This window comes from Curtobacterium sp. AG1037 (assembly GCF_003349855.1).
In the GTDB taxonomy this organism is placed as follows: domain Bacteria; phylum Actinomycetota; class Actinomycetes; order Actinomycetales; family Microbacteriaceae; genus Curtobacterium; species Curtobacterium citreum.
Genome location: NZ_QQAO01000004.1, coordinates 346,028 through 392,006 on the forward strand (window position 1 = coordinate 346,028; position 45,979 = coordinate 392,006).

Annotated in this window: 42 protein-coding genes, 3 tRNA genes and 1 rRNA gene (1 of these 46 only partly in view); 8 read left to right on the forward strand and 38 right to left on the reverse strand. The window is 73.2% G+C overall.

The genetic code is table 11. The features are described from left to right. From mutM to DEU32_RS08405, 6 genes are all read right to left on the reverse strand, one after another. A protein-coding gene (mutM, locus tag DEU32_RS08380) for a bifunctional DNA-formamidopyrimidine glycosylase/DNA-(apurinic or apyrimidinic site) lyase (protein ID WP_114850086.1) crosses the window boundary here: on the reverse strand, window positions 1-255 show its 5' end (the start). 720 nt of this gene lie to the left of the window's left edge; only the first 255 of its 975 coding nucleotides appear in the window; the start codon lies at window positions 253-255; the stop codon falls past the left edge of the window. A 4-nt stretch (window positions 256-259) separates the two neighbouring features. After that, window positions 260-985 (reverse strand): ribonuclease III, encoded by a 726-nt coding sequence (gene rnc / locus DEU32_RS08385; protein ID WP_114850087.1) that lies wholly within the window; start codon window positions 983-985, stop codon window positions 260-262. Window positions 986-998: 13 nt separating this feature from the next. Further along, a complete protein-coding gene (gene rpmF / locus DEU32_RS08390; RefSeq protein WP_056126067.1) occupies window positions 999-1,202 on the reverse strand; it encodes a 50S ribosomal protein L32 in 204 nt (67 codons plus the stop codon). Window positions 1,203-1,246: 44 nt separating this feature from the next. Beyond that, window positions 1,247-1,810, reverse strand: coding sequence for a DUF177 domain-containing protein (locus tag DEU32_RS08395; protein WP_309473784.1), 564 nt, complete (start codon window positions 1,808-1,810; stop codon window positions 1,247-1,249). Between the two features lie 54 nt (window positions 1,811-1,864). Next, window positions 1,865-2,368, reverse strand: a complete 504-nt coding sequence (gene coaD, locus DEU32_RS08400; protein WP_114850089.1) for a pantetheine-phosphate adenylyltransferase — start codon at window positions 2,366-2,368, stop codon at window positions 1,865-1,867. Between the two features lie 91 nt (window positions 2,369-2,459). Beyond that, complete coding sequence (locus DEU32_RS08405) at window positions 2,460-4,640, reverse strand: ATP-dependent DNA helicase RecG (RefSeq protein WP_395858325.1); 2,181 nt, start codon at window positions 4,638-4,640, stop codon at window positions 2,460-2,462. A gap of 168 nt (window positions 4,641-4,808) precedes the next feature. Here DEU32_RS08405 and DEU32_RS08410 point away from each other — a divergent pair, with 168 nt between their 5' ends. Beyond that, on the forward strand, window positions 4,809-5,372 hold the full coding sequence (locus tag DEU32_RS08410; protein WP_114850091.1) for an RsmD family RNA methyltransferase: 564 nt from the start codon (window positions 4,809-4,811) through the stop codon (window positions 5,370-5,372). A 40-nt stretch (window positions 5,373-5,412) separates the two neighbouring features. Here DEU32_RS08410 and thiL read toward each other — a convergent pair whose 3' ends face one another. Continuing rightward, window positions 5,413-6,408 (reverse strand): thiamine-phosphate kinase, encoded by a 996-nt coding sequence (thiL, locus tag DEU32_RS08415; RefSeq protein ID WP_114850092.1) that lies wholly within the window; start codon window positions 6,406-6,408, stop codon window positions 5,413-5,415. A 24-nt stretch (window positions 6,409-6,432) separates the two neighbouring features. On the opposite strand from thiL, the gene DEU32_RS08420 reads away from it, so the two are divergent. After that, window positions 6,433-6,918: a DUF3515 family protein gene (locus DEU32_RS08420; protein WP_058742014.1), complete on the forward strand. Its 486-nt coding sequence runs from the start codon at window positions 6,433-6,435 to the stop codon at window positions 6,916-6,918. Between the two features lie 112 nt (window positions 6,919-7,030). Here the strand turns inward: DEU32_RS08420 and DEU32_RS08425 are convergent, their stop codons facing one another. The 6 genes from DEU32_RS08425 to leuC all read right to left on the reverse strand — a co-directional run bounded on the left by DEU32_RS08425 (window position 7,031) and on the right by leuC (window position 13,533). Continuing rightward, the gene (locus DEU32_RS08425) at window positions 7,031-8,128 is read right to left on the reverse strand and encodes a D-alanine--D-alanine ligase family protein (protein ID WP_114850152.1); all 1,098 of its coding nucleotides are present in this window, start codon (window positions 8,126-8,128) and stop codon (window positions 7,031-7,033) included. Window positions 8,129-8,160: 32 nt separating this feature from the next. Then, the gene (locus DEU32_RS08430) at window positions 8,161-9,174 is read right to left on the reverse strand and encodes an NAD(P)H-dependent glycerol-3-phosphate dehydrogenase (protein WP_058742053.1); all 1,014 of its coding nucleotides are present in this window, start codon (window positions 9,172-9,174) and stop codon (window positions 8,161-8,163) included. A 91-nt stretch (window positions 9,175-9,265) separates the two neighbouring features. Next, window positions 9,266-10,114, reverse strand: coding sequence for a 1-acyl-sn-glycerol-3-phosphate acyltransferase (locus DEU32_RS08435; RefSeq protein WP_258554817.1), 849 nt, complete (start codon window positions 10,112-10,114; stop codon window positions 9,266-9,268). 4 nt (window positions 10,115-10,118) lie between these two features. Beyond that, the gene (gene murA, locus DEU32_RS08440) at window positions 10,119-11,486 is read right to left on the reverse strand and encodes a UDP-N-acetylglucosamine 1-carboxyvinyltransferase (RefSeq protein WP_058742013.1); all 1,368 of its coding nucleotides are present in this window, start codon (window positions 11,484-11,486) and stop codon (window positions 10,119-10,121) included. Then, a complete protein-coding gene (gene leuD, locus DEU32_RS08445; RefSeq protein WP_114850093.1) occupies window positions 11,486-12,082 on the reverse strand; it encodes a 3-isopropylmalate dehydratase small subunit in 597 nt (198 codons plus the stop codon). The genes murA and leuD overlap by 1 nt, the downstream gene beginning before the upstream one ends. Then, window positions 12,082-13,533 carry a 3-isopropylmalate dehydratase large subunit gene (gene leuC / locus DEU32_RS08450; RefSeq protein WP_114850094.1) on the reverse strand — a complete coding sequence of 484 codons (1,452 nt, stop codon included), beginning with the start codon at window positions 13,531-13,533 and terminating at the stop codon, window positions 12,082-12,084. Before leuC ends, leuD begins: the two co-directional genes overlap by 1 nt. A 228-nt stretch (window positions 13,534-13,761) precedes the next feature. Here leuC and DEU32_RS08455 point away from each other — a divergent pair, with 228 nt between their 5' ends. Then, on the forward strand, window positions 13,762-14,829 hold the full coding sequence (locus DEU32_RS08455) for an FUSC family protein (protein ID WP_114850095.1): 1,068 nt from the start codon (window positions 13,762-13,764) through the stop codon (window positions 14,827-14,829). A 154-nt stretch (window positions 14,830-14,983) separates the two neighbouring features. On the opposite strand, the gene DEU32_RS08460 is transcribed toward DEU32_RS08455, so the two are convergent. The 7 genes from DEU32_RS08460 to DEU32_RS08490 all read right to left on the reverse strand — a co-directional run bounded on the left by DEU32_RS08460 (window position 14,984) and on the right by DEU32_RS08490 (window position 22,294). Further along, window positions 14,984-15,589, reverse strand: coding sequence for a histidine phosphatase family protein (locus DEU32_RS08460; protein WP_058742009.1), 606 nt, complete (start codon window positions 15,587-15,589; stop codon window positions 14,984-14,986). Beyond that, window positions 15,586-15,975: a CrcB family protein gene (locus DEU32_RS08465; RefSeq protein WP_058742008.1), complete on the reverse strand. Its 390-nt coding sequence runs from the start codon at window positions 15,973-15,975 to the stop codon at window positions 15,586-15,588. The genes DEU32_RS08460 and DEU32_RS08465 overlap by 4 nt, the downstream gene beginning before the upstream one ends. Next, complete coding sequence (locus tag DEU32_RS08470; protein WP_058742007.1) at window positions 15,972-16,418, reverse strand: CrcB family protein; 447 nt, start codon at window positions 16,416-16,418, stop codon at window positions 15,972-15,974. The genes DEU32_RS08465 and DEU32_RS08470 overlap by 4 nt, the downstream gene beginning before the upstream one ends. Window positions 16,419-16,487: 69 nt before the next feature. Then, a complete protein-coding gene (locus tag DEU32_RS08475) occupies window positions 16,488-16,958 on the reverse strand; it encodes a RidA family protein (RefSeq protein ID WP_114850154.1) in 471 nt (156 codons plus the stop codon). Window positions 16,959-17,040: 82 nt separating this feature from the next. After that, a complete protein-coding gene (locus tag DEU32_RS08480) occupies window positions 17,041-19,362 on the reverse strand; it encodes a GNAT family N-acetyltransferase (protein WP_114850097.1) in 2,322 nt (773 codons plus the stop codon). Then, window positions 19,359-20,777 carry a lysine N(6)-hydroxylase/L-ornithine N(5)-oxygenase family protein gene (locus DEU32_RS08485; RefSeq protein ID WP_114850098.1) on the reverse strand — a complete coding sequence of 473 codons (1,419 nt, stop codon included), beginning with the start codon at window positions 20,775-20,777 and terminating at the stop codon, window positions 19,359-19,361. Before DEU32_RS08485 ends, DEU32_RS08480 begins: the two co-directional genes overlap by 4 nt. After that, window positions 20,774-22,294 carry a pyridoxal-dependent decarboxylase gene (locus DEU32_RS08490; RefSeq protein WP_114850099.1) on the reverse strand — a complete coding sequence of 507 codons (1,521 nt, stop codon included), beginning with the start codon at window positions 22,292-22,294 and terminating at the stop codon, window positions 20,774-20,776. The genes DEU32_RS08485 and DEU32_RS08490 overlap by 4 nt, the downstream gene beginning before the upstream one ends. Window positions 22,295-22,413: 119 nt before the next feature. Here DEU32_RS08490 and DEU32_RS08495 point away from each other — a divergent pair, with 119 nt between their 5' ends. Continuing rightward, on the forward strand, window positions 22,414-23,523 hold the full coding sequence (locus DEU32_RS08495) for an FAD-dependent oxidoreductase (protein ID WP_114850100.1): 1,110 nt from the start codon (window positions 22,414-22,416) through the stop codon (window positions 23,521-23,523). A gap of 219 nt (window positions 23,524-23,742) precedes the next feature. On the opposite strand, the gene DEU32_RS08500 is transcribed toward DEU32_RS08495, so the two are convergent. After that, entirely contained in the window at window positions 23,743-24,993 is a 1,251-nt protein-coding gene (locus DEU32_RS08500) for an FAD-dependent oxidoreductase (RefSeq protein ID WP_114850101.1), read from the reverse strand. 84 nt (window positions 24,994-25,077) lie between these two features. Between DEU32_RS08500 and DEU32_RS08505 the strand changes: the two genes are divergently transcribed. Beyond that, window positions 25,078-25,581 carry a MarR family winged helix-turn-helix transcriptional regulator gene (locus tag DEU32_RS08505; RefSeq protein WP_058743298.1) on the forward strand — a complete coding sequence of 168 codons (504 nt, stop codon included), beginning with the start codon at window positions 25,078-25,080 and terminating at the stop codon, window positions 25,579-25,581. Window positions 25,582-25,825: 244 nt separating this feature from the next. Here the strand turns inward: DEU32_RS08505 and DEU32_RS08510 are convergent. The 8 genes from DEU32_RS08510 to DEU32_RS08545 all read right to left on the reverse strand — a co-directional run bounded on the left by DEU32_RS08510 (window position 25,826) and on the right by DEU32_RS08545 (window position 31,777). After that, window positions 25,826-25,898, reverse strand: a tRNA-Glu gene (locus tag DEU32_RS08510). 67 nt (window positions 25,899-25,965) lie between these two features. Next, window positions 25,966-26,041 (reverse strand) — tRNA-Glu (locus DEU32_RS08515). Between the two features lie 129 nt (window positions 26,042-26,170). Then, complete coding sequence (locus DEU32_RS08520; RefSeq protein ID WP_114850102.1) at window positions 26,171-26,803, reverse strand: MBL fold metallo-hydrolase; 633 nt, start codon at window positions 26,801-26,803, stop codon at window positions 26,171-26,173. Window positions 26,804-27,029: 226 nt separating this feature from the next. Next, on the reverse strand, window positions 27,030-28,043 hold the full coding sequence (locus DEU32_RS08525; protein WP_114850103.1) for a LacI family DNA-binding transcriptional regulator: 1,014 nt from the start codon (window positions 28,041-28,043) through the stop codon (window positions 27,030-27,032). A gap of 13 nt (window positions 28,044-28,056) precedes the next feature. After that, window positions 28,057-28,449 (reverse strand): hypothetical protein, encoded by a 393-nt coding sequence (locus DEU32_RS08530; protein WP_114850104.1) that lies wholly within the window; start codon window positions 28,447-28,449, stop codon window positions 28,057-28,059. Between the two features lie 7 nt (window positions 28,450-28,456). Further along, a complete protein-coding gene (locus DEU32_RS08535) occupies window positions 28,457-29,359 on the reverse strand; it encodes a carbohydrate ABC transporter permease (RefSeq protein ID WP_114850105.1) in 903 nt (300 codons plus the stop codon). Next, window positions 29,356-30,330 (reverse strand): carbohydrate ABC transporter permease, encoded by a 975-nt coding sequence (locus DEU32_RS08540; protein WP_114850106.1) that lies wholly within the window; start codon window positions 30,328-30,330, stop codon window positions 29,356-29,358. Before DEU32_RS08540 ends, DEU32_RS08535 begins: the two co-directional genes overlap by 4 nt. 157 nt (window positions 30,331-30,487) lie before the next feature. Continuing rightward, entirely contained in the window at window positions 30,488-31,777 is a 1,290-nt protein-coding gene (locus tag DEU32_RS08545) for an ABC transporter substrate-binding protein (RefSeq protein ID WP_229666800.1), read from the reverse strand. A 313-nt stretch (window positions 31,778-32,090) separates the two neighbouring features. Here DEU32_RS08545 and DEU32_RS08550 point away from each other — a divergent pair, with 313 nt between their 5' ends. After that, a complete protein-coding gene (locus DEU32_RS08550) occupies window positions 32,091-33,479 on the forward strand; it encodes a glycosyltransferase (RefSeq protein ID WP_181819235.1) in 1,389 nt (462 codons plus the stop codon). Window positions 33,480-33,516: 37 nt separating this feature from the next. Here the strand turns inward: DEU32_RS08550 and DEU32_RS08555 are convergent, their stop codons facing one another. Further along, window positions 33,517-34,878, reverse strand: coding sequence for a glycosyltransferase family 2 protein (locus tag DEU32_RS08555; RefSeq protein ID WP_181819236.1), 1,362 nt, complete (start codon window positions 34,876-34,878; stop codon window positions 33,517-33,519). Between the two features lie 409 nt (window positions 34,879-35,287). Here DEU32_RS08555 and DEU32_RS08560 point away from each other — a divergent pair, with 409 nt between their 5' ends. Together DEU32_RS08560 and DEU32_RS08565 are read left to right on the forward strand one after the other, a co-directional pair. Further along, entirely contained in the window at window positions 35,288-36,184 is an 897-nt protein-coding gene (locus DEU32_RS08560) for a beta-1,6-N-acetylglucosaminyltransferase (RefSeq protein WP_114850110.1), read from the forward strand. Then, window positions 36,181-37,686, forward strand: a complete 1,506-nt coding sequence (locus DEU32_RS08565; protein WP_114850111.1) for an oligosaccharide flippase family protein — start codon at window positions 36,181-36,183, stop codon at window positions 37,684-37,686. Before DEU32_RS08560 ends, DEU32_RS08565 begins: the two co-directional genes overlap by 4 nt. An 87-nt stretch (window positions 37,687-37,773) precedes the next feature. On the opposite strand, the gene DEU32_RS08570 is transcribed toward DEU32_RS08565, so the two are convergent. From DEU32_RS08570 to rrf, 8 genes are all read right to left on the reverse strand, one after another. Beyond that, a complete protein-coding gene (locus DEU32_RS08570; RefSeq protein ID WP_058741705.1) occupies window positions 37,774-38,631 on the reverse strand; it encodes a glycoside hydrolase family 16 protein in 858 nt (285 codons plus the stop codon). Window positions 38,632-38,638: 7 nt separating this feature from the next. Further along, window positions 38,639-40,792: a hypothetical protein gene (locus DEU32_RS08575; RefSeq protein ID WP_147281428.1), complete on the reverse strand. Its 2,154-nt coding sequence runs from the start codon at window positions 40,790-40,792 to the stop codon at window positions 38,639-38,641. Between the two features lie 92 nt (window positions 40,793-40,884). Beyond that, window positions 40,885-41,847, reverse strand: coding sequence for a glycosyltransferase family 2 protein (locus tag DEU32_RS08580; protein WP_114850113.1), 963 nt, complete (start codon window positions 41,845-41,847; stop codon window positions 40,885-40,887). Beyond that, complete coding sequence (locus DEU32_RS08585; protein WP_114850114.1) at window positions 41,844-42,719, reverse strand: glycosyltransferase family 2 protein; 876 nt, start codon at window positions 42,717-42,719, stop codon at window positions 41,844-41,846. The genes DEU32_RS08580 and DEU32_RS08585 overlap by 4 nt, the downstream gene beginning before the upstream one ends. A gap of 426 nt (window positions 42,720-43,145) precedes the next feature. Then, window positions 43,146-43,217 (reverse strand) — tRNA-Gln (locus DEU32_RS08590). A gap of 45 nt (window positions 43,218-43,262) precedes the next feature. Then, on the reverse strand, window positions 43,263-44,252 hold the full coding sequence (locus tag DEU32_RS08595) for an NAD(P)/FAD-dependent oxidoreductase (RefSeq protein WP_395858324.1): 990 nt from the start codon (window positions 44,250-44,252) through the stop codon (window positions 43,263-43,265). Between the two features lie 7 nt (window positions 44,253-44,259). Next, the gene (gltX, locus tag DEU32_RS08600) at window positions 44,260-45,747 is read right to left on the reverse strand and encodes a glutamate--tRNA ligase (RefSeq protein WP_114850115.1); all 1,488 of its coding nucleotides are present in this window, start codon (window positions 45,745-45,747) and stop codon (window positions 44,260-44,262) included. A 144-nt stretch (window positions 45,748-45,891) separates the two neighbouring features. Continuing rightward, window positions 45,892-45,979 (reverse strand): 5S ribosomal RNA (gene rrf / locus DEU32_RS08605); the annotation flags it as partial.

Sequence of the window (45,979 nt, forward strand, 5' to 3'; positions counted from 1 at the left end):
GCCGAGGTGGGTGACGAGCGCCTCGGGGTGCGTGTCGCCGTCCGGCCCGGGCGCCAGCGGGAACCACATGAACTTGCCGCGACGGACGGCCGCGGCGATGGTCCGCCCGGTCAGGCGCTCCGCGAAGTCCTCGGCGGGGCCGTCGTGCCGGGTCAGCGCCCGGTCGTCGACGACGTCCACGTGCAGGACCCGGGCGCCGCTGACGGCGGGTTCGAGGCCGGCGCGGACGACCTCGACCTCGGGGAGTTCGGGCACGCGGTCAGGCCGCCCGGCCGGACAGCCGCGTCCACGCGTCGAGCGCGGCGGCCATCTCGGCGGTCTTCTTGCTCGAGCCGGAGCCCGTGGAGACGTCCTCGCCCTGCAGCACGACGGTCGCGTGGAACGTCTTGTCGTGGTCGGGGCCCTCCTCGGTCACCCGGTACGACGGGTTGCCGAGGGCCAGGCTGGCGGCGAGCTCCTGCAGGCTCGTCTTCGGGTCCATCGCGGCGCCGAAGCGGTCCGGGTCGACGAGCAGCGGTTCGACCAGGCGGAGCACGAGGTCGGTCGCGTCGTCGGGGCCCGCGGACAGGTACGTCGCGCCGATCACGGCCTCGACGGTGTCCGCCAGGATCGACGCCTTGTCACGGCCGCCGGTCTGCTCCTCGCCCTTGCCGAGGCGCAGGAAGGCGCCGAGCCCGATGATGCGGGCGATCTCGGCGAGGGCGACCGTCGAGACGAGGCTCGCACGCCGCTTGGCGAGCTCGCCCTCGTCGAGGTCGGGGAAGGACCGGAAGAGCTTCACGGTCACGGCCTGGCCGAGGATGGAGTCCCCGAGGAACTCGAGGCGTTCGTTGTGCCCGACTCCGCCGTGCTCGTAGGCGTACGAGCGGTGGGTCAGGGCGAGCTGGAGCAGCTCGGGGTCGAGGTCGACGCCGAGGATGCCCTGCAGACGAACGACGTCCGACCCCACGGGGCGGGACCCCGTGGTGCCGGACGTCGCAGTCATGCGTGGTGTCCGATCAGACGTCGGCGACCTTGCGGCCCTTGTACTCCATGTACAGGGGCGTGCCGGCCGAGTCCTCGACGACCTTCGCGCGGTGCGGGAGGCTGTAGGTGACCTGACCGTTCTCGATCGTCTTCACGAGCTGGACCGGCGCGGCCTTCCACTGCGAACGACGGGCGTGCGTGTTGGCACGGGACTGCTTGCGCTTGGGAACGGCCATGGTGGTTCTCTTTCGGTAGGTCGGTGGTCGGTGTGCGAGGAGCGTCAGGCCGTGCGGCCGTCGTCCTCGGGGCTCAGGTTCGGTGTGTCGTCGGCGCCCTGGAAGCCGCTCAGTGCGGCCCAGCGCGGGTCCAGGACCTCGCGAGGGGTGTACCCGTCGAGGTCGGCCAGACGCTCACCCGTCTCCGGGTCGAGTCCTGGGCAGTCCGGTCGGCAGACCGGCTGGAACGGCAGCGACAGCACCACCGCATCTCGAACGACCGGTTCGCAGTCCACGTGGTCGTCGCGAACGAAGAAGTCGAAATCCTCCGAGGCATCATACGCGAACAACTCGGCGAAATCGACCTCGACGGGTTCGCTGATGTCGATGAGGCAGCGCGAGCACTCCCCCGTCGCCTCTGCCGAGGCGTGACCGGAGACGAGGACACCCTCGTGCAGGCCCTCGAGTCGGACGTCCAGGTGGAGCTGCGCCCCCGTGCGGACGGCGATGACGCCCGCACCCATCGCGTCCGGCACCTCGACGTCGAGCGAGTGCTCGCGCATCTCGCCCGGACGGTGCGCGAGGTCACGCACGCGCAGGGCGTAGGGGCTGTTCACGGGGGAAGACACGATCGACGAGCCTAGCGCGAACCGGGCGGAGAGTCGAGGTGGCGGGAGGGCGTGTCAGTCGTCGGTCGCGCCCGTGCGCTGTGCCAGCGCCTCGGCCACGACGGCGGGGACGTACGGCGTGACGTCGCCGCCCAGGGTGGAGACCTGGCGGATGAGGGAGCTCGAGACGTGCGCCCGCGAGGCCTCCGGCAGCAGGAACACCGTCTCGACGTCCGCGAGGTGCCGGTTCATGATCGCCATCGGCGTCTCGTAGGCGACGTCCTCGCCCGAGCGGACGCCCTTCACGAGGACCCCGGCACCGACCTGCCGGCAGTAGTCCACCAGCAGGCCCGACGTCCACTCGCCGACCCGGACGTCCCCCGGCACGCCGACCTCGGCGAGCGAGGCCTCGATGAGCCGCACCCGGTCAGCGGCCTCGAACATGGCGGGCTTCTTGTCGGGGTTGTGCACGACGAGGACGTGCACCTCGTCGAAGAGCCGGGCGGCCCGTCCGATGACGTCGAGGTGCCCGAGGGTCACGGGGTCGAAGGAGCCGGGGACGACGGCGATGTGGGCCATGGCCGCAACGCTACCGAGTCCGGGTGCTCGGGTGCCTCGGAGCGCGTGTGGTCGCGTCCGGCCGCGTGCCGCCGCCTCCGACCGCGTGCTGTCAGTTCTTGCCGAGGAAGGCGGCGTCGGACTCGTCCAGGCGGCGCGCGAGGGCCTCGCGCAGGGCCGGGTGGTCCTGCAGCTGCGGGTCCGGCTCGAGGACCCGCTCGGCTTCCTCGCGCGCGTCGACGATGAGGTCGGCGTGCTCGACCACGCGCAGCAGGTTGAGCGACGACCGGCCGCCGGACTGCCGTTCGCCGAGCACGTCTCCTTCGCGGCGGAGTTCGAGGTCCACCCGGGCGAGTTCGAAGCCGTCGTCCGAGGCCGCCACCGCGTCGACGCGCTCGCGGGAGACCGTCTCGGCCTCGGCGGTGGTGACCAGCAGGCACACGCCCGGGTACTGCCCGCGGCCGATGCGCCCGCGGAGCTGGTGGAGCTGGGACACCCCGAACCGGTCGGCGTCGAGCACGGCCATCATCGAGGCGTTCGGGACGTCGACCCCGACCTCGATGACGGTGGTCGCGACGAGCACGTCGACGTCGCCGGCCGCGAACGAGGTCATCACGCGGTCCTTCTCGTCGGCGGACATCCGACCGTGCAGGACCTCGATCCGGCGGCCCTGGAGCACGGGCATCGCGCGCATCCGCTCGGCCGTCGCGAGCACCGTGGCGGGCGCGCGCTTCGGCGCGTCGTCGCCGTCCGGGTCGGCGTCGCCGTCGTCCTCGCGGTGGGCGTCGTCGATCGCCGGGCAGACCACGAACGCCTGGCGCCCCGCAGCGAGCTCCTCGGCCATCCGGGTCCAGATCCGGGCTTCCCACCCGGGGTGCTCGGCGAGCCCGACGGCGAAGGTCTCGACGCCCGCGCGTCCTGAGGGCAGGCCCGTGATCGTGGAGACGTCGAGGTCGCCGAAGACCGTCATCGCCACCGTTCGTGGGATCGGCGTGGCGGTCAGGACGAGCACGTGCGGCGGGGTCGCGCCCTTCGTGCGGAGTGCTTCGCGCTGCTCGACGCCGAAGCGGTGCTGTTCGTCGACGACGACGAGCCCGAGCTCGGCGAAGTCCACGCGGTCGCCGAGGAGGGCGTGCGTGCCGACGACGAGGCGGGAGCTGCCGGACGCGGCGGCGAGCAGGGCCCGTCGGCGTTCATCGGTGGACTGGGAGCCGGTCAGGATGACGGGACGGAGTTCGGCGGCCAGGTCCGGTCCGAGGAACTTCACGATGGAGCGCAGGTGCTGCGCCGCCAGGACCTCGGTCGGGGCGATGAGCGCCGACTGACCGCCGGACTCGGCGACCGTGAGCATCGCGCGGATCGCCACGAGGGTCTTGCCCGAACCGACCTCACCTTGCACGAGCCGGTGCATCGGCCACTCGCCGGCGAGGTCGCGGTCGATCTCGGCGCCGACGGCACGCTGGTCGTCGGTGAGCGTGAACGGCAGCGTCGCGTCGAAGCGCTCGAGGATGCCGCCCGGAGCTGCACGCCGCGGGGTCGCCGCGGTCGCCCTGGCCGCGATCCGCCGCTGGACGAGCGCGGTCTGCAGCACGAACGCCTCGCGGTAGCGCAGGGCGTCCTGGGCGCGCTTGAAGTCCGCGACCTTCTCCGGCCGGTGGAGCAGCTCGAGTGCCCGGCGGAAGGGCACCAGGCCGAGTCGGTTCCGGACCGGTGCCGGGATCGGGTCGTCGACGTCGGGCAGGGTGTCGAGCACCACACCGATGGCCTTCGCGATCTGCCAGGACGTCAGCGAGGCGGTCGCCGGGTAGATCGGGATGGGCTGGCGGGACCAGCGGATGGCCTCGTCGCTCTCCGGGTCCGCGGTCGCACGGGGGTCGTCCGCGTCGAACAGCTCGTAGTCGGGGTGCGCCAGCTGCCGGGCGCCGCGGTAGTCGCCCACCTTGCCGGCGAACACGCCCCGGGCACCGGGGACGAGGTCCTTCGTCCGCCAGCCCTGGTTGAAGAACGTCAGCGTCAGGAGGCCCTTGCCGTCGCCGATCTTCGCTTCGAGGATCGACCCGCGGCGGGCGCGCATCGTGCGTTCGCGGACGTCGATGACCTCGGCCACGATCGTCACGGACTCGCCGATCGCCAGGGAGTCGAGCGCCGTCAGGGCACCGCGCTCGGCGTAGCGCCGCGGGGCGTGCTCGAGGAACTCCCCCACGGTGCGGTACCCGAACGCCTTCTCGATCGCCGTCGCCGTCCGGCCGCCGAGCACGCCGCTCAGCCGGGCGTCGAGCGGCGCCGGACCCAGGTCGGGCGCCACCGCCGGTGCGGGGCTCGCGGAGGTGACCACGCGACCACGGTACCCGGCACGGCCGACGTGCCCCGATCCTCCCGTCCGGCCTGTGGAGCAGGCGACTGGTCACGCGAGCCTGTGGAGGGACCCGGGGTGGCGCCCGGCGGCCGCTACGGTTGCTGCATGACACGGATCATCGCCGGTGCCGCCGGTTCCACGACGCTCCGCGTGCCGAAGTCCGGGACGCGACCGACGAGCGACCGGGTGCGCGAGGCGCTTTTCTCCTCGTTGGAGGCGCGTGGGCTCGTCGACGACGCGGCGGTGGCCGACCTGTACGCCGGCACGGGCGCGCTCGGGCTCGAGGCGGCGTCCCGCGGCGCGGTCGAGGTGGTCCTGGTGGACCGTGCCTCCGGGGCGGCCGAGGCGTGCCGGGCGAACGCACGGGCCGTGCAGCAGCGGGTCCCCGGGGTGCGCGTCGACGTGCACCCGCAGCCGGCACTCGGGTTCCTGCGGGCGACGGTGCGGACCTTCGACCTGGTGTTCATCGACCCGCCGTACGACGTCACGGAGCACGAGATCGCCGAGGTGCTCGAGGCGCTCGTGCCGCGGCTGACCCCTGGTGCGGTCGTGGTGGTCGAGCGGAGCAAGCGTTCCCCGGAGCCGACGTGGCCCGCGGGACTGGAGCCCTTCAGCAAGCGGAGCTACGGCGAGACCGTGGCGTGGGAGGCCGTCGCACCGAGCGTGTGACGCGGGGGCCGGTGGTGCTCGCTGGACGGGTGCGGGCGTGTCAGCCCGCGGCGCCGTCCCAGTCCGCGTAGGGGTCCCAGCCGGAGGTCGGCACCGGGACGCCGGCGCGGAGCAGGTCGTGGTCGCCGCGGTCGAGCACGCTGCCGATCCGCCGGAAGCCCCCGGGCAGGTCCGTCCCGGCGGGGAAGGTCGCGAGGAGCCCGTGGTCCTCGCCGCCGTGCAGCGCAGAGCCCTCGGGGACGGCCTCGGCGTCGAACGCCAGCGTGACCCCGCTCGCGCGGGCGAGGCGACCGGCGTCGATCGCGAGGCCGTCGGACAGGTCGAGCATCGCCGTGGCCCCCGCAGCCGCGGCCGCGGGGCCGTCGGCGATCGGTGGGACGGGGCGCCGCTGCCGCGCGACGTCCGGGTCGGTGTCGGCACCACTCGCGAGCGTCGCCGCGCGGGACGGCTCGCCGTCGGCGTCGACGCCGTCACGGAAGAGCCGGGCGAGCCCGCGCGCCGCGGGGCCGAGCTCGCCGGACACGGCGAGGACGTCGCCGGGACGGGCTCCCGAGCGCAGGACCGGTGCGTGTCCGTCGAGGTCGCCGAACGCCGAGACGGACACCGTGAACGTCGCCGACGTCGAGAGGTCGCCGCCGACGACACCGCACGCGGGCGCCAGCGCGTCGACGGCCTGCCGGACCCCGTCCGCGAAGGACTCGAGGACCGTCACCGGGGTGTCCTGGGGCGCCGCGAGGGCGATCACGAGCGCCGTGGGGACCGCGCCCATCGCCGCGACGTCGGACAGGTTCGTCGCCGCGGCCTTCCACCCGACGTCGGCCGGCGAGGACCACGCCCACCGGAAGTCCGGACCGTGCACCATCATGTCCGTCGTCACGACGAACCGGCGGTCCGGCGCCGACACCACGGCGCAGTCGTCGCCGGGGCCGACCTCGGGTGACCCGGGCGGGAGCCGTCGGACGATGCGGTCCAGGACGGCCAGCTCACCGACCTCGCCGACGGTCGGTCCGGCCCAGGCCTCGTTCGGTGCGTCCACACCAGAACGGTAGCCTGGACCCCGATGGACACCGTGCGCCGCCCCCTCCGCTGGACCGCGATCGCGGGCGTGGCCGTGGCCCTCGCCGCCGGCCTGACGGGCTGCACAAACGCCGTCTCGATGTCCCCGGCGCCCTCTGCCGACGCGGCTGCGTGCGCCGCCGTGCAGGTCCGGCTGCCGAGCACCGTCGACACGAAGTACGCGATGCGGAACACGAACGCGCAGTCGACCGCCGCGTGGGGCGACCCCGAGGCGGCGATCTACCACTGCGGCGTCGCGGTGCCGACCGTGTCCGACCTGCCGTGCTTCAGCCAGGGCGGGGTCGACTGGATCCGCGACGACCGGGGCGCGCAGATCGTGTTCACCACGTTCGGCCGCACGCCCGCGGTGCAGGTCGTCATCGACACGAAGCTGACCACCTCACAGGTGGTGCAGGACCTCTCCGACGCGGTGTCGACGCTGCCGAAGGACGGACGCGAGTGCCTCGACCCGTCCCAGGTGCAGGGATGACGCACGGCCGCCAGTCGCCCCGAGTCTCGGGCTGACCGACACGACTCGGTCGCGCCACGCCGCGACTCGTCGCTGCACGCGAGACTCGGGCTGACGCACGACCCGTCGCGCGTCAACGGACGGCGGCGCGCCCCAGCTCGATGAGCTCCGTCACGAGTTCGCCGTACGACACGCCCGACGCCGCCCAGCACCGCGGGTACATCGACAGCGGCGTGAACCCGGGCATGGTGTTGACCTCGTTCACCACGAAGCCGTCGTCGGTCAGGAAGCAGTCGACGCGGGCGAGTCCCGCGCCGCCGATCGCCTCGAACGCACGGGCACCGATCGACCGGATCTCGTCGGTCTCAGACTCGGTGAGCGGCGCCGGGCAGAGGAGCGCTTCGTCCCCGCCGAGGTACTTCGAGGCGAAGTCGTAGAAGCCGTCCTCGGCGACGACGATCTCGCCGGGCAGGCTCGTGCGCGGCACACCGTCGCGGCCCTCGAGCACGGCGACCTCGACCTCGCGGCCGACCACCCGCGGCTCGACGATGACCTTCGAGTCGTGCTCGAACGCCAGGTCCATGGCGGCACCGAGCTGCGACGGCTCGTCGACCCGCGAGACCCCCATGCTCGAACCGGCGCGGGCGGGCTTCACGAACAGCGGCCAGCCGTGCGCGGCGACGGTCTCGGCGACGTCCACCGGGTCGGCGGCCCACTCGCGGCGGAGCACCGTGGTCCACGGCGCGACGCGGAGCCCGGCGTGCTCGAGCACGACCTTCGCGGTGTGCTTGTCCATCGCCAGGGCGCTCGCGAGCACGCCGTCGCCGACGTACGGCAGCCCGGCGATCTCGAGGAGGCCCTGGATCGTGCCGTCCTCGCCGAAGGGGCCGTGCAGGATCGGGAACACCACGTCGACGGCGATCGTCTCGACCGAGCCGTCCGGGTGCGACACGACGAGCTCGTTCGTCGCGGGGGACGTCGGGAACGCCACGCGGGTGCCGTTGTCGGGCACCGTCGGCAGCACGCCGTCCCGGAGCGCCCACTGCGCGGGGTCGTCGGCCTGCAGCGTGAACGCACCCTCGGCGGTGATGCCGATCGGCACGACGTCGTAGGACGACCGGTCGACGACGTCCATGATCCCGCCGGCGGTCACGCAGCTGATCTCGTGCTCACTGGACCGCCCGCCGAAGAGCACGGCGACGGTCGTGGTCGCGGGAGCGATCGTGGGCATGGCAGTCCCCTTGCTGGTCGGGACCGGACCGGTCACTCGCCCTGGGGTTCGTCGGTCTCGGTGAGGTGCGGCGCGATGTTGCGCGGGTCGAGCCTACCGGCGAGGACCTCGGCCACCTGCCCGACGATGGGCATGTCGACGCCGTTCGCCGCCGCGAGTTCGAGGATCGGGGCGACCGATGCCAGCCCCTCGGCGGTCTGGTCCATCTGCCGCACGACCTCGTCGAAGCGGTACCCCTGCCCGAGCAGTCGCCCGGCGGTGTTGTTCCGCGAGAGCGGCGACTGGCACGTGGCGATGAGGTCCCCGAGCCCGGCGAGCCCGGACAGCGTGGAGGGCTGCGCCCCGAGGGACACCGCGAAGTCGGTCATCTCGGCGAGCCCGCGGGTGATGATCGACGCCTTCGTGTTCTCGCCGTAGCCGACGCCGTCCACGATGCCGATCGCCACGGCGATCAGGTTCTTCAGCACGCCGCCGAACTCGGTCCCGATCACGTCGGTGTTCGTGAACGACCGGAAGTACGGGTTCGTGGCGACCGCGGCGACCGCGGTGGCGGTGTCGATCGAGGTCGACGACACGACGGCCGCGGTCGGCTGCCGACGGGCGATCTCGAGCGCGAGGTTCGGGCCGCTCGCGACGGCGATCCGGTCGCGGTCGATGCCGAGTCCCTCGTGCAGTACCTCGCTCATCCGCAGCCCGGTGGCCTTCTCGACGCCCTTCATCAGGCTGACGACGGGGACGCCCTCGGGCAGCAGCGGCGCGATCGCGGCCAGGTTCGAGCGCAGGGACTGCGACGGGACCGAGACGTACACCTGCTCGGCGCCGTCGAGCACGGCCGACAGCGAGGTCGACGCCGTCAGGGTCCGGGGCAGGTTGATGCCGGGCAGGTAGTCGGAGTTGCGCTTCGTCTCGGTGATCTCGCGGGCGACCTCGGGCCGGCGCGCCCAGACGACGGTGTCGGCACCGCCCTCAGCGAGCACCTTGGCGAACGTGGTCCCCCAGCTGCCGGCACCGATCACGGCGACGCGCGGCTTGTCGGTCGACTGCATCACCACGCGGATGGCGGCGGTGTCGACCGCGCCGGGTGCGGCGACCGCGGGGTCCGGGTGGTCCTCGTGCGGGCGGAGGCCCGTGCCGTGGTCACTCAAACTTGCCGGTCTCCTTCTGGTTGTTCGCGGACGGGTCCCAGCGGGTGGCGGGAGCCGTCTCGCCGCGCAGTTCCTCGAGCAGCTCGGTGATGCGCTGCATGACGATCGCGGTGGCCTCGAGCAGCATCTGTTGGTCGATCGGTCGGCCGCGGTACGCCGACAGGTCGACCTCGTCGCCGACGATCACGTCGACGCGGGTCGGCGGGAACAGCTTCAGCTTCTTGCCGTACCGCGCCATGATCCCCTGCGTACCCCAGTGGGCCATCGGGATGAGCGGTACGTCGTTCTCGAGCGCGATCCGCACCGCGCCGGTCTTGCCGCGCATCGGCCACAGGTCGGGGTCGCGGGTCAGCGTCCCTTCGGGGTAGACGATGATCGCACCGCCCTGCTCGATGACCGACCTGCCGCCGCCGAGCGGGTCACTCAGCCGCGTGCGTCCGGAGCGCTCGACCGGGATCTGGCCCATCCCCGACATGAGCTTGCCGAAGACCGGGACCTTGAAGAGGGACGCCTTCGCGAGGAACCGCGGGGCACGCCGGGACAGCCACACGGCCGTGCCCACCACGAGCGGGTCGATGTTCGTGAAGTGGTTCGGGGCGAGCACGAACGCGCCGCCCTCCGGCAGCCGCTTCGACCCGTGCCAGTGGTACCGCGCCGAGAACCGGAAGACCGGGATCACGACGGAGGCGGTGATGCGGAACGCGGTGTTCAGCTCACCGCGCCGCCACCGGCGCCCGGGCGTGGGCAGACCCGTCGTGACGTCCGTGGCGGACCTGCGCCGTGCCTCCAGGCCGTCGCCGGCACCGTCTACCGGGCCGCGACCGGCCGCGTCAGCAGCCACGCGCCTAGCCCGCGAAGTCGAAGTCGGCGCCGAGCTTGCGCAGCTTCGGGATGAAGTGCTCGTAGCCCCGGCTGATGATGCCGACGTTGGTGATGTGCGACTCGCCCTCGGCGGTGAGCGCCGCGATGAGGTGGCTGAAGCCGCCGCGCAGGTCGGGGACGCGGACGTTCGCGGCGTGCAGCGGCGTCGGACCGGTGATGACGGCTGCCTGCTCGAACGGGCGGCGGGCGACGCGACGGTCGTGGCCTGGCAGCCCCTCCTTGTGGACGACGATGTCGGCGCCCATCTCGTTCAGGGCGTCGGTGAAGCCGAAGCGGTTCTCGTAGACGGTCTCGTGCACGATGCTCGTGCCCTCGGCCTGGGTCAGCGCCACGACGAGCGGCTGCTGCCAGTCGGTCATGAAGCCGGGGTGCACGTCGGTCTCGACGACGACCGGGCGCAGGACCTCGCGCTCGCGGTAGAAGCGGATCCCGTCCTCTTGGACGTCGAACCCGCCGCCGACCTTGCGGAAGACGTTGAGGAACGTCATGAGGTCTTGCTGGTCGGCGCCCTCGACGAAGATGTCGCCGTTCGTGGCGAGCGCGGCCGAGGCCCAGCTGGCGGCCTCGTTGCGGTCGTTGATCGCGCGGTGCGTGTAGCCGCGGAGCGACTCGACGCCCTCGATGAAGATCGTGCGGGACGGCTCGACCGTGACGATCGCGCCCATCTTCTGCAGGATCGCGATGAGGTCCATGATCTCGGGCTCGATCGCGGCGTTGCGGAGCTCCGTCACGCCCTCGGCGAGGACCGACGACAGCAGGACCTGCTCGGTCGCGCCGACGCTCGGGTACGGCAGCTCGATCTTCGCGCCGCGGAGGCCGTCCGGTGCGGTCAGGTGGATGCCGTTGACCTGCTTGTCGACGACGGCGCCCATCGCGCGGAGGGCGTCGAGGTGGAAGTCGATCGGCCGGTCGCCGATGCGGCAGCCGCCGAGGTCGGGGATGAACGCCTCGCCGAGCTTGTGCAGCAGCGGGCCGCAGAACAGGATCGGGATGCGGCTCGACCCGGCGTGCGCGTCGATCTCGGCGAAGTGCGCCGACTCGACGTTCGACGGGTCGAGGATGAGCTCGCCTCGTGCAGGATCCGTGATGCGCACACCGTGCACCTCGAGCAGGCCGCGGACGACCTTGACGTCGGAGATGTCCGGTACGTCCTTGAGGATCGACGGGGTGTCACCGAGCAGGGACGCCACCATCGCCTTGGTCGCGAGGTTCTTCGCGCCGCGGACCTCGATGCGTCCCACGAGCGGCTTGCCGCCCCGGATGACGATCTCGTCCGACTTCAGGCCGACGCGGGCCCCTGCTGCTGCTGCGTCCTGTACGAGGGAGTTCACTACTTCACCGGCAATGTCTTCGGCCGCCATCTGGAGCGGCGGGATTCGAACTCCGTGATCGAGGACTCGTCACGGAGGGTGAGCCCGATGTCGTCGAGCCCTTCCATCAACCGCCAACGAGTGTAAGCGTCGATCTCGAAGGGCACGTCCACCGCGCCGAGCGACACGCGCTGCGCGACGAGGTCGACGGTCGCCTCGATCCCCGGGTTCGCCGCGATCTCGGCCCAGAGCCGCTCGACTTCCGGTTCGGTCACGATCGCGGTGACCAGGCCCTGCTTGCCCGCGTTGCCTTTGAAGATGTCCGCGAAACGGGGTGAGACGACGACGCGGAACCCGAAGTCGCGGAGCGCCCAGACGGCGTGCTCGCGCGAGGAACCGGTGCCGAAGTCCGGCCCGGCGACGAGCACCTGCGCGCCCTGGAACACGGGCTGGTTGAGCACGAACTCGGGGTCCTGGCGCCACCCGGCGAACAGGGCGTCCTCGAAGCCGGTCTTCGTGACGCGCTTGAGGTACACCGCGGGGATGATCTGGTCGGTGTCGACGTTCGAGCGCTGCAGCGGGGCGGCGATCCCCGTGACGGTGGTGATCTTGTCCATCAGTTGGCCCCTTCGGTGCTGTTCACGACGTCGTTCAGTTCGTCGTCGGTGGCGAGGTCCCACGGGCTGGAGAGCGTGCCGCGGACGGCGGTCGCGGCCGCGACGAGCGGCGACACCAGGTGGGTGCGCCCGCCCTTGCCCTGGCGGCCCTCGAAGTTCCGGTTCGAGGTGCTCGCGCAGCGCTCCCCCGGTGCGAGCTGGTCGGGGTTCATGCCGAGGCACATCGAGCAGCCGGCGAACCGCCACTCGGCGCCGAAGTCCGTGAAGACCTGGTCGAGCCCCTCCGCCTCGGCCTCGAGCCGGACCCGGGCGGACCCCGGCACGACCATCACGCGGACACCGGGTGCCTTCGACCGGCCCTTGATGATCGACGCGAAGGCCCGGAGGTCCTCGATGCGGGAGTTCGTGCAGGAGCCCATGAACACCGCGTCGACCGCGATGTCCTTCATCGGCGTTCCGGCCTGCAGGTCCATGTACTCCAGCGCGCGCTGCGCTGCAGCCTGGTCGTTCGGGTCGCTGTAGCTCGCGGGGTCCGGCACCGACTCGGACAGGGAGACGCCCTGGCCGGGGTTCGTGCCCCAGGTGACGAACGGCTCGAGGGCGTCGGCGTCGATGAACACCTCGGCGTCGAACACGGCGTCGTCGTCGGTCGCGAGCGTGTCCCAGTACGCGACGGCGTCGTCCCAGTCCTGGCCGGTCGGCGCGTGGTCGCGGCCCTGCACGTAGTCGTAGGTCGTCTGGTCGGGGGCGACCATGCCGGCGCGGGCACCGGCCTCGATCGACATGTTGCAGATCGTCATGCGGCCCTCCATCGAGAGCGCCCGGATCGCGGAGCCGCGGTACTCGAGCACGTAGCCCTGCCCGCCGCCGGTGCCGATCTGGGCGATGACCGCGAGGATGATGTCCTTCGCCGTGACGCCGGGGCGCAGCGTGCCCTCGACCGTGATCGCCATCGTCTTGAAGGGCTTCAGCGGCAGGGTCTGCGTGGCGAGGACGTGCTCGACCTCGGACGTGCCGATGCCGAACGCCATCGCGCCGAACGCGCCGTGGGTGCTCGTGTGCGAGTCGCCGCACACGACCGTGATGCCCGGCATGGTCAGGCCGAGCTGCGGACCGACCACGTGGACGATCCCCTGCTCCTTGTCGCCCAGCGAGTGCAGGCGCACCCCGAACTCCGCGCAGTTGCGGCGCAGGGTCTCGATCTGCGTGCGGCTGGTGGGGTCCGCGATGGGCCGGTCGATCGCGAGGGTCGGGGTGTTGTGGTCCTCGGTCGCGATCGTGAGGTCGAGGCGGCGCACCGGGCGTCCGGCCTGGCGCAGGCCGTCGAACGCCTGCGGGCTCGTCACCTCGTGCACGAGGTGGAGGTCGATGTAGAGGAGGTCCGGCTTGCCGTCCTCGCCCGTGACCACGACGTGGTCGTCCCACACCTTCTCGGCGAGCGTCTTTCCCATCGGCTCGACCCTTCCTCGTTGACGTCGATGCGCCGCGTGCGCGGCTCGGTCCAGCAAGACTAGCAGGTTGGTATACCAACGCGCGTGCGCAGGGCGGGACGGACTGGAGGCACGGGGCGGGGCCGCCACGATCCTCCCCGTCCGGTGGTGGGTCGCGTTGCGCGCCGGGGCGGGCCGAGCACCCGCGGTCCCGGACGACACCTGTCGCGGTGGGATGATGGGGAGGACATGACGACACCTGCGCACTCGACCCGGACCACCAACCTCGAGGGCGCAGCCCGCGCCGCGATCGCCGGCGGCGCCCCGCTCGCCCTGCTCATCGCGCTCGGGATGCCCGGGTACGCGGCGTTCGCGATGTTCGCCGGGTTCACCGCGATCTTCGGCGCGACCGAGCCGTACCGACAGCGGATGGTGACCACCGGGGTGGCCGGGCTGCTGCAGGCCGCGTGCATGGCTGCGGGCATCGCGGTGTCGATGTCCGGCGCGCCGCTGTGGTTGCAGGGCACCGGGCTCGTCGTGGTGCTCGTCGTCGCGGTGTGCACCCTCAGCACGCTGCAGACGATCCCGGCCCAGCCGATCTTCCCGGTGTTCGCGTTCTGCGTGTCGGCCCTCGTCCCGGTGCGCCCGGCGGACCTGCCGCTCGTCGCGACGATCATCGTCGGCTCGGTCGTGTGGGCGTGGCTCGTGGCGATGTCAGGGGCGGTCATCCGGCTCGTGCTGCACCCGCGCGCACCGCACGTGTTCCGTCCGATCGCGCCGCACAAGCACCGGTCGTTCGCGGTCCTGCGGACGCCGGCACTGTGGGAGACCGTCGGGCTGAACGTCGTCGGGGCGCTCGTCGCGGGGGCGGTCGCGGAGTCGGTCCCGGCCCTCGGGCACCCGTACTGGGCGGTCGTCGCCGTGGTGTCGACCCTGCCCGCGATCCGGCAGCGGCACACCGTCCGGCGCGCGTCCCAGCGCGTCATCGGCACGATCGGCGGGACCGTGGTCGCCGTCGGGATCCTGCTCCTGGAGCCCTCGGCGTGGTGGATCGTCGTGATCGCGGTCGTCGGGCAGTTCTTCGCCGAGATCTTCGTCGCGCGGCACTACGCCGTGACGCTGCTGTTCCTCACGCCGCTCGCGCTCGCGGTGTCGTGGCTGAGCCTGCCCGAGGCGCCGGAGCTCCTCGCGCTCGACCGGATCGCGCAGACGACGCTCGGCGCCGTGGTGAGCGTGGCGCTCCTCGTGGTCGGGCGGCTGATCGAGCGTCGGCGGGGCCGGGCGCTCGGCGCGACGGGCGCGATCCGCACGGTCTGAGCCGCGGGGCGGGTGGTCTGCTCGGCCGATCCGCGCGTCGGAGGCTGTTCCGCGCGAAGGAGGACGATCTGCGCATGGAAGGCCGTTCGTTCCGGCTGTCCACGCGCGGATCGTCCTCCGATCGCACGTGCGATGGGACGTTCCGCCCCCGGGATCAGTCGCGCGGTGCGATGTTCCAGGAGTCGATCACCGGGCGGCCGTGCTCGTAGCCGAGCGAGCTCACCGTGGCCGTGCCGAGCTTCAGCACGGCACCGTCCTGCGGCGCGAGGCGGATCCAGGCGGCACCGAGGGCGCGCAGGACGTGCCCGTGGGCGACCACGATCGCGTCGTCCCCCTCGGCGAGGACCGGGCGCACCCGGTTCAGCACGCGCTCGACGCGGACGCGGACCTCGGCGGCGTTCTCCCCCGGGGTGTCGCCCGCGGGGACGCCGTCGGTCCAGAGGTCCCAGGGTCCGTGCCGCTTGACCTTGATCTGCGGGGTGGTCAAGCCCTCGTACGCGCCGTAGTCCCACTCGTACAGGTCCTCGTCGAGCTCCGGGTCGACACCGACGAGCCGCGCGGTCTCGCGGGCGCGTTCGAGCGGGCTCGACAGCGCGAGCGCGAACGTCCGGTCCGCCAGGTAGCGTCCGGCGCGCTTCGCCTGCTCGATGCCGTTCTCGGTGAGCGGGATGTCGGTGCGGCCGGTGTGCTGACCGCTCTTCGACCACTCCGTCTCTCCGTGGCGGACGAGGACGAGTTCGCCGGGGCGTTCCGAGGTCATGTGTTCCTTCCGAGGTACAGGCCGAGCGCAGCCGCGCCGACCGAGACGACGAGCATCCCGAGGCCGTTGAGCACGGCGGGCCCGGGCTTCCCGGACCGGAACAGCTGCACGGTCTCGACACTCGCCGTCGAGAACGTCGTGTACCCGCCCATCATGCCCGTCCCGAGGACCGCGACCAGCGGCAGGCCGAGCGTGCCCGCCTCGCCGAGCCCGGTCACGACCCCGAGCACGAGCGATCCGGTGACGTTGATGAGCATCGTGCCGACCGGGAACCACCCCAGCGCGGCCCGTGCCACCCGCGCCTTCACGGTGCCGTCGAGTGCGAAGCGGAGCGCGGAGCCCAGGCCGCCGCCGAGCGAGACGACGAGGAGTTCGAGGGGGCTCACCGGGCGTCCTCCGTCCGGGCGCGGCGCGAGCGGCGGGCCCCGGCGAGCCACGCACCCGCGGCCGCGGCCACCACCCCGAGCGCGACCGACAGCAGCGCGTACCCGGTGCCCGCGCCCCACCGGCCGACGTCGAGGAGCTTCGCGGTGTCGTCGGCGAGCGTCGAGTACGTCGTGAAGCCGCCGAGGACACCCGTGCCGACGAACAGGCGGACGGTGCGGCGCGCACCGACGTCGGGGCCGCGGTGCGCGAGCGACTCGAGCAGCGCGCCCAGGCAGAGCGCCCCGACGACGTTGATCGCGAGGATCGTCCAGCTCAGGCCGTCGACCGCGGGCAGGGCCGCGGCGAGCGCCGCACGGGCACCGGTGCCGATCGCGCCGCCGAGGGCGACGAGCACGAGGTACCGCCAGCGGCGGTGCGGGGGGCGGTCGGTCGCGGTCGTCATGGGTCTCCTGTCACCGAGCACGCGGCATCGCACACGTGCACTCATCTCGGAACAGGGACCGTTGGCGGCTCAGCCGCGGTTGGGTCCGGCAGGCCCCACTGCCGGGTCTGACGACATCCCGACGATACCGCTTCCGTCCCGGACCGCGGCGACGCCCTCGACCTCGACGAGCTGGTCGTCGTAGCCCAGGGCGGTGACACCCATCAGGGTGCTCGGCACGTCGTGGTCGCCCATCGCCGCCCGGACCACCTGCCACGCGGCGACGAGGTCCTCCTGCCGCGAGGACGCCACGAGCACCCGCGTGTGGAGCAGGTCACCGAGTCCCGCTCCCGCCGCGGCGAGCGCCGTCTCGAGGTTGGCCATGCACCGGGCGGCCTGGCCGCGGTGGTCCCCGACCGCCACGGTCCGACCCTGCTCGTCGAGCGGGCACGCCCCGGCCGCGAACACCAGGCGGGCGTCGGCGGGTGCGGTCGCCGCGTACGCGTACTCGGCGACGTCACTGAGTCGGTCGGATCGGACGAGCTGGACGACACCGGTCATGGCCACAGCCTGGCAGAGCCGCGCCGGGCCGGCGCGACGGCACGACCCGGCGCAGCACGGCGCGGCCCGGCGCCGCCCGCGCTCAGCGCCCGATCGGGTTCGGCATCCGCCCCGCCCGGATGAGCGACTCCGTCTGCGCGGACAGGTCCACCATCTGCAGGGTGTTCCGCAGCTGGAGCCGGTTCAGGCACGAGTGCTCGAAGTCCGGCGCACGCAGGTCGAGCGGTCGCGCACGGCCCACGACGGCGTCGTCCACGCACGCGCCGACCAACCGCCAGAACGTCGCACCGGACAGGACCCCGTCCTCGTCGAGGATCGCGGCGAGGTACCGGAGCACCCCGTCGAACACGTCGGTGAACACGCCGAGGGCCGCCTCGGCGTCGTCGACCGGGTGCACGATCCGCTCGGTGCCGACCGGGACGGCGACGTCGCCGACGACCACCACCTCTTCCCCGATGTCCTTCATGAACACCCGGGAGACCACGCCGTCGCGCAGCACGAGCACGAGGTTCTCGCCGTGCGGCATGAAGAGCAGCTGGTGCTCGGTGAGGCAGTGCACGACGGGTCGGAGGTACGCGTCGAGGTACCGGCGCACCCAGTCCGCGGCGTCGAGGCCCGACTGTGTGACGAGGGCAGCGGCCACCGAGCGACCGCGCGCGTCCCGGTGCAGCAGGGCGGCCATGGTGATCGGCCGCTCCCCCGGTCCCAGCCGCGGCACGGGGCTCTCCCGCCAGAGCGCGGCGAGCATCTTCCGCTGTGGTGACGCCACGTCGACGCGGTGGTGCGCGTCCCCGGTGTACCCGATGGCGGCGTGCTCGCGGAGCACGCCGAAGCCGGCGTCGGCGAGCACGGGGTCGGCGTCGACGAGTCCGGCGACCCAGTCGTTCACGGCGGGGGTCGTCCGCATGTACGCGGGGGACATGCCGCGGAGGAACCCCATATTCTGCACGGCGAGCGCCGTCTTGACGTACGAGCGCGCGGGACGGCTCCGGTTGAACGCCGTGCGGATCGACTGCTGCGGCTGGTGCTCGTCGGGTCCCTCGCCGAGGTCGACGAGGTCCTGCCGGCCGAGGTCGGGCGCGAAGGTCACGGCGATCCGGTGCTGCCACTGCCACGGGTGCACCGGGAACCAGGTGTACCCGTCGGGGTCGAGGCCACGGCGCTCGAGCGTCGCCTGGAAGCCTGCGACGGTCGCCGCGTCGAGCTCGGCGGCCCAGTGGTCGTGCTCGGTGCAGTCCGCGGCGAGCGCCAGGTGCGTGTGCTCCCGCCGTGCGGCGAGCCACCGGTAGCGGAAGCGGGCGCCCGCCTCCGGGGCGTGGGCGTGGTACTCGTCGAGCCCGAACCCGATCCGCCCGTTCGCGGCGACGAAGGCCGGGTGCCCCTCGGTCATCGCGGCCTCGGCGTCCTGGAACGACGCGACGACGTCGCCGTCCGTCCGCCCGCGCGCCAGCTGCGCCGCGGACGGCCCACCTCGCCGGTGCTTCGCCGCCGCGCTCGCCAGCGTCGACGCGATCTCGTCCAGGTAGGTGCCGAGCATCGAGTCCGGGATCCCGAGCACGTCCCGCAGGTCGAGCACGAGCTCCTGCGCACTGAGCGGCGCGGGGACGCCGTCACGCGTCCGGGTCAGCGAGTCCTCGTCGAGCACCCAGTGCTCGAGCGTGTGCACCCGCGCCCGGAACCGGTAGGTCGAGTCCCCCGCGTCGAGCGCCCACCCGTCACCGTCCACACGCGGCGCGGTCAACCGCTCATGGGTGAACTCGGCGATCGCCTTCGCGACGAGGTGCCGTTCCGCGGGCTCCAGGTGCTCCGGCCGCAGGTGCGCCGCCGGCCCGCCGTCGTCCGGCACCCCGATGCGCGCGGTGTCGAGCACCGAGAGGAGCGCCCGCTTGCCGTCGACGTCCACCACACGGAGCGCTCGGAACCCGACCTCGGCGTTCTTCCGCTGCACGGCCGTGTTCCGCACGTCCGGCTCGACGACGACACGGCGCGCGCCGAGCACGTCGCGGCAGTGCTCGACGACCGCTCGCATCACCGCGCTCGTCAGGCCGTGCACCCGTCCCTCGGCGGGCGGCGGTGCGACGAGCAGGTGCATGCCGACGTCGCCCGGCTCGGCGTCCCACACGTCGGTGAGCAGCACGACGGCCGGGTCGTACGTCTCGGCGTAGGCGATCGGCGCGCCGTCGCGGCGGAGCAGCCACCCCGCCTGCGCCGGGTCGTCGCGCACCGCCGTCAGGTACGTCCGGACCGCGTCCACGTCGCGGTCCGCCATCCCCCACCAGGACGACGCGGGCTCCGCCAGCCAGGACCCCAGCAGGGCGGCGTCCCGTCCCGGGTCCACGGGTTCGACGGACAGGAGGCTCGTGGCTGCGCGCGCCAGGTCGCGCTCGGCCGTGCGGGCGCTCATGCGCGCACCCCCGCGGCCTCCGGGAGGCGCGTGGTGGCGGCGCTCGCCGCCACCGGCGACGCTCCGGGAGCCGGCCGCCCGCCGGGCAGGCCGAACTCCTGGAAGGCGATCCGATCCTCCAGGCCGTACACGGCGCGCCCCGTGACGGACCGGATGATCGACGCGTTCCGCCACGCGCCCATCCCGAGGTCGGGCGCGGTCAGGCCGTGCGTGTGCTCCTCGGCGTTCTGCACCCAGATGCGGCCGCCCAGGGTGTCGACGTGCAGGTCGCGGGCGACCGCGAACCGGCCGCGCTCGTCGCGGGCGACGAGGTGCTCGACAGGGGCGAGGAAGTGGGGCGTGCGGGGGCGGTACCCGGTCGCGAGGACGAGCCGGGCGACCTCGTGCGTCGCCTCGGTGCCGAGCTGCGCGTGCCGGAGCGTCAGGCGGAAGCGGTCGCGGTCGGGCAGCCACTCTGCCGCGACCACGCTCGTGTCCGTGCGGAGCGTCGTGGGGACGGGTCCGTGGGCGCTGATCCGGTAGAGCGTGTCGTAGATCGTGTCGACGAGGTCGGCGCTGATGCCCTTGTACAGCCCGCGCTGCTCGCGACCGAGACGGTCGCGCACGTCGGGCGGCAGCGCGTGGAAGTGGTCGGTGTACTCCGGGCTCGTCATCTCGAGGGTGAGCTTGGTGTCCTCCATCGGGAAGAACCGGGGCGAGCGGGTGATCCAGTCGAGGCGGTACCCGCCGTCGCGGATGCCCTCGAGCAGGTCGCGGTAGACCTCGGCGGCGGACTGCCCGCTGCCGACGACGGCGATCGAGTCGGCGCGGCGCAGGTCCTCGCGGGCGGGCAGGTACCCGGCGGAGTGCACGACGGGGCCGTCCAGGTCGCGGAGGGCCTCGGGGACGGCCGGCTCGGTGCCGATGCCCGTGACGACGTGGCGGGCACGGTAGGTCTCGGGCCCGGTCGGGGTCTCGGCGTGCACCGTGAACAGGTCGGTCTCGGGGTCGTGCTCGACGGCGACGACGCGACGGCCCCAGCGGAGGGTGTCGAGCTGGTCGGCGGCCCACCGGCAGTAGGCGTCGTACTCGCTGCGCAGCGGGTGGAAGTCCTCGCGGATGTAGAACGGGTAGAGCCGTCCTGTCTGCTTCAGCCAGGCGAGGAACGAGTACGGCGAGGTCGGGTCGGCCATCGTCACGAGGTCGGCGAGGAACGGCACCTGGATCGTGGCGTCGTCGAGCATCATGCCGTGGTGCCAGGCGAAGCCGTCGGCCTGGTCGAGGAACACGGCGTCGAGGTCGGTGACCGGGTCCGTCAGGCAGGCGAGGCCGAGGTTGAAGGGGCCGATGCCGACGCCGACGAGGTCGTGGACGGTGCCCGTGGTCGTGGTCGTGGTCGGGGTCGGGGTCGGGGTCGGGGTCGGGGTCGGGGTCATCGGTTGGCTCCCGTCGGCTCGGTGGGACGGGTGTGGCTCGTCGTCGTCGCGGTGCGCTCGCAGTGCAGGCGCTCGCTGTGCAGGCGCTCCGCGGTGGCCACCACGTGGTCGAGCGCCGCGACGACCTGCTCGGCGCTCGTCCCGGGGTCGAGCAGCGTGAGCTTGTTGCACGGCCGACCGTCGACCACGGTCTTCGCGACGAGCACCCGCCCCTCGGCGAGCAGTGCGGCGCGCAGGGGTGCGACGAGGACGTCCGCATCGGCGTCGACGACTCCGTCCGGCTGCCAGCGGAACAGCACCGTGCTCAGCTGGGTCGGCGCGACGAGCACCAGGTCCGGGTGCACACCCACGTGCTCGTGCACCTGCTCGGTCACGTCGAGCACGGTGTCGAAGGCCCGGCCGATCGCGGTCGCACCGCTCGCCCGCAGCGTCGCCCAGAGCTTGAGCGCGTCGAAGCGCCGGGTCGTCTGGAGCGACTTGTCGACCTGGTTCGGTTCGTCGGCGTCCTCTGGGTTCAGGTAGTCAGCGTGCCAGGCCGCACGGCCCAGGTCGGCCGGGTCCCGCACGAGCAGCGCGCTCGAGGACACCGGCTGGAAGAACGACTTGTGGAAGTCCGCGGTGACGCTCCGCGCCCGTTCGATCCCGTCGAGCAGGTGCCGGCGCGTCGGGGACACGAGTAGTCCGCACCCGTACGCGGCGTCGACGTGCAGCCAGACGTCCTCGAGGTCGCACACGTCCGCGATCGGCTCGAGCGGGTCGATGCACCCGCGGTCGGTCGTCCCGGCGGTGGCGACGACGGCCATCGGCGTGCGGCCCTCGCGGCGGGCGTCCGCGACGGCGTGGGCCAGGGCGTCGGGGCGCATCCGGCCGGCGGCGTCGGCCGCGACGTCGACGACGGCGTGCTCGGGGAGCCCGAGGACCATCGCCGACTTGCGGACGCTGAAGTGGCTCGACGCGGTGGCGAACACGACCAGGTCGTCGAGCGCCGGACGGCGCCCGGCCTGGCCCGTCCGGCTCGTGGCGGCCTGCCGTGCGAGCAGCAGGGCGTGCAGGTTCGACTGGGTCCCGCCGGAGGTGAAGATCCCGTCCCCGTCCGCGAAGCCGATCGTCCCGGCGGCCCAGCGGACCAGGCGCCGTTCGATGTCGGTGCCGATGCGCGACTGGTCCCAGGTGTCGACCGAGGGGTTCACGGCCGCGAGCACCGTCTCCGCGGCGACGGCGGGCACCGCGACCGAACAGTTCAGGTGCGCGAGGGAGTCGGGGTGGTGGAACCAGACCGCCTCGGCGCAGAAGAGCGTGTCGACCTCCGCGACCGCGGCCTCGGCGGTCCCGAGCGGACGGTCGAGGTCGATCGCGGCGACCCGGTCCCGGAGCACGGCGGCCGGGGTGTCGGTGGTCGGCGCGGTGACCGTCGCGAAGCGGTCCGCGGTCCGGTCGACGGCGGTGTGGACGACGGCCCGGTAGCGGTCGGCCCGGGCGGTGTCGAGGATCTCGAGCTGTGGTTCGGAGCTGTTCACGTTAGGAAAGGCTATCCTTACCTGCGGCCCGCCGGTACCCGCGTTCGGGGGAAGAACGGTCGTTCTGGCGGGACTGTCCCCCGGAACAGGCGACGCACCCGCCGGGTTATCGTCGGACCGTGCCCGCTGCCCCCGCCACCGCGTCGGTCGCCGTCGTCGGGGCCGGGCAGGCCGGACTGTCGGCCGCGCACCACCTCGTCCGCCGCGGGTTCGTCCCGGACGGCGACCCGGCGGGACGGAGCGTCGTCGTGCTCGACGCGAACCCGCGGCCGGGCGGGGCGTGGCAGCACCGCTGGGGGTCACTCCGGATGCGCACCGTGAACGGCATCTTCGACCTGCCCGGCATGCCCGTGCCACCGATCGACCCTGAGGAGCCGAGCCGCACGGCAGTCCCCCGGTACTTCGCGGCGTACGAGGAGCACGAGCACCTGCCGGTCCACCGCCCGGTGCACGTCCGCGCCGTCCGGTCCCTCGGTGCGACGACCTCGGCGTCGCTGCTCGTCGGGACGGACCGCGGCGACTGGCGGGTCCGTGCGGTCGTGAACGCCACCGGCACCTGGGACACCCCGGTCGTCCCGGACGTGCCCGGCGCCGAGCGGTTCACCGGCGAGCAGCTGCACAGCCGGGACTACGTCGACGCCGAGCACTTCCGCGGCCGGCGCGTCGCGGTCGTCGGTGGCGGGATCTCGGCCGTGCAGCTCCTCGAGGAGGTCAGCCGGGTGACCGACACCGTCTGGTACACCCGCCGCGAGCCGGTGTTCCTGCCGGGCGACTTCGTCCACGAGCTCGACGGGGTCGACGTCGAGCGCCGGGTCGCGGCGGACGTCATGGCCGGTCGCACCCCGGGCAGCATCGTGTCCTACACGGGCCTGATCTGGACCGACTACGCCGTGGCTGCCCGGGAGCGCGGCGTGCTCGACCGGCGGCCGATGTTCACGCGGATGGGGCCGCACGGGGTCGTCGAGCAGGACGGGTCGTCCACCTCGGTCGACGTCGTCCTCTGGGCGACGGGCTACCGCGCCGACCTCGACCACCTCGCGCCGCTCGGGCTGCGCGGCCCGCTCGGCGGCATCCCGATGACCGGGACGCAGGTCACGGCGGACCCCCGTGTGCACCTGGTCGGCTACGGACCGTCGCAGTCCACGATCGGCGCGAACCGCGCGGGACGCGCGGCCGCCCGCGAGGTCGCGCGGTTCCTCGACGGCGCGCCGGTCCCGTCCGCGACGTGACCACAGGACGGGCGGGAGGCACGGCGCCAGCCCGCCCCGCGCCTCCCGTCCGTCGCCTGGTCGGGTCGCGACGCCGGACGCACGTGCACCCGCTCCCGCTCCCGCGCCCTGCGCCTGCGAGACGCCCCGCGTCCGCGAGACGCCCCCAGCGCAGCGAGACGCCCCGGGATCCGGCGGCGTCTCGCGGGCTCGGCGGCGTCCGGCGCTCGGGGGGATGCCTCAGGAGGCCACGGTGAGCGGTGGGAGCGGCCGGTCGGTGTCCGCGACCCGGGTCACCCGCGCGGCCAGCGAGCGGAGCGGCGTCGACAGGAGCAGCGCGTCGACGGCCCACCGTGCCGCGAGTCCGACCCGGCTGCGCGGGTAGGCGAACCGCACGACGCCGCTCGGGATGCCCTGCACGTCGTCGACGAGCGGACGCATCCAGTCGTCGAAGGCCGCCAGCGCCCGCTCGACCGACGCGGACGACGTGTCGTCACGGGCTGCGGTGTCGTCGAAGAGCTGGGCGGCCAGGGACGCGGCGAGGACGTAGCCGCTCGTCAGGGCGAGTGACGCCCCGCCGCCGCCCATCGGCGTGACGCACCACGCGGCGTCGCCGACCAGGGCGACACGCCCGCGCCGCCAGGACGGCATCCGGATCTGGGTCAGGCGGTCGACGTACAGGTCGTCGGTGGTGGCGAAGCCCGCGAGGACACGGTCGGTCTCCCACCCGACACCCTCGTACCGACGGGCGAGGGCCGCGACGACGGCCGATCGGTCCCGGCTGTCCACGTCGCCCAGGTCGTCCTGGTCGCCCTCGGCTGCGTACGCGAGGATCGCCCTCGTGGTGCCGTGCGGGTCCGGCCGGAGGTGCACCTGACGGCCGCCGACCGCCGTGTACCAGCGCCAGCGGTCGTCGTCGGAGGCGGTGCGCGGGATCGTGCCGAAGGCCATCGTGACGCCGAGGTCGCGGGGGTCGACGTCGTCCGGGGCGTTGAACACGAGGCTCCGCGTCGACGACCGGACGCCCTCGGCGACGACGAGCAGGTCGGCGTCGAACCGTCGTCGGGCCGAGGTCGTCACGGTGACGGCGTCGTCGCGGTCGGTCACCGAGGTGATCGTGTCGCCGTACACGACCTCGACCCCTTCGGGCAGGTCGTCGAGCAGGATGCGGGCGAAGTCGCCGCGCAGCACCTCGAGTTCGGCGGTCGCGCCGTCCGGGCCGTCGCTCGGCAGTTCGGCCCGGACCGACCCGTCCTGGGTGACGAGCACCGTGCCCGTCTCGGTCGTGTTCGCCGCGCGGACGGCGTCGACGAGGCCCATCCGCTCGAGGACCTCGTGGGCGACGCCGCGGACGTCGACGTTCTGGCCGCCGTCGCGGAACGCCGGCGCACGTTCGATCACCGTGACGTCCCAACCGGTGCGGCGCAGCCACCAGGCCGCGGACAGACCTGCGATGCTCGCTCCGGAGATCACTGCGTGTGGTGCGGACATGTCCTGCTCCTCGTGTGCTGTCGTCGGGCGACCGCTCGGCCGTCGTGCTTTACAGTGAAGCGACTTGACTGTGGAGGAACCTGGATGGACGTCGACCCGCTCGACACCGCGTGGACCGAGGTGGAGGTCGCGGTGATGCAGCGCCTGCGCGACTGGGCGGTGGCGTTCGACGAGCTGAACCGGCACCTCGGCGCCTGGGTCGACCTGACGCCGTCCGACGCCAACGCCCTCGGGCAGGTGCTCTGGGCCGAGCGGGCCGGCGAGCCGCTGTCGCCCGCCGAGCTGGCGCGGCGGATCGGGATGACCTCCGGGGCGACCTCGGTCCTGGTCGACCGGCTCGAGTCGGCAGGGCACGTCACCCGGCACCGGGAGAGCACCGACCGGCGGCGTGTGACGCTCCGGACGACCGAGACCGCACAGCGGGCGAACGCGGCGTTCCTCGGGTTCGCCGGGCAGGAGATCGCGTCGACGCTCCGCGGGTCGGCGCCGGACGAGACCCGGGCGGCGCTGGCGTTCCTCGACCGGATGACGGAGGCGGCCACGACCGCGAACGCCCGACTGGCACGGCGCGGGCGCTCCGGCGGCTGAGCGCGGCTGAGCCTCCACCTCCACGGTGGAGCAGAAGCTGTCGGGTCGGATCCGGATGTCCGACGTCTTCTGCTCAATCGACGAGCGACCGGAGACGCGCGACGCACGGGCAGCAGCGCGCAAGCAGCGCTCGGAGCTCGAAGCTCGGAGCTCCGAGCCCGGAGTCGACAGAGCCCGGCGGCGACACAGTCCGGGAACGACGGAACCCCCGCCGAGCCGGAGCTCGACGGGGGTTCGTAGTGTGTGACCCCAGCGGGATTCGAACCCGCGTTACCGCCGTGAGAGGGCGACGTACTAGGCCGCTGTACGATGGGGCCGTGGTCTCCGCGGACGGAGCACACGTGTTGTCGGACACGGAGGCAAGGCACCGAAGTGACCTGCTCTTGGTGACCCCAGCGGGATTCGAACCCGCGTTACCGCCGTGAGAGGGCGACGTACTAGGCCGCTGTACGATGGGGCCGTTCCGACAACCCGATAAGTATGGCACAGCCGCAGCGCACTGCCAAAACGAGGCGTGTCGCCCGGGTGTGCCGCGCCCGGAGCGGGCAGATCCGTGGGTGGTGGGGCGTGCCTCCAGGCCGGTGTCGGGTCAGACCTGCAGCACGTCGCCCGGCTGCAGCACCACGAGTTCCCCGTCGCCGAGCGCCTCGCGCTGGCGGCCCGTGTGCATCGCGAAGCCGACCGCGGAGAGCGTCGCCTCGTGGATCGGGTACGCACGGCGCGGCGCGACCGCGGCGATCCAGTCCATCATCTCGGCGACCTTGAGCCAGGGGGCGCCGACGGGTGCGGCGAGGACCTCGACCGGGACCCCCGGCACCGTGTAGGCGTCGCCCGGGTGGAACAGCCGGCCGTCCACGAGCACGCCGGTGTTGTCGACGACGGGGACGGACGCGTGGATCACGTTGTGCCGCGTGCCGTGGAAGTCGAGGGTGAAGGGGCCGACCTCGCGGTGGTCGCCGTCGGTGACCACGTCCACGGTGATCCCGGCGTCGGCGAGGACCGTGGCGACCCCGGGCGGTCCGAGGACGACCGCGTCCGGGTTGCGTGCGAGGATCCGGGCGACCTGCTCGGCCGTGACGTGGTCGGGGTGCTGGTGCGTGGCGACGACGGCCGCGACCCCGGTGACCTCGACCGGCCGGCTGAACTCGCCGGGGTCGAGCACCAGGCGGGCGGCCCCGGACCGGACGACCTGGCAGGCGTGCTCGAGCTTGGTGACCTCCACGCCGGCGACCCTACGCCCGGGCGCGCCGAGCCGGGCGGGCCGGGCGGGCCGGGCGGGCCGGGCCGGCGGCCGGGCCGGCGGCCGGGCCGGGCGGGCCTCGGCACAACCAGAAGCACACCGTGCCACGGACTTCGACGGCGCGGCGTGCTTCCGGTTGTGCGGCAGCACGCCGCACCACGGACCGGCCCGCGCGATCGCGGCGCGCCGCCACGTCCAGCCCCGCGCCCTACCGCCGCGGGGCCGCCGTCGACGTGCGCACCACGAGCTCCGCCGGCGCCGCGGGCAGCGGACCCGCCGAGCCACCGTCGACCTCGGCGAGCACGGCCCGTGCCGCCGCGCGGCCCTGCGCCTCCGGGTCCTGCGCCACGGTGGTCAGCCCGACGACCGCGCCGTACTCGTGGCCGTCGATGCCCATCACGGAGACGTCCCCCGGGACCGAGAGCCCGGCCCGCGACGCCGCGAGCAGCACCCCGAGCGCCATCTCGTCCGAGGCGCAGAACACCGCCGTGGGACGGTCCGCCGGGTCACGGTCGAACAGGTGCGCACCGGCCGCCACTCCCCCGGCGAACGAGAAGCGTCCGTCGAGGAGCCGGTCCGCGCGGACGTCGAGGCCCCGCGCGTGCATCGCGTCCGCGAACCCGTCCCGGCGCAGGTACGGCACGGCGACGTTCATACCGTCCTCGTCCTGGCCGCCGAGGTACGCGACCTCCCGGTGGCCGAGCCCGGCGAGGTGCCCGATCGCGGTCTCGGTGACGGCGAGGTCGTCGACCCCGACGTTGCGGAGCCCGGGCGCGGGTCCCCCGATCACGATCATCGGGTGCCGGGTGAGCTCGAGCTCGGCGCGTTCGGTCTCGTCGAGCACGAGCGAGAGCAGCACGAGGCCGTCGACCCGATGCCGGAGCATCGAGCGCCGGAACGCCCGACCCCGGTCGCCGCCGGGACCGCCGAGGTTGTAGAGCACGAGGTCGTACCCGGCCCGACGGAGTTCCGCGTCGACCCCGCCGAGGGCCCGCACGTAGAACCACCGGTCGATCACCGGGACCACCACCCCGACGGCCCGCTGCCGTCCGGTGGCGAGTCCGGCCGCCGCCGAGCTCGGCACGTACCCGAGCTCGTCGGCGACCCGCCGCACCTGGTCGATGGTGGCGTCCGCCACCGTCGGCATCCCCCGCAGCGCGCGGGACACGGTCGACTTGGACAGGCCCGTGACGGTCGCGATCTCCTGGATCCCCATGGGCATGCCGGGAGGCCCGTCAGCCGTCGGCGCCGTGCGTCGCGTCCGCGACGGGCCGGGTCCGGACCGCGGCCGGCGACGCCGGTGCGGACACGGACGCGGTCCGGCCCGGAGCGGCGCGGTCGACGCCGCTCCGGGAGGACCCGGGCCGGCCGCTCGCCGGTCCCGTCGCACCGATGCCGTCGACGACCCCGGTCGCCGCCGCGTGCCGCCGGAGGACGGAGACCCGCCACCGGTCGAGCACCACCACCGCGAGCACGCAGACGAGCAGGGTCATCGCCCAGCCGAGCGCGGGGCGTCCGGTGACCTCGCAGAACACCGTGACGCCGAGGAACAGGACGCCGAAGGTGCCGGCGAAGCCGATCGCCTCCTCGATCCGGGCGGTGGGACGGGTGGGTCCTCGCTGTGCCATGACTCCGTCAGCCCTTCACGCCGCCGGCGGTGAGGCCGGCCACGATGCGTCGCTGGAACACGAGCACGAGGATGACGAGCGGGATCGTGACGATCGTGCCCGCCGCCATCACCGCGGTGTACGGCTCCTGGTGCGGCTGCGACCCGGCGAACGACGCGATCGCGACGGTGACCGGCTGGGTGGCGTCGGACGACAGTTGGGACGAGATGAGGTACTCGTTCCAGGACGAGATGAACGCCAGGATCGCGGTCGTGAACACGGCGGGCGCGGCGAGCGGCAGGATGATCCGCCGGAACGCCGACACCCGGGTGCACCCGTCGATGCGGGCCGCCTCCTCGAGGTCCCACGGCATCTCGCGGAAGAACGACGCGAGCGTGTAGACGGTCAGCGGCAGCACGAACGAGATGCTCGGCAGGATGAGCGCCTGGTAGGTGCCCATCCAGCCGATGTCCGTGAACAGCTGGAACAGCGGCGAGATCAGCGCGACACCCGGGAACATCGACGCGGCGAGGATGGCGCCGGCGATGAGCGACTTCCCCTTGAACTCGAGCCGGGCCAGCGCGTACGCCGCACTCGTGCCGACGAGCAGCGCGATGATCGTGACCACGCCGCCGATGAGCAGGCTGTTCAGCAGCGCACGGCCGAGATGGTTGCCGAGCGCCGTCGAGAACGCCGTCGCGTAGTTGTCGAGCGTGACGTGGGTCGGCCACGGGGTGGCGTCGAACGTGAAGCCGACGTCCCGGAAGCTCGTGACGACCATCCAGTAGAACGGCAGCAGGCACCACACGGCGATGACCACGGCCTGGATGCCGGTGCGGAGCCGCGGGCCGGTGTGCCGCTTGACCCTGACATCGCCGCGTGCGCCAGCACGTTCGGCGGGAATGTGTAGCCGGTCTGCTGCAAGCGTCACTTGAGTTCACCCTTCTGCTGGGCGGCCTGGGTCTGCACGACGTTCGCACCGAGGAACCGGACGAAGACGAACGCGACGAGGAAGATCACCAGGAACGTGATGGTGGAGAGTGCCGAGGCGGAGTTGAAGCCCTGCCGGATCTGGTCGACGACCAGGATCGACAGCGTGGTCGTCGCGTTGCCCGAGCCACCGCCGCCGCCCGTGAGGATCGCCGGCAGGTCGTACATGCGCAGCGCGTCGAGCACGCGGAACAGGACGGCGACCATCAGCGCGGGCTTGATGAGCGGCAGCGTGATGTTGACGAAGCGCTGCACGGTGGAGGCGCCGTCCATCTTCCCGGCCTCGTAGACCTCCTCAGGGATGAGCTGCAGCCCGGCGAGGATGAGGAGCGCCATGAACGGCGTCGTCTTCCAGGTGTCGGCGATGATGATCGCCCAGCGGGACGCCCACTCGCTCGACGTCCACAGGATCTGCTGCCCGAGCACGTGGTTGAGCACGCCGTTTGCGTCGAAGATGAAGTACCAGAGCTTCGCGGTGACGGCGGTCGGGATGGCCCACGGCACCAGGATCGCGGCACGGACGAAGGCGCGGCCCTTGAAGTTGCGGTTCATGATGATCGCCATCCACACGCCGATGACGGTCTCGAGCGCGACGGTCACCACGGTGAAGAAGACCGTGTTGCCCATCGACACCCAGAACTGCGAGCCGAGGTTGCCGGGCGGGCAGGTGGTGTCGCCGCACTGCTGTGCGAGCCAGTGCACGTAGTTCGTGACGCCGGCGAACCCGCCCTGCACGAACAGGCCGGTCGCCTTGTCGAGTCCGGCGTCGAGCTGGAACGACTGGATGACGGCGCTGACGACGGGGTAGCCGATGACGATCGCGAGGAGCACGATCGTCGGGCCGATCAGGTACACGGCCCACCGGCCGTGCTCGGCGTTCAGTCCGCCCTTGCGCCGCTTCGGCGGCTCCATCCCCTGTGGGTTCGGGATGGCGGCGGGGATCTCGGTTGCTGCGGACACGTGGCGGCCTCCTTGCCGGGTGTCGGGACGCATGTGGGGGCGGACGGGAGGATCGTGGCGGGACCGCCACGATCCTCCAGTCCGCTGCGGCGTCAGCCGCGGGCCACGGTCAGTTGCTGTTGCCGCTGGTCGCGGTCTTGAGCGCGGCCTGCATGTCCTTGACGGCCTCGTCGACGCTCTTCGAGCCCTTGAGCGCGGCGTAGGAGTTGTCCTGGATCGCCTTCGTCACGGCCGGGTAGAACGGCGTCACCGGACGCGGCTCGGCCGACTCGATCGACTTCAGCAGGGTGGGCAGGTACGGCAGCTTCGACGTGAGCTCGGAGTCGGTGTAGAGGTCACCGACGACCGGGGCCAGCGAGCCCTGCGTCGCGAAGAACTTCTGCGTCTCGTTCGACTCCAGGAACTCGAGGAAGTCGTGCGCGGTCGCCTTGTGCTTCGAGTACACGCTGATCGCGGCGTTGTGCCCGCCGAGCGTCGAGGCGCCCGTGCCGTCCTTGCCGGGGATCGGCGCGATGCCGAACGTGTCCTTCACCGTGCTCGACCCGTCGGTCTTCGCGAGGTTGTAGACGTACGGCCAGTTGCGCAGGAACAGCAGCTTGCCGCTCTCGAACGCGGTGCGGCCCTGCTCCTCCTGGTAGGTGATCGCCTCGGCCGGGATGTTCCCGTCCTTGAACGCGTCGACCAGGTTCTGCAGACCGGCCTTCGCATCGGCCGTGTCGACGTCGGGCGAGCCGCTCTTGTTCAGGACCGAACCACCGGAGCCGTTGATCGCCTCGGAGGCGTTCACGGTCAGGCCCTCGTACTTCGCGAACTGACCGGCGTAGCAGCCGATGCCGGCCTGCTTGGCGATGTCGCAGTCCTTCATCATCTCGGCCCACGTGGTCGGGGGCGTCTTGACGAGGTCCTTGCGGTAGTAGAGCAGCGCACCGTCGGAGGTCTGCGGTGCGGCGTAGAGCGTGTCGTTGTACGTCGCGGTCTTCACCGTGGACGGCAGGAGCTTCGAGGTGTCGATCTTCATCTTGCCGGTGAGCGGGGTCAACCAGCCCTTCGCGGCGAACTCCGCGGTCCAGACGACGTCGACGTCGACCACGTCGTAGTTCGCGTCCTTGGCCTGGAAGTGCTGCACGAGGTCGTCGTGCTGCTGGTCGGCCTGGTCGGACTGTTCCTTGAACGTGACCTTCTCGTCCGGGTGGGCGGCGTTCCACTTCTCGATCAGCGGGCGGACCACGTTCGAGTTGTCCTTGCCCTGCACGTACGTGATCGGTCCCCGGCTGTCCTGGCCGTTCGAGGCGTCGTTCGAGCTGGCCGAGCCGCCGGACGAGCAGCCGGTGAGCACGAGGCCGATGACGGCGACCCCGGCGACGGATGCGAAGCGCACCTTGGCGCGAGATTTCTGCACAGCGTTGTCTCCTCATCGAGATCACCAGGGGGCGTCGATCGGGTGCGACGACGCGGCCTGGAGCAGGCGGCGCTGCCTGCTGGATGAGGAAGCTACGCCCATCCAGAAGACCTTCGCAACCGGTTGCAAAGAGATCGTGACCTGCCCGTGATCTCCACCCACTGGACGGTTTCCCCTGGTGAGCGCTCACTTTCCCGGCAGTGCGGAATCTGAGGCCTCCTGTCTGCGGGACCACGCAGGAACCGCGTCGGAAGTCCGCCACGGCCCTCGGCGGGCATTGTCCGTCTCCCGCAGTGCTCGGTACCGTCCGGACATGGCCCTGCTCACGCCCGTGTCGACCCCCGGTCCCCGACGGGTGGTCCGTGTGGACCTGGACGCCCCGCTCCCGGACCTCGTCGCCGACGACCGCGGGGTGACCGCGCTCGTGGTCGGGTACCGCGACGGCCACCCCGTGACGACGCTCGACGTCGCACTCACCGACGACCCGGCCGACGCCGGGCGGGCGATCGCAGCCCTCGCTGCGGGCCCCGCCGACGCGCACACCGGCTCGTCGGACGGCCTGCACGCCGGCTCGTCCGTCGTGTCGACGGGCTGGACCGCCGGCACGTCCGCGGTACCGGACGCCGCGCTCCCGTCCGTCTCCGTCGTGGTCTCGACCATCGTGACGCGCCTGGCCGACATCGCGCGGCTGCTCGACCACCTCGCAGCACTCGACTACCCGTCCTACGAGGTCGTCGTCGTCGACAACCGGGTGGCGGTCCCGGCCGGGGACCCGCTCCCCGGACTGCTCGCCGGGCACGACGTGCGCCTCGTCGTCGAGCGTCGCCCGGGCTGCTCCGCCGGACGGAACGCCGGTGTCGCGGCGGCCACGGGCGAGGTCGTCGCCTTCACGGACGACGACGTCCGCGTCGACCCGCAGTGGCTCCGGATGATCGGCACCCGGTTCGTCCGGGAGCCCGAGCTGGACGCGGTCACGGGCATGATCCTGCCGGCCGAGCTCGAGACCCCCGCGCAGATCTGGTACGAGGCGTACTACGGCGGGTTCAGCGGCGAGCGCACCTTCGATCCCCTGACCCTGGTGCCCGAGGACGCTCCAGGGGCCCTGCGGCACGCACGGGTCTCCGCCGTGGCGGCCGACGGCTCTGTCCGTCGGCGGTTCCCGGTGTACGGCGTGGGCGGGTACGGTGCCGGTGCGAACTGGGCGGTGCGTCGGAGCGTGTTCGACCGCGTCGGCGGGTTCGACCCGGTGCTCGGTGCCGGCGTCCCCGCACGTGGCGGCGAGGACCTCGCGATGTTCATCGACGTCCTGTGGCGCGGTGGGCGGATCGGCGTCGAGCCGCGCGCGGTCGTGCACCACCGGCACCGGCCGGACCTGGCCGGACTGCACGGGCAGCTGCACGCGAACGGGGTGGGCTTCACGGCGCTGCTCTGCGCACTCGTGTCGGCGGACCGTCGGCACCTGGCGGCCCTGGTGCGGCTCGCTCCCCCGGCGGCCCGTGCGATGGCCGGCCGGGTGCTCGGCCGACTCGTCCGACGTGGGAGCGCCACGGCGACGACCGTGAACCCGTCGGCGGTGCCCCCGACGCGCGTGCCGCGGTCCCTGGCGTTCCACGAGCTCCGGGGCTTCCCGGCGGGACCGGCCGCGTGGCTGCGCAGCCGGCGCGCCTGGCGCGAGGTCGAGCGGACGCACACCGGCGCATGACGCGCGCGGGGCGTCCCGCTGCCCGCGCCTGCCGGCGTCAGCGCCGAGCGCGCCGCGACACGAGGTACCGCCACGGCCCGCCGAGCGCCGCGGTCAGCTCGATCCGCCGCAACCCGACCGTCGCCGCACGGAGCTCCTCGTCGGCCGCCCACGCGCCGGACGAGCCCACACCCGCCACGTCGGCGCCGCCCACCGCACCACCCGCACCCACCGCGCCAGGAGCACCGGCCGACCGCGCACCGTCGTCCTGCCCGAGCGACCCGAGCCGCCGCAGCGCCGGGACCGCACGCCGCACCACGGCGAGCGCCGTCCGCGGGTCGAGCACGAGCTTCGTGACCCACGCGCCGAGCCCCGCGCCGTAGCCGACCGCCTGCGCGCGCAACGCCGCCGGCTCCGAGCGGTGCCGGTGCCACACCACGGCCGAGGGCTCGACCGCGAGCGCCGCGCCGGAGGACAGCACCCGGACGAACACGTCCAGGTCCTCGCCGCCCTTCGTCGGCGTCCCCACCCCGAGCGCGTCGTCGAACCCGCCGAGCGCGACCGCGGCCGAGCGCCGGAGGGACACGTTCGCCCCGGTGCCGAAGGCCCCGACCGAGAACGGGAAGAGCGGCAGGTCGGCGGGCGGCTCCGCTGCACGGAAGACCCGGCGGCGGGTGTTCCGTGCCCAGGTCACCCGCTCGTCGAACCACCGCTGCGTGGGCGTCCGGAGCTCCGCGCTCGGCACGAGCCCCGTCACGCACGCGACGTCCGCGTCGCGCGCGAACGCGCCCGCGACGGCCGTCACCCAGTCGGGGTCGACGACGACGTCGTCGTCGGTGAACGCGACCACGTCGCCCGTGGCGACGGCGAGACCGGCGTTCCGTGCCCGCGCGACGCCAGGCCGTGCCTCCAGGACGTAGGTGACGCGAGGATCCGCGATCGAGGCGACCACGTCCCGCGTCGCCGACGTGGTCGGCGCGCTGTCCGCGACGACCACCTCGAGGTCGGGCCACGTCGACGCGAGGACGGACCGCAGGCAGGTCCGCAGGTCCTCCGGCCGATCGCGGGTCCCGATCACGACGGAGACGCGCCCCACGGGTGCGGTGTCGCCGTCGGCCGGGAGGATCGTGGCCGGCAGCGCGCGCAGCGACCGACCCAGCTCCGCCGGGTCCAGGTCCCCGTCCGGGGTGACGGACACGTCGACGGAGCCGGCGATCTCGACCCCGTCCCGGACGAGCAGGCGGGCGCGACGGAAGCCGTCGGCTCCCGCGAGCGCGACCGTCGTCGCGGCGAGCGCCGTCGGTCGGTCGACGGCTCCGACCCAGGCGGCGCCCGCCCACGTCGGTTCGTCGGCGCGCGGCAGCGCGGGGCGGAGCGTCAGGACGCTGCTGGCGATCGGGCTGGTCCGGCTCGGGGTCACGTCCCGATGCTCGGCAGCGGGCCGGGACGGGTCAAGCGACCCGGGCGACGGTTGCGGCGACGGTCGCCGAGCCGTGCGGTTTGCCGCGACCGGACCGCCCGCGCCCCGTAGGATCGCGGGTGACGCACCGGCCGACCCGAGCCGGGCACGAGGAGGACCCATGCCGGCCGGATCCGACACGGACCCCTGCGTCTGCGGGCACCCGCGTGCCGCGCACGAGCACTACCGCTCGGGCACCGACTGCGCGCTCTGCGACTGCCCGAGGTTCCGCCTGCGACGCTGATCGGCTGAGCCACGGGACCGGCGCCTGTGCCTGTGCCTGTGCCTGTGCCTGCGGGAAACCGCCGCTTCCCCGCAGGGGGCCCGGGACCGGCTGCCCGCCGCGCTGCGCCCGGGTTAGCGTCCCGGCATGGCCATCTCCCCCGCGGTCCCGGCGTGCGTCGTGCTCGCGCACCAGGACCCTGCGCACGTGCGCCGGCTCGTCGAGGCACTCGACCCGTTCGACGTGTTCCTGCACTGCGACGTGAGCACCCCGGAGTCCGTGTACCGCGCGATGGTGGACGGGCTGCCCGAGCGGGTCCGACTCCTGCCGCGCATCCGCACCGGGTGGGCCCGGTGGGAGAACGTCGTCACCGAGGTCGCCGGCTACCGGGCCGCGCTCGACGGCACGGACGCGACCCACGTCGCCGTCCTCACCGGGAGCGACTACCCGCTGGCGGACGCCGCCGAGATCCGCACGACCCTCGAGGCGCACCGCGAGGACTCCTTCGTCGCGACGTTCCCGCTGCCCGACCCGCTCTGGGGCCGCGACGGCGGGCTCGCCCGGCTCCGCTACCGGCACTGGGCCTGGCACAAGCACATGCTGCGGCTGCCGATCCCCCGGCGGCTGCCCACCGGCGTCGTCCTGACCGGCGGGTCGCAGCTCAAGGTCCTCGCCCGCCGGCACGCCACCGCGGTCGTGGACGCGTTCGACGGCCGCCCCGACCTCGTCCGGACCTGGCGGCGCAGCTGGGTGGCCGACGAGACCTTCGTCCCGACGGTGCTGGCGACCCCGGCGCTCACCCCCGGGTTCGCGGACGAGCACGTGCAGCACTCGCTGTGGTGGATCGGCTGGGACGACTCGCGGCGGAAGAGCCCGCCGTGGCTCGGGACCGCCGACGCCGGACGGGTGCTCGAGCGCCGGACCGTCCCGGACGGCGGCCTGCCGCACCTGTTCGCGCGGAAGTTCTCGACCGAGCGGAGCACGGAGCTGCTCGACCTCATCGACGGGGCGTTCGCCCTGCGGCAGGACGTGGTCCGGTCGTGACCCAGCCCCTCACCCGGCGAGAGGCGCTCGGTCGGGAACGACGGGCCGCGTCCGACCGGGTGCCGGACGCACCGGACGCGGCAGTCGACGACGTCGCCGAAGGGTCGTCCCGACTGTTCGGCCGCGGCCTGCTGTACGTCGTCGTCTGGTCGATGCAGCTCGTCGTCTCGTCGCTGATCTCCCCCGTCCTCGCGCACCTGCTGCCCGCGTCGGAGTTCGGCGTCCTCGCGTCCTCGATCGCCCTGTTCCAGGCGCTCTCCGTGCTCGCGGTCGCCGGGCTCGACCAGGCTATGGTCCTGCAGCGCGCCGAGGACGGCTCGGACCGTCGCGCCCGCGGCCTGCTCGCCGTCGGCGCGCTGACCGCCGCGGTCGTCACCGGGACGGCGCTCGCCACGATCCCGGTCTGGGCGGACGCCGCGGGCTTCGTCGGGGCGCACCCGCTGCTCCTCGTCGCCGTCCTCTGGACCGCGCCGGCCGCGGTCGTCCAGGTGGCGCTGGCGCTCCTCGTCGCGCAGGACCGCATCCGGGTCTTCGCGGTCACGAGCCTGCTGTCGTCGGTCGGCGGCTCCGTCATCGGTCTCGGGCTGCTCCTGTGGGTGCACGCCGACGCCACCACGTACGCGTGGGGCGGTGTCGTCGCCCAGGGCGTCGCGATGGTGATCGGGATCGCGGCGACACGGCCCCGCCTCCAGGGCCTGTTCGACCGGCGGACCACGGCCCGGGCGTTCCGACTCGGGGTCCCGGTCGCCCTCGGCAACCTGTCGTACTTCGTGCTCAACGCCGGCGACCGTGTCGTCGTGCAGAGCCTGCTCGGCCCGGCGGAGGTCGCCCGCTACCAGATCGCCTACGTCGTCGGGTCGGCCGTGGTCCTCCTGCTCACGTTCACGAACTCGGCGTGGGCACCGCACTTCGCCGCGCTCCGGGACGCCGGCGCCCGACTCCGGTTGGCCCTGCACGCGCGGGACGAGCTCTACCGGCTCGTGGCGCCCGTCGTCCTCGCCGTGACGCTCGCGGCGCCCGTCGCGCTGCCGTTCCTCGCGCCCGCGTCGTACCGCGTCGACGAGCTCGGCGTCGTCGTCTTCGTCGTGGCCGTCACGGCCGTGCCCGTCGTGGCGAGCGGCGCGACCGGGCGGCTGCTCGTGGTCGAGCGCCGCGGAGTCGCCGTCGGCGTCATCGCGGCCGGCGCCGGGGCCGTGAACATCGCGGCGAACCTGGTCCTCGTCCCGTGGCTCGGCATCCTCGGCGCGGGCGTCGCGACCGTGCTCGCGTACACGCTCCTCGCGGCGGCCCAGCTGATCGCGCTGCCCGACCGTCGGGCGTGGCGGGGACCGGGAGCCCGGGTGACCCTGCCCCTCGTGGCAGCCCTCGTGGTGGCCGGGGTGTCCCTGCTGCTGCCCCAGGAAACCCCCTGGGACGTCGTGCGGGTCGTCGGCGTCGCGGCGTGCGTGCCGTGGTTCCTGCGACGGCTCGGGGCGGCGCGCGGCGGAGCCACCGCGGCCTGACGACGGAGCCGCGCGGACGCGTGCTCGTGCGCCCGGTCCGGCGCAAGCGGCGGGCGCGGTGCGGTCCGTGCGTCGGGGCCGACGGTCTCAGCCCGCCGCGGGGACGTCGATCGTGACCCAGTCCACGAGCACCGAGCCCCGTGCGGCCCGCGGCGGCGTGCCACCGGTGGAACCCGCCTGCAGCACGAGGTGCATGCGCGCCGTCGGGACGTCCTCGGTGGTCGTCCCGACCGTGCGTCCGTCCACCATGAAGGTCATCCGCTCGGGCGTCCACTCGATCGTGTAGGTGTGCCAGTCGCTGAGCCGGGCGTCCGTCTCGTGGTGCACGCACTGCCGCGCAGGGTCGTCCAGGCAGTGCACGTTGAGCCACGCACGCTGCCCCAGGCCACCCTCGGGGAAGTCGACCTCGCCGTCCGACCACCGGTTCGCGTCGCTCCACAGCAGGACGGCCACGCCGTAGCCGTCGACCCGGTCGCTCTTCATCCGGATGCTGTACCGTCCCGAGGTCTGCCCGCCCCAGCGCCCGTCGACGAGCGGCACGACGCCACCGGCCAGCGGGGTGCCGCCGTCGGTCGTCCGCAGCCCGACGTCGAGCAGCCCGTCGTGCGCAGTGACCGCGGACGCGCTGTACCGTCCGGTCCCGGCGGTGTCCGCGAAGCCGTCGTAGGTGGTGAACCGGTCGGCGTACCGGGACGCGAACGTCCCGGTCGGCGCGTCGTCCGCGAAGTCCTCGGAGTACACGCGATGCCACGCACCGCCGTCCGAGGTCGGCATCGTCTCGCCGCTCGGGTCGTGCGCGCTCGAGCCGCCGGTCACCGTGAGCACCGCGGCGCCGACGGCGAGCGCGCCGACGACCGCGCCGACACCGAGCGCCGTCGCACGGTGTCGGCCACGGCCGGGCGGGCCGCCACGGTCCGTGGTGGCCCGCCCGGCCGTCGTCGTCATCGGTGGATCAGCTCGCGGCATGCCGCATCCCGGCCGTGGTCAGCTCGTACACGGCGGTGGTGCCGGACGACCAGACCCGGTGCCAGTACGGCGACGACGCCATCGCGTCCGCGAGCCGCTCGTAGTCGGGGTACCGCTGGTAGCCGTAGCGCTCGTCGTACGCACCCATCGGCGCGGCCACGAGGGCGTAGTACTTCGTCGCGGTGGTCCGCGCGACGAACTGCCGCGTCAGGGTCGAGACGTCGGCGTCGGGGTCGTAGCCGGTGCCGGACGGGTACGGGCCGAGCGCCTCACGCGAGACGTAGTCGACGTCGAAGTACCGGGCGCCGGTGTTCCCCGGCACCGCGTTCCCCGAACCGGTGAGGAGCATGACCGAGCCCTTCGGCGCGGTCCGGTCGTACCACTGCGTCGCCGCCGACTCGCTCCGGGTCGTCACACGGTTCCAGTCCAGGGCGGTCTGTCCGAAGGCGCCGACCGCCACGAGGGCCGTGACTCCCGCCGCCGCGAGGACGTACCGGGCGGCTGCCGGCCGGAACGCTGCCCGGACGGCCGTCCCGACGCGAGCCCACCGACCGGCGGGGAGCGGGAGCCCGGCGGCGAGCACCGCCAGCCACGGGGTCGCGAACAGCACCACGCGGAAGATGCCCTCCTGCCCGTAGTTCGTCGCGACGAGGAGCGAGATCGGGCTCGCGGCCGCGGCGAGGAGCCCCCAGTGCAGCCGGTCGCGTCGGACCAGCACGGTGACGACCGCCACGAGGCCGACGAGCACGAGCGTCGCCGCCGGCACGTCGAAGGCCAGCCCGGTGACGAGCGGCTTCGGGAGCACGGTCATGTCGTGCTCGGGCGGCTGCACGTTGTCGAACACCTTCCCGATCGCCGAGAGCGACAGGAACCGGCCGAGCACGTCGCCGTTCAGTGCGGCGAAGACCACCGCCGGCACGAGCACGACGACCGGCAGCCACCACGGACGCAGGAGCCGGAAGACCACGAGCACGCCGAGCGCCGCGACCGCGAGGTACGGCGAGATCTGGTGCGTGACGACGAGGACGACGCCGATCACGGCGATCGCGAGCACCTGCGGCAGTCGCACGGTGCGCGGCCGGAGGACCCGCTGCACGGACCCGTCGGCGGCGGGCACTGCGGTCTCCAGGAGCGGACCGGTGGCGAGCACGAGCATCGCCACGACGAGCAGGACGCCGGTCGACTGCGGCGAGAAGTACGTCGTGTTGAGCGAACCGGTCATCGCGGTGAGGAGCGCCGCGATCCACGGCCGGCGTCGACCGGGCAGCCAGTGCGCGGCGAGCACCCCGACACCGAGCGTCGTGACGCCCGCGAGCAGCACCGGCACCCACGCGGCGATGGTCATCGCGTTCACGATGCCCCCGACGTCGGCCGCCCACGCGCCCCCGGCGAACAGCCCCGACCAGGTCTGGAAGATGTCCGAGGCCGGATCGGTGCGGCCGAACTGCCGGATGTACTCCAGGACTCCGACGTGCCGCGCGGCAGCGGTCACGGTGGGCATCCCGTAGGTGATCGCCTGCGCGAGCTGCACGGCCAGGCCGAGCGCCACGACGGGCACGGCGACGGCTCGACCCCGGACGAACGCGACGACCGCCGCCGCGACGAGCACGGCGAGCCCGACCGGCAGCCCGATCCCGAGCCGACCGAACAGTCCGGCGGGCACCGGGTCGCCGACGTGGGTCACCGCGGCGACCACGACCGTCGCGAGACCGAGCACGGTCCCCCCGAGCACGATCCGCCCGGACCCGGTCCGCACGGACTCCGTCAGGGGTGCCCGGGCCGGTCGGCGCTCCCGTCGACGCAGCTGCTGGAGGTCCCGCAGCACGGTGGACGCGAGCACCGCCGACGTCAGGACGACCACGACCGCGAAGGGCACCGCCGGGTGCCACCACCCGACGGTCGCCATCGTGTAGCCGATCCCGATCGTGCCGGTGATCGAGCCGGCGACCGCGAGCAGCACGAAGCGTGCCAGGGGCATCGGCCGGACGAGCAGCAGCGGCGCGACGCCGAGCAGGGCGAACAGGAAGACGACGGTCGCACTCCCCCGCAGGACCGGCACGTGCAGCCCGGCGCCGAGGGCCACGGCGACGAGCGCGACGACGACGACCCCGGCCGCGGCGAGCCGAGCACCGGGTCCCATGACGTCGTCCGCGTCCACACCCTCGCGCCGTCGGGCCGACGCGGGTCCTGTGGCGACGTGGGCACCGACCGCGGGCGTCGCGGTCCCCCGGCTCATCGCGTGCCGACCGGGTCGCCGACTGGACGCGGTGCCGGTGCGGCGACGACCACGCCGCCGAGGAGCCGGCCCACGGCGTAGCCCAGGACGGTCGTGGCGACCGACGCGACCACCGTGGCAGCGCGCGCGAGCCCGCCGCGACCGACGGCACGGAGCTCGCGGAGCACCGCCCGCGGGATCACCCGGGTCAGGTAGGTGGACTCGCTGGCGAGCGCATCACCCGAGCCGACGCGGCGTGCCAGCACGGCCTTCGAGATGCCCTCGTAGTAGCTCCGGCGGAGCAGGTACCGCATGCCGACGCGGTCCGCCGACACCCGGTGCGACACGTTCGACCGCGGCTCGTGGCGGATCCGCGCACCCGGCTGCACCGCGGCGATGCGGATGCACAGCTCGGTCTCCTCGCAGCCGAGCGGCTGGTTCCCGACGCGGCCGATGCCGGACCGGAAGCCGCCGGCGCGCAGGATCGACTCGCGACGGAACGCCATGCTCGACCCGATCACGTTGCGGACGTCGCCCGCGGTCTCCGGCAGGCCGGTGTAGCTGCAGCCGACGATCCACAGGAGCTCGTCGACGTACGGCCCGGAGCCCGTGGTCGAGGGCCAGGACGGCGTGGCGCGGCCACCGACGCCGACGACCGCGGGGTCCTCGAGCGCGGCGAGCATGTGCCCGAGCCAGTCGGGGTCGGCGGTGGCGTCGTCGTCCAGGAACGCGACCACGTCGGCGTCCGTCGCCGCCACCCCGGTGTTGCGGGCGCCGGACAGGCCGCGGTCCTCGGCGTTCTCGAGGACGAGCAGCTCCGGCCAGCGCGCGCGGGCCCGGGCGAGCAGCTCCGGCTCGTGGTCGATCACCAGCACGACCTCCGGGTGCTCCGGCTGCCGACGCGCCGACTCGACACTGTCCTGCAGGTCGCCCCACCGCAGCTGCGTGTAGGCGCAGACGACGACGGCGACCCGCGTCACGCGGCGTCCCCCTCGAGCGCCCCGGCCGGCGACGCGTGCACGGACGCCGGGTGCACAGCGGCCGGCGCGTGCGCCGCCGCCGGCAGCACCACCGGCGCAGCCACCACCGGCGCAGCCGACACGGCACGACGCCCGGAGGCCCGCCGCCGCTCGTGCACGATCGAAGTCAGGACGCGGATGCCGTCCGTGACGGCGTTGAGGTTGCTCGCCCCGTGCACGCGCAGCTTCTCGTGGCTCGGCACCTCGGCGATGCGCAGTCCGGCGGCCGACCACCGGCACGTCAGCACGGTCTCGATCTCGAACCCGTCGCCCCACAGCATCGAGCCGTCCAGCGGCTTCGGCAGCGTCGAGGACAGCAGCGCGATCGCCGGCAGCGTGTCGACCCAGAAGGCGTTGTAGCCGTAGCAGAGGTCGCTGTACCGGGTGCCGAGGATGACGTTGCACAGCAGGTTCAGCCCGCGGTTGCCGAGGCTCCGGACGATGGTGATGTCGTCGCTGCCGCCGCCGAGGGCGTACCGGGTGCCCTTCGCGACGTCGGCACCGTCGCGGAGCGCCTGGACGAAGCGCGGGATCTCGTCCGGGTCCGCGGAGCAGTCGGCGTCGAACATCACGACGACGTCGCCGGTCACGGCCTCGAACCCGCATGCGAGGGCGTTGCCCTTGCCCTTCCGGGTCTGGTGCACGACACGGATGCCGGGCATGATCCTGCGGGCGGTCGCGACGGTGTCGTCGACGGAGTTGCCGTCCACGAGGATGACCTCGTGCACCGGCGGGAGCTTCGGGAGGATGATCTCGAGGTTGCGCGCTTCGTTGCGCGCCGGGATGACCACGGAGACGCGGGGGTCTGCCGGACGGACCGGGCTGACGGACATGCGGAGGTGCTCCTGTCGGGTTCAGGGTGCAGGGGACGGCTCCCAGCAGGGGCGCGGGTACGCCGCCTGGGGTCCTGGACGAGTGGGTACGCCTCGTCCGTGCTCCAACCCTCGTCGCGGCGCGTGGGCGGGTCAATGCGCTCGGGTCCGCCTTGCGGCTCACCAGCGACCGCTACGGAAACCCGCAAGCGGCTCCGCCGCCGGCCTGGAGGATCGCCCCGCGCCCGCCCCGCACGTCCCGTCGCGTGGTCCCCGCCCTGGTGTGGACGGTCCGGTGCGAGCGACCCTGCGCGAACGATCCTGCTCCGGACGATCCGGTCGGATCCGAGCCTCGAGCGCGATCCGGGCGTGTCCTAGGGTTCGCGGACGGTCCGGACGACGCGAAAGGCCCCCGGGATTCCCGGGGGCCTTTCGCTTGTCTTGTTGCTGGGGTACCTGGACTCGAACCAAGAACGACGGTACCAGAAACCGCTGTGTTGCCAATTACACCATACCCCAAAAGGCCGATGGCCTCCTGTTCCCGGTTGCCCGGGGCACGATCAACTACTGTACAGCATCCCGAGCGTCTTCGAGACCACCCACCAGGTCCCGGTGCACGGCAGCCGCCGTCGCCGCCCCGTGACCGGCCGCCACGATGAGCTGTTCCGGGCCGGGCGGCGTCACGTCACCGACCGCGTAGAGCCCTGCGACACCCGTGCGTCCGAGCCGGTCGACCCGGACGAGGCCCTCCCCGTCACGCTCGACCGGGGCGTCGAGCCAGTCCAGGTCCGCGTGCCACACCGGGCGCACGAAGACCCCCGTGTGCGGCGTCACCGTGCCGTCGGCGAGCCGGACACCCGTGAGACCAGACCGGTCCCCCTCGAGGTCCGCCACCGGACGCTCGTCCACCCGCACCCCGGCGGCTGCCAGACGCGCACGTCCGGCAGGATCGAGCGACGCAACCCCGTTCGTGTACACGACGAGGTCGTCGGTCCAGGACGCCAACAGCAGCGCCCGGTCGACGACGTCCGGCGTCTCGCAGACCAGTCCGAGGGCCTGACCGGCGTGCTCGTACCCGTCGCACTCGACGCAGCTGTGCGCGGACGTGCCGTAGAACGCCCGGAGCGACGGCAGCGCGGGGAACTCCTCGCGGAGGCCCGTCGCGACGACCACGGCGCGCACCCGCGCGGACGTCTCGGTGCCGCGCCACGAGCCGTGCACCGTCCACGTGGCGCCGTCCAGGGCCACGCGATCGACGACGGTCTGCACGACGGTGGCCTCCGGGTAGCCGGCGACCTCCTCGCGGCCGAGGCGCCGCAGCTCGAGCGGCGAGATGCCGTCGCGCGTCACGAACCCGTGCGACCGCAGCGTGGCGGCGTTCCGCGGGCGGTTCGCGTCGACGAGGAGCACCGTCCGCCGTGCACGGACGAGGTTGAGCGCCGCGCTGAGCCCGGCCGGTCCCGCCCCGATGACCGCGACGTCCGCCTGCACGAGCTCAGCCGGCACCGCGTCGGCCGGCACCGCGTCGGCGGGCACCGTGTCGTCAGCTCCCACGGTGTCGTCAGCGATCCGCGAGCCGACGCAGCCGCGTCAGGGTGGACTCCTTGCCGAGGATCTCCATCGACTCGAACAGCGGCGGGCTGATGCGACGGCCGGACACCGCGACGCGCAGAGGTCCGAACGCGACCCGCGGCTTCAGGCCCATCTCGTCGATCAGCGCCGTGCGGAGCGCGGCCTCGATCGAGGCGGTGTCCCAGTCCTGCAGGCCCTCGAGCGCCGCCGTGCCGGCACGGAGCACCTCGGCCGTGTCGCCCTTGAGCGAGGCCAGTGCGTCGTCCTCGACCACCAGGTGGTCGTCCGCCGTGAACAGGAACCCGAGCAGCGCCGGCGCCTCGCCGAGCAGCTGCATGCGCTCCTGCACGAGCGGGGCTGCGGCGGTGAGCACGCGCTCCTGCTCCGGCGTGGGCGGGTCGGCGACCACCCCGTCCAGGTACGGCAGCAGTCGCGCGCGGAAGTCGTCGGCGCCGAGCAGCCGGATGTGGTCGCCGTTGATCGCCTCGGCCTTCTTGTGGTCGAAGCGGGCCGGGTTCGGGTTCACGTCGACGACGTCGAACGCGGCGACCATCTCGTCCGAGGTGAAGACGTCGCGGTCCGGTGCGATCGACCAGCCGAGGAGCGCGAGGTAGTTGAGCAGGCCCTCGGGGACCATGCCCGCGGCACGGTGGTGGAAGAGGTTCGACTCGGGGTCGCGCTTCGAGAGCTTCTTGTTGCCCTCCCCCATCACGTAGGGCATGTGCCCGAAGCGCGGGATGAAGGACGTGATCCCGACCTCGTACAGCGCCTCGTACAGGGCGATCTGGCGCGGGGTCGACGACAGCAGGTCCTCGCCGCGGAGCACGTGGGTGATCCCCATCAGGGCGTCGTCCACCGGGTTCGTGAACGTGTAGAGCGGCTTGCCGTTCGGGCGCACCACGACGAAGTCCGGGAACGTCCCCTGCTTGAAGGTGATCTCGCCGCGCACGAGGTCCTCGAAGCTCAGGTCGCGGTCCGGCACGCGCAGCCGCAGGGCCGGCTGCCGGCCCTCGTCACGGAAGGCCTGGCGCTCCGCCTCGGTCAGGTCACGCTCGTGGTTGTCGTAGCCCTGCTTCGGGTCGCGACCGGCGGCCTTGTTGCGCGCCTCCATCTCCTCCGGAGTGACGTACGACTCGTAGACGTGCCCCGAAGCGCGCAGCTTCGCGATGACGTCGTCGTACACGTCCGAACGCTCCGACTGCCGGTAGGGGCCGTGCGGTCCACCGACCTCGACGCCCTCGTCCCAGTCCAACCGGAGCCACCGGAGTGCGTCGAGGATCTGCTCGTACGACTCCTCGCTGTCCCTGGCGGCGTCGGTGTCCTCGATGCGGAACACGAGCTTGCCGCCGTTGTGGCGGGCGTAGGCCCAGTTGAAGAGCGCCGTCCGGATGAGGCCCACGTGCGGGGTCCCCGTCGGGCTCGGGCAGAAACGGACGCGGATGTCGGAGCCGGTTGCGGCGGTGAACGGTGCAGTCATGACGGGTCGATCCTACCGGCAGCCCACTGCGCCGGGCAGGCTGCGGGAGACGCTGTGGAAGCCGCCCGGAAATGCAGGAGCCCCGAAACGCAGGAAACCCCTGACCAGTCATGGTCAGGGGTTTCCTGGTGTTACCAACGTTGAGTCCGGCGGCGTCCTACTCTCCCACAAGGTCCCCCTTGCAGTACCATCGGCGCTGAGAGGCTTAGCTTCCGGGTTCGGAATGTGACCG

Bases quoted from the DNA above. Each gene is read 5' to 3' on its own strand.
- rnc (WP_114850087.1), bottom strand. From the start codon at position 985: ATGACTGCGACGTCCGGCACCACGGGGTCCCGCCCCGTGGGGTCGGAC.
- rpmF (WP_056126067.1), bottom strand. From the start codon at position 1,202: ATGGCCGTTCCCAAGCGCAAGCAGTCCCGTGCCAACACGCACGCCCGT.
- coaD (WP_114850089.1), bottom strand. From the start codon at position 2,368: ATGGCCCACATCGCCGTCGTCCCCGGCTCCTTCGACCCCGTGACCCTC.
- DEU32_RS08410 (WP_114850091.1), top strand. From the start codon at position 4,809: ATGACACGGATCATCGCCGGTGCCGCCGGTTCCACGACGCTCCGCGTG.
- DEU32_RS08420 (WP_058742014.1), top strand. From the start codon at position 6,433: ATGGACACCGTGCGCCGCCCCCTCCGCTGGACCGCGATCGCGGGCGTG.
- DEU32_RS08425 (WP_114850152.1), bottom strand. From the start codon at position 8,128: ATGCCCACGATCGCTCCCGCGACCACGACCGTCGCCGTGCTCTTCGGC.
- DEU32_RS08430 (WP_058742053.1), bottom strand. From the start codon at position 9,174: ATGCAGTCGACCGACAAGCCGCGCGTCGCCGTGATCGGTGCCGGCAGC.
- leuD (WP_114850093.1), bottom strand. From the start codon at position 12,082: ATGGACAAGATCACCACCGTCACGGGGATCGCCGCCCCGCTGCAGCGC.
- leuC (WP_114850094.1), bottom strand. From the start codon at position 13,533: ATGGGAAAGACGCTCGCCGAGAAGGTGTGGGACGACCACGTCGTGGTC.
- DEU32_RS08455 (WP_114850095.1), top strand. From the start codon at position 13,762: ATGACGACACCTGCGCACTCGACCCGGACCACCAACCTCGAGGGCGCA.
- DEU32_RS08460 (WP_058742009.1), bottom strand. From the start codon at position 15,589: ATGACCTCGGAACGCCCCGGCGAACTCGTCCTCGTCCGCCACGGAGAG.
- DEU32_RS08470 (WP_058742007.1), bottom strand. From the start codon at position 16,418: ATGACGACCGCGACCGACCGCCCCCCGCACCGCCGCTGGCGGTACCTC.
- DEU32_RS08475 (WP_114850154.1), bottom strand. From the start codon at position 16,958: ATGACCGGTGTCGTCCAGCTCGTCCGATCCGACCGACTCAGTGACGTC.
- DEU32_RS08480 (WP_114850097.1), bottom strand. From the start codon at position 19,362: ATGAGCGCCCGCACGGCCGAGCGCGACCTGGCGCGCGCAGCCACGAGC.
- DEU32_RS08485 (WP_114850098.1), bottom strand. From the start codon at position 20,777: ATGACCCCGACCCCGACCCCGACCCCGACCCCGACCCCGACCACGACC.
- DEU32_RS08500 (WP_114850101.1), bottom strand. From the start codon at position 24,993: ATGTCCGCACCACACGCAGTGATCTCCGGAGCGAGCATCGCAGGTCTG.
- DEU32_RS08505 (WP_058743298.1), top strand. From the start codon at position 25,078: ATGGACGTCGACCCGCTCGACACCGCGTGGACCGAGGTGGAGGTCGCG.
- DEU32_RS08525 (WP_114850103.1), bottom strand. From the start codon at position 28,043: ATGCCCATGGGGATCCAGGAGATCGCGACCGTCACGGGCCTGTCCAAG.
- DEU32_RS08530 (WP_114850104.1), bottom strand. From the start codon at position 28,449: ATGGCACAGCGAGGACCCACCCGTCCCACCGCCCGGATCGAGGAGGCG.
- DEU32_RS08540 (WP_114850106.1), bottom strand. From the start codon at position 30,330: ATGGAGCCGCCGAAGCGGCGCAAGGGCGGACTGAACGCCGAGCACGGC.
- DEU32_RS08550 (WP_181819235.1), top strand. From the start codon at position 32,091: ATGGCCCTGCTCACGCCCGTGTCGACCCCCGGTCCCCGACGGGTGGTC.
- DEU32_RS08560 (WP_114850110.1), top strand. From the start codon at position 35,288: ATGGCCATCTCCCCCGCGGTCCCGGCGTGCGTCGTGCTCGCGCACCAG.
- DEU32_RS08570 (WP_058741705.1), bottom strand. From the start codon at position 38,631: ATGACGACGACGGCCGGGCGGGCCACCACGGACCGTGGCGGCCCGCCC.
- DEU32_RS08575 (WP_147281428.1), bottom strand. From the start codon at position 40,792: ATGGGACCCGGTGCTCGGCTCGCCGCGGCCGGGGTCGTCGTCGTCGCG.
- DEU32_RS08585 (WP_114850114.1), bottom strand. From the start codon at position 42,719: ATGTCCGTCAGCCCGGTCCGTCCGGCAGACCCCCGCGTCTCCGTGGTC.
- gltX (WP_114850115.1), bottom strand. From the start codon at position 45,747: ATGACTGCACCGTTCACCGCCGCAACCGGCTCCGACATCCGCGTCCGT.